The sequence below is a fragment of the Deltaproteobacteria bacterium genome, assembly GCA_012522415.1.
Classification (GTDB): Bacteria; Desulfobacterota; Syntrophia; order Syntrophales; family JAAYKM01; genus JAAYKM01.
Map to the genome: position 1 here is coordinate 1 of JAAYKM010000029.1, position 49,400 is coordinate 49,400.

The following is a 49,400-nucleotide window of genomic DNA, read 5'->3' on the forward strand; positions in this document are numbered from 1 at the left end:
CCGCCGTGGACCGGGCTGAAAAACTCGGCTATCCCGTGGCGATGAAGATCGTTTCCGATCGCATTATCCATAAAAGCGACGCGGGCTGCGTGCGCCTGGGTCTGCGGGAAGCCCGGGATGTGGGGACTGCCTGGCGGGAAATCCTGCTCAACGCCTCGGCCTTCGCGGCGCCCGATGAAATCCGGGGCATTGCGATTCAACCCATGCTCCCTCCGGGTTTTGAAGTCATCGTGGGGGGACTTTATGATCGTCAGGCGGGACCGGTGGTTATGTTCGGTTTGGGCGGAATCTGGGTGGAGGCCTTGAACGAAGTCGTGTTCCGGCTGGCGCCGGTCAGTCGTAAGGAAGCGGCCGACATGGTTTCAGAGGTGCGGGGGTCCCCCCTTTTGCTGGAGGGGGGGAGGGGATATCCTCCCGTGAACCGTGAATCACTGCTGAATTTGATCGTTACGGTCGGCCAAATGATGGCGACCTTGCCTTTGGCGGAGCTGGACCTGAACCCGGTTGTTTTTTACGAGGGCCGCTACGCCGTTGCGGACGCCCGGATGGTCCTGCGTCCAAGACCTTGAATGGATGAGCCAAGGGCGAAACACGCGACGGCAGAAGCACCTGTCCCGCCTGCTGCGGGAAGGAAAACAAATTCAACGGGACCGTGTCCGAAACGGGAAAAAGAAATAACGGCCCGTATCAGAACAAAAAAGGGATGAACATCCGGGTCCCGTTCATATACTGACGGTATTCCTCTCCGAACCGTTCGATATTTTCGCGCTCTTCCACCTTGCCCGTTATGAACAAAAACAGGGTCACCAAGAATGCCAGGGCCAGGCTTGGAATGCCCGGCGCCTTCATCGCCACACCCCAGGCCAGAAGAATCACGGACATGTACATGGGATGCCGGATAAAGCGGAAAGCGCCGACTTTCAGCAGGCGGGTCGTGTTTTCAAAAGCGAGATTCGGAGAATGAGGAAGAGGGCCCTCGGAAAGTCCCAAGATGAACATCAGGTCGGCGCTGTGGATGATCAGCATGAGGGAGCCTATCAAAAGGGGCCAGGAAACGGTCTGATTCCATGAAAAGGGATCGTCAAACCAGGAGGGTATGTTCAGAATGACGAGGAGGAGCAGAAATTCGAAAGCGAAAAAACGATAAAAACCATGGCACAAAGGATCCTTGAGAGAGTTCCTGGATACGGTGATGATGACTCCTGAAATAATCATGAAGGCAAATACGGATATGGCCAGCATGGAGGTGTTCTCCCGACGGATGATATGGCGGAATCCGGTCCCGCCCCTTCCCGCCGCGGCCCGGTTTGTCATGGGGAGACAAACCGGGCCGCCGGTTGGGAAGGCGGATGAATTGTAACCGGGCAGGTCCGTTTTGACCAGCAATTTTTCTCCTTGTACTCTGCCTGCCGGGATTAACCACGGTCGTCATGATTGGAGGGACCACCCCACGGGTGGTTCGCCCGTGAATCGGACGGGAAGTCCCCCGTTTCCATGATTCCCCGTGTCCTTTTGATGGGGTTTCTTGGATTTCGGGGCCCTGCGGCGCAATGATCTCAAGAGGTGTCCCCACGTGTTTTTGTTCAATCCCCTTTCCGGGGGGGGCCCCTCCGATGGGCCACGGCGTTTCTTTCCTGGAAAAAACCGTCCCGGTAACCCTGGATTCTGGTGTTGTGTTCTGCCAGGGCCAGTCTTTTTTCCGCCAGGCAGGCGTAATCTCGGTCTATTTCCACCCCTATGTAGCGGCGGCCCAGCTTGCGTGCCGTTACGGAGGTGGTGCCCGAACCGAGAAAGGGGTCCAGAACGATATCGCCTTCGCGGGAGCTGGCCAGAATGATTCGGGCCAGTAGTTTTTCGGGTTTCTGGGTTGGATGGTCCGTGTTCTCCGGCATGGACCAGAAAGGCACCGTCAGGTCCGTCCAGATATTGGACGGGTGTGTCATGCGCTCGGGTCCCTCCGGCGTTTCCTCCCAGTCCTTCGGGCGGCCGCGGCCGTCCCGGTACGGCGCGAGAACCCGGCGCCTGATTTTGACTGCGTCGATGTCGAAGACATAATCATTCGAAACGGTGGCGAACCAGATGTCTTCGCTGTTGTTTTTCCAGTTGGAACGGGCCCCCCGCCCCTTTTCGCGCTCCCAGGTGATCCGGTTTCGGATGATGAAGTGTTTCTCCAGAGCACACCGGACGGTCGTCGAAGAAAACCAGTCGCTGCAGATGTAAAGGGAAGCCGTTTTCTTGAGGATCCGGGGTAATTTCCCGATCCAGGAATCAAGCCAGGCCCCGTACGCCTGACAGGTGAGTCTGTTGAACGGCCTGTCGTTGTAGGTTTTGGCCAGGTTATACGGGGGGTCGGCGAAAAAGAGATCGATAGCGTGATCCGGCAGAAAATCGAGGACAACGAGGGCATCTTGACAAATCGTTGTGTTCACGACTTCATGAAGCGTCGCCGTTTTTTGCAAATGCCCGAGTCTGCTTTCGTAGCAGCGTATTTCTTCAGCGGTCAGGCTGATCGTGCGGTTGCGGGGTGCGCGCACCTGTGATTCCTTTGATCCTTTCTTTTCCATGGCGCCGCCGGGTCATAAGGGTGGGCCTCGGGGGACAGGGGGGCCGAGCATTTATCTTGGCGTTCATGGCTTTTTTCTGCCATAATCCCCCGCACTCCGAAACAACGGGGCATCATTCATGCCTGAAAAGATGACTTTGTGCAACCCTTTAGGGGGTATTTTTTATGGTGGAGCGGTTTGTGATCCATCTTTTGGATGACTTCCGTTGGAGAAAAAAGTCGAATACATCGCCATCGCCGCGTGCACGCACCGGCCATTCGCCAGGGGGCAGGATTGATTCAAACAGGGAAAAATAAAAGTCGAACGCGTCGGGATCGTTCCATGCAAACGGGTTTGCCCTTTCAGGACGAGAAAATTTTAAAACGCTCGGTATTGATCGTGACGGCGTTTGCCGCATACCTGACGCCTTTTATGGGTTCGGCCGTGAATCTGGCCCTGCCCGCCATTCAAAAGGACCTTGGGGCAAACGCGCTCGGACTCGGATGGGTGATGAGCAGTTTCATTCTATCGGCCGTTGTTTTTCTTCTTCCATTTGGTAGACTTGCGGATATCGTCGGTAGAAAAAGGGTTTTTACGGCCGGTCTGATGCTGTTCACGGTTTCGACGCTGTTCATCGTTTTTTCCCAGACTCTTGCGGCCCTTATCGCGTTCAGGATCGTGCAGGGCGTATCAAGCGCCATGATCTTCGGAACGAGCATGGCCATAATCACGTCCGTCTTTCAGGAGGGGGAGCGCGGGAGAGCCCTCGGAATTAACGTGACGGCAGTATATCTCGGTCTGTCGACGGGACCGGTCATCGGGGGCCTGCTGACCCAGCATTTCGGCTGGCGGAGCATTTTTGCCTTTCTGATACCGTTTGGAATCGCCGCCGTTGTTCTCATCAGGACAAAAATCAGGACGGAATGGGCTGACTCAAAGGGAGAAAAATTCGATGCCTGGGGCTCGGTCATTTACGGCATGACCCTTTTTGGGGTCATGTATGGGTTTTCAAATCTTCCGTCGGTCACGGGCTGGGTCTTTCTTATTACGGGTGTTCTCCTGTCGGTTGGTTTCGTTCTGTTTGAAAGGAAAACGGAGCATCCTGTTTTCGATATCCGGCTGCTGGTCGGAAACAGGGTTTTTGCCTTTTCCGGTATGGCCGCCCTGATCAACTATTCGGCGACAAGCGCCATCGGATTCTTCATCAGTCTTTACCTGCAATACATAAAAGGGTTCGGAGCCAGGGAAGCCGGTCTCATCATGATCTCCCAGCCCCTTGCCATGGCGCTCCTGTCACCGGTTGCGGGAAGGCTCTCCGACAGGTATGACCCGGGGAAAATCGCATCGATAGGGATGGGATTCACCGCGGTGGGATTGCTCGCGTTTTGTTTTATCACGCCGGAAACAACAATTGCGACTATTCTGGTTCTGTTCATCATCCTCGGAATAGGTTTCGGATTGTTTTCTTCTCCGAATTCCAACGCCATTATGAGTTCAGTCGAAAAACGTCATTTCGGGGTTGCGTCAGGTGGCGTGGGGACCATGAGAATGATCGGGCAGATGTTCAGCATGGGGATAGCGATGATGATCATTTCCCTTTACATGGGAAGGCAGGTCATCAATCCCTCCACCTTTCCGGGATTCATCGCCGGAATGAAAACCGGATTCGTGATTTTTTCGGTTTTGTCGGTGCTGGGGATTTTTGCCTCCCTGGCAAGAAACGACAGGACATAAGCGATTTCTTTCATCCCGTATTCCTGCCGGGATACAGGCCATCTGAAGGGTCATTCACGGCTGTTTTCTGATTTTACAGACGGATTCAGGGGATATTTTTTATAATACGGGTTTTATACAAGTGTTAAATAGGTATTAATCAGGCATTGTCTCGCATGCCGGACATATCATAAATATATACTGAACATCGGAAGCATTCATGCCGCAAGGTCGCACGGACAGCGGAAAAAAGAAGAGAATGACAGCCTATGCCTCACAAGAAAGAACCGTTTCATTCGCCGGTCTTCTTGGCGCGAATTCTGGAGCTTGCCATGGACACCGATTTGAAGTTTCCAAAATCGATCGTGTGTGTGTGAATGATGAGCAAACCCTCGGTGGATCCTGGATCACGATCACCGGAGGTTTTTCTTTGGAATGCGGGATTCAATCATGAACAAAAAAGGGAGGGTTTGTAACGGTATGAGATGGCGAGGAATCATTTTGCGTATGGCTGTCGGGATTTTTGCGGGGATGTTGCTCTGGGGTTGCACCCCCGCTCTGGAGGAGCAACTCAAACCTTTTCAGGTCAGCTATTTTCGGAACAAGCTGATGGATGTCGCCTTTGCAGATGTCCGGCACGGATGGACCTCCGGAGACCAGGGGTTGATTCTGTTTACCGATGATGGAGGAAAACACTGGGCGCGTCAGAACAGCGGTACCCAGCATACCCTGAGGGCCATCAGTTTCATCGATGCCGAGCGGGGTTGGATGGTCGGCGGTGCCGGTACGATTATCCGGACGGAGGACGGGGGACAGACTTGGAAGCGGCTGGACAGCGGGACCAAGGATGACCTCATGTGCGTCAAATTTCTGGATGAAAAACGGGGATTCGCGGCGGGGGCCTTCTCGTTGTTCCTCAGGACGGAAGACGGAGGGCAGACCTGGATAGACATGACCGATCAGTTTTCCGAGGAAGAAGCGTTCATGCTGGATACGAGCGGGATGTCCATGGAAGAGAAAATGGCCGCTCTCAAGGAGGAATTTGCCGCGGAGGGGGGCGAGGAGGAGGGGGAAAGCGTCATTCCGCTGAATCCGATGATCAACGAGATTTTTTTCATCAATCCCCTGAAGGGGTGGGTGGTCGGTGAGGCCGGCTCCATTTGGACGACCGATGACGGCGGCTTGCAATGGGTGAAACAGCAGAGCGGACAGTTGGAAGACCTGTTCGGTGTTTTTTTCAAGGACGAGGAGGAAGGGTGGGTGACCGGTTTGAACGGCACCCTTCTTTATACGGACAATGGTGGAAGCACCTGGCGGCAACAGGTGTCCACGGTAAAACAGTCCCTCTTTGGCATCGCCGTCTCCGGTGATCGCGGATACGCGGTCGGCAACGCGGCCACGATGATCGAGACGAAGGACGGCGGGAAGACGTGGAAGGAATTCGTGCCCCCCTCGATTCGGAATTTTTCCTGGATTCGCGGCCTGGTGGTGATCAAGGATGTAGAGGATACCTATGTGGCGGTCGGCGGATTGGGGACAATCATGATCAGCCGGGACAGCGGGATAAGCTGGGAAAAGATCAGTTAGTCGCGAAGGAGGGACGCAGATGATAGCAAAGATAGTCGATTTTATATTCAGGAAGCGGATGGCGGTCCTCGGAATTATCGGGGCCATCACCCTGGGCTTTCTGTATTTCATGATGAATATCAACATCGCCACGAACTACGACGATCAGCTTCCCACGAATCATCCGATCCGGGCGGTGCATGAACAGTACAAGGACAAGCTGGGCGGTTCCCACATGGTTCTGGTCATGCTCAAGGTCAAAAAGGGCGATGTCTGGAACATTCCCACCCTGAAAAAGATCAAGTACATGCAGGAATACCTGGATGCGATCCCCGGGGTCAACCACTACCAGGTCAATTCGCTGGCCTCGCCCCGTGTGAAGCAGGTGGAGGTGACCTCCGGCGGCGGTCTGTCCTTCAAGGCCATCATGGCGGATGTTCCGCAAACGGAACAGGAGGTCGAAATTCTGGCCCGCAACGTTCACCTGAACGACGCGGTTTATGGGCCCATGATCGCTTTCAACAACCAGTGCGCGCTTCTGACGGCGAACTTCATCGAGGGCAGCTTCAGCTATGACGAAGTGTTTTCGATGGTCAACAAACTCGTCGCGGAGATGAACGACGAGCACACGGAGGCCTATGCGGCCGGCGAGCCCATGCTCACGGGCTGGATTTTCGATTACCGCAACGAGACGGTCATGATCCTGTTTTTTACCTTCGGGGTGATGATCCTGCTCCTCTTCCTCAATTACCGGAATTGGACGGGTGTGGCCGTGCCGATGACCGCGGCGTTCGTCAGCGCCATATGGGGTCTCGGATTCTGCGGGCTCCTCGGATTCAGTCTGGACCCGTTGATCCTGGTCATTCCCCTTTTGTGTATGGCCATCACGATCAGCCATTCCGTTCAGATGTGTCAGCGGTACTTTGAACTGCTCGATGAGTTCCGGGACAAGGAAAAGGCGGGCCGTCTGGCCATGCAGAGCATCCTGCCCCCGGGCATGCTGGGGCTTATCACCGATATCGGCGGTATGGCCTGTATCGCCGTTGCTCCCATCCCCCTGCTCCAGAAGCTGGCCGTTTTCTGCGGCTTCTGGATCGCAAGCATCGTGGTGAGCGTGATGATTCTCTGTCCCCTCCTGTTCCAGTTTTTCCCCGTACCGAAAAACCTGGCCAAGATCGCCCGTCCGGACAAGACGAACTTCTTGGAAAAACGGGTTCTGGGCAGTTTCGGATTTCTGGCGACGGGCAGGAGCGCCTACGGCATGGTCGGCCTGGGCGTGGTCATGTTCGTGGCGGCGGTCTGGGTGACGAGCAAGATGAACATCGGCGATATCCACCCCGGTTCCCCGATTCTGTGGCCGGATTCGACTTATAATGTCGCCATCAAAAACATCAACGAGAACTTCGCCGGGACGGAGGAACTCTTCTTCATCGTGGAGGGAAAGGAGCCGGGTCTGATCCGTCAGCCGGACATCCAGAGAAAGATCCGGGAATGCCAGATCTACATGGAAGAAAGCGAGATGGTCGGGTTCACCCTGTCGATTGCGGACTTTGCCCCGGTGGTGAACAAGATCATCCATGCGGGGGATCCGAAGTGGGAGGTCATTCCGGAGGATGCCGTGATGATGGGGAGCGTCATGAACGTTGTCATCGGCGGTTCCGCGCCGGGTGACTTTGACCGGATGATGAGCCGGGACCACAAGGACGCGAACATCGTCGTCTGGTGCAAGGATCACCAGGGGGATACGATCCGTCAGGTTCTTGCGCGCGCCCGCAGCTGGATCGCGAAGAACAAGGATTACGAGCCCCTGCAGTTCCGTCTGGCGAGCGGCTATCTGGGTATCCTGGGAGCGGTGAACGAGGTCGTGGCCCAGGCCCAGGCCCAGAACATCGCGTTGATTCTGGGGATTGTCGTTGTTTTCGCGGCGTTCACCTACCGTTCGCTGCTCGCCGCGGCGATTCTTGTGTTTGTCCTTTTGCTCGGGAACTTCCTGACCATGGTGTTCATGGTGCTCAAGGGGATCAGCCTCAATGTCAATACCATCCCCGTGGCCTCCATCGGCATCGGCGTGGGCGTCGACTACTCAATTTACATCCTCTCACGGATCATCGAGGAGTACCAGCTTCACCGTGATCTGCGGCTGGCGATCCCGGTGGCATTGAGGACGACGGGCAAGGCCGTGGTGTTTACGGCGGTGACCCTGGCGGGCGGCGTGATCCTGTGGTACTTCCTGTCGTCGCTGCGGTTCCAGGCGGAAATGGGGCTGCTTCTGGCCCTGGTTCTGCTCATCAACATGGTTCTGACCCTGGTCCTGCTGCCTTCCATCATTTTTGTCCTCAAACCGAAGTTCATCGAAAAGGGGACGTTCATGATCCGGGAAAAGGCGGTGAGGGACTAAGCGGTTTATGTTTCGGACCCCGGCCCGGGGATGCGAACGACGTCCCCGGGCCGGGATTCTTTTCAGGTCAAGGCGGCATCGCCGGGGGAAGAATCGGCCAGGGAGGAGGTGAGAGGGGGGCGAAATAGCGGAAGAATGGCATTGATGGAAAGGAGCTTGCGTCAAGTATTCAATCCTTGAAACGAGAACAGGAGGCAGAGTTATGGGAGGGAAAACAAAGATACTGATCGGTTTTATCGGATTTATGATGATGCTGGCCTGGAGCGGGGGCGCCTGGGCCATCGAGTACGGTAATTTCGAGATGTCCGGCTGGGTGAGAAACCAGATCGCCTACAACATCGGCCAGCCGAACCCGTACAACGTCCTGGGTGAAATGGCCGACGGGCGCCGGGACCGGATCAACCTGAAGATGTTCAAGACGTCGGTGCAGTTGAAGCCGCAGTACCATTTTACGGACAACGTCTCGGTGTTCGCCCGGACCATCGCGTCCATCGACCGTTCCGTGGAAACGGACTACCCCGGAAGCGTGGATCACTTCCCCAAGTCCTACGACATGGACCTGTTGTTGACGGGGGACGAATGGATGATCGGTCTGAAGGAGCTGTACATGGATTTCGACAGCCAGTACGTCTGGCTCCGTCTGGGAAAGCAGCAGGTCTCCTGGGGACAGTCCGACGGCCTGCGCCTTCTGGACATCATCAACCCCCTGGACAAGAGCTGGCACGGCATCAGCCTGAACGAACCCTACCTGGATGCGTTCGACAACGTCCGTGAATCCCTTTGGATGGCCCGGCTGACGCTGAAATCCCCCTGGGAAACGGACAATCTCCAGGACGTGCAGCTTGAGCTCCTCTGGCTGCCCGGGCATTTCATCGGTTCCCAGTTTGTGGGTCACATCAACCCGGTTCACGGGTCCCCCTACAACTTCGAACCGGACATGTTCACCAACAGAGAGGTTATTCCCGGCGGTCAGGAATTTGGCGCTCGTCTCATGGGAAAATATCGCGCCTTGGAATGGTCTCTGAACTACTTCCGTCATTACGAAGACGACGGCTTATATCAGATGGTCGATGCTGGTCCCGGTCATCCATGGAAGCCGTTTCATATTGTTTCCCGAACGGTTCACCCCCGCGTCGATTCCTACGGTTTCTCCATGACCTACGACGACGCCCTGAACACGAAGGCCGTGTACCGCCTGGAGTTTCTGTACCAGGATCGGCCTTACGAGAAGGATTATATAAATGGTGCAGACCCTTGGCCCACGGACATCGAGAGGAGAAAGACCATCAAGGCCCTCCTGGGGATCGACCGGCCGACGTTCGTGAAGTTCCTGAACCCGACCCGTACGGTCAGCTTCGGTTTCCAGGCCTTTGTGACCCAGGTCGTCGAGCACCGAAAAGACATCAAAAAGGACGGCCTGACCCTGAACGGCTCCCACCCGTCCCAGACCACGACCATGTTCAGCTTCTCCGCGGACACGGGGTACATGCAGGACCGGATCAAACCCAATATGCTCTACATCTTCGATCCCGGCCGGAAGGGGCATTATCTCCAGGTGGGGACGGAGTTCCGTCTTTCGGACAACATCCTCTGGTACGTGGGCGCCACCCTGTATGACGGCAAGCACAGCGACAATGCCGCCAACGACAACCTGGCCTACTTCGAGTGGGCCGACGAAATCCAGTCACGAATCACGTTTCAATTTTAATAAAGGAGGGATAGACGTATGAGATTCAAGAAAAAAACGATGACATGGACGGTACTGGCGGGTATTTGCGCCTTGCTCCTGCTCGTGGCGGGGGTATCACCGGTTGCGGCCCTGACGGATCAGCAGGCCAGGGTACCCGGTTATTACGGTTTCGAGCAGAACCTGGACAAGTTCGATTTCACGGGTATGCCCATGAAGCTTCCTTCCAACGAGGTGGAGAGGCTTTCGAACGGGAAGATCAAGGTGGGTATGGTCATCAACAAGAACAATGTGGACAGTATGAAGAACGAACTGATCGCCCTGACCAGCCCGGGCATTTACGAGATGGTGAAGCGGGGCATGGAGATGGTCATTGCGGACTACAAGCCCTGGCCCGTTCCCAAGGCTTTCGCCGCCGTGACGAAGGCGAACGCCGGGCAGGCGGTCATCACCCCCGACGGGAACCTGAAGACAAAGGGCGGCCGGTGGTGGACCGGTGGTATTCCCTTCTTCACGGTGGATCAGAAGGATCCCCAGGCGGGTCTGAAGGCCTGGTACAACCAGATAAACACCTATGACGGCGACGATTTTACCCACGACTGGGTCAGCATGTTTTACATCGGCCCCCGAGGAAACCGGGAAAGAACCGTCGAGATGTCCTGGGACCGCCTCTTCCTGACGAGCCGGGAAATGATCAACCCCAAACCGTCCTACGACCCCAAGGTGGAGGACATCTTCTTCAAGGAACTGGTTTACGTGCAGAGCCCGGCGGACCTGCAGGGTTTCGGCAACCTGACGTACCGATACAACGATCAGAACAAATCGGATGACGCCTTCGCCTACATCCCAGCCATGCGACGGGTCCGCCGTATCACGAGCGGTCAGCGGTTCGACGCGTTCGTCGGCTGCGACTCCGCCATCGGTGACTTCCGGACCCTGGACGTCCCCCTGGCGCGGTGGAACTGGAAGCTGATCGCCGTGCAGCCGAAGTTGACGACCCTGTTCTGCCTGGACTACATCACGGAGAACAAGAATGCCCAACGTCGCCACCCGACGACGGTGGGAGAAAAATTCCCCCGGATGAACTGGCGTCTGTGGCCCAATGTCTACGTCATTGAGGCGACGCCCAAAACCAAAAAGGACTGCCCCGTGTACAGCAAGAAGGTTCTCTGGTCCATGGGTGGAAACTGGAAGAGCGGCCTCGCCGATGCCTATGATCAGCAGGGCAAGCTCTGGAAAACGACCCAGAACTATTTCTATGGGTACGGCGACGGCAAGGTTCTCGATTTGCTTGCCCACTATGAACACGACTTCTATACATACGACCACCAGGCCGACCACGCGTCGCCCTGGCATATCGACTTCCCGCACCGGAAGTTCAACGTCGGATTCACGCCCGAGCGTTTTTCGACGAAGTATCTCCAGCGGTATGGTCATTGATCCCGTCGGGTAGAGATTCTTGACCCGATCATGTTGGAACGGGGATCGCCGGGAAACGGGAAAACCGGCTTTTCGGCGGTCCCCGCCCTCCCATGACGGGAAGACGGGAACCATTTGAAAGGGCGGCGCATGTCATGCGCCGCTTTTCTTTTGTGTGTCGGGCCCCCAGTCAGCGCGGGGTAAGGCCAACCGGGGCGGATGCCGTGAAATCATCGGAGAATCCTGTTGCCATTCAGGACGAAATTTTATAAGGTTGGAGAAAAATTGCAGGGGGGGATATGGTCAACAAGGTGATTTTGATCGGCAGGCTGGGGGCGGACCCGGAAGTTCGCTATACGCCGGATGGAACCATGGTCGTCAATTTCCGGATGGCCACGGATGAATCCTTCAAGAACAGGCAGGGCGAGAAGGTGACCAGGACGGAATGGCATCGCATCGTCGTTTTCGGACGGCTGGCGGAGATTTGCGGAAACTACCTGAGCAAGGGCCGGCTCGTTTTTATCGAGGGCCGGCTGCAAACCAGCACATGGGATGACAAGGACGGGAATAAACGCTGGACGACGGAGATTATCGCCGCCAACATGCAGATGCTCGAGTCGAAGGGACAGGGAAGAGGACAGGATGTTGCCATGGACGAACCCGTTCCACCCTATGATTCAGGGGGCTCCGTGCCGGACGATGACGTGCCGTTCTAAACGGCCTGCATCACTTTTTCCCCTCGTCGTTGTTGATTTTTTTTGTTTCGGGCGTAACGTCGATATCTTCCTGGTCACTGGTGGCTTTTTTGAAGTTTCTGATTCCTTTGCCCAGGGCGTTTCCGATTTCCGGGAGCTTTCCCGCCCCGAAAATGATCAGGACGATGACGAGAATGACCAGCAATTCCGGCATGCCGATACCAAACATGTGCAGCACCTCTTTTTCCTGGAGTTCAATCCGTATTCCGCTCCTGCCCGGGAGGGGCAGGTAAGGATAGGAAATCATGTGCCTCCCAGCCTAGATCATCGGGAGGGGAATGTCAAAGGATATTCGCGGAATCGTCCGGTCTTTCAGGGCAGGGTTAAGTGTACAACCTGTCCCGCTTTTCCCAGGGGGGGCAGGGTTTTCCCCTGAAGCACGACATCGATTCCCCCGGCGTTGCCGACATCCAGCCGAAACTGGTTCCCCGAATAGGTGACCATATCACCGGGGTGCAGCAACATCTGGTGCCCTTCCTGACCGTCAATGAGAATGCCCACCCATGTGGTTTCCCTTGCCTTGAGGATCAGTTTCTGTGCTTCATCTGTCTTGTCGCCCTGAGCGTTGGCATCCGGAAGGAGCCCCGCCAGCGGTTTCGGTGGAAATGCCGGGCGCGGGGACGGCGTAATCTCCGGCTGGAAGGTAGGTGCCGCCGGGGGCGGAGGGGGGGTATGCAGGGCAGGCGGTTCCGTTGGGGGCGACGCCGGAACGCTTTCCGGAGGGGCCGGCATTTCCGGCTGAACGTTCGGAACAACGGTCGGATGATTCGGCGGGGAAGACGCGTTTTGCCCCGTCATATAAAAGAATGCGAAAAAAGCCCCTATGACAACAAACAGACCGACCAGGAACAGGACAAGTTTCCAAAATCGGAAACCCGGAGACAGTCTTGCCCTGTGGTCGGCTTTGAACGTCGGGCCCGGAGTCTCTCGAGATTCCAGAAAGGTGTCATATATTTCCATCAGGGGACGGGCCTCGATACCGAGCAGGTCCGCATATTGCCGAATGAAGGCTTTGGTGTACACCGGGGGAGGCAGCGAGTCAAAATCACCCTGTTCCAAGGCGGCCAGGTTTTTCATGCTGATCCGGGTCCTCGCGTAAACATCCGCAAGGGACAGGCCCATTTGCTCGCGGCGCGCCGAAAAAAGGCCCGTGCCATTTTCCGCGGAAGAAACGGGGGGGTGTTCTGCCGGAAGGCTGTGTGGGTCCGAATCAGTCATTTTCTTTCTGCTGGATCTGCACCTTGTTGTCCATGAGACGCCTGGCCTGGTACAAGCGGCATGATTGACCAATGAAATTCATCTATCACCAATCGGCTGTATCCGCAATAAAAACATGTTTCAGGTTGATCCGCCCCGCGGTTTCGTGAAAAAAACGGTTGTTTTCCATGGCGTTTTTTCGCCCCATGTTATAAAAGGACGGCATTGATATTCATTTCACACCAAAAAGGGACGTTTTGCATGTCATCTTATCTTGAATCAGCCATGGCTATTGTCCGGGAGGCCGGTTTACTCCTTCGGGAGAGGTTTGGTCGACCCCAAAAAATCGAATACAAGGGACGGATCAATATCGTTACCGAGGCCGATCATGCATCGGAGGATCTTATTATCAACAAAATTCGGACCTTATACCCGAATCATGACATCATGACGGAAGAATCGAAGGGTATCGCAACGGGTGCCGATTACCGATGGATTGTCGATCCCCTGGACGGGACGACCAATTACGCCCACGGCTATCCTGTGTTTTGTGTTTCCCTTGCTCTGGAAAGAAGGGGGACGATATGCTGTGGTGCAGTCTACAATCCCATGCTGAACGAAATGTTCTGTGCGGAGCGGGGGGGCGGTGCCCACCTCAATGGGGAAAAAATACGCGTATCCGCCACGACCGTCCTGTCTGAAAGCCTGCTGGCCACGGGGTTTCCCTATGACATCCGCGAGAGCGATGAGAATAATATAAACTATTTCAATTATATGGCCGTCAATGCCCAGGCCATCCGCCGGGCTGGCTCTGCGGCCCTGGATATGGCTTATGTGGCCGCCGGCCGTTTCGACGGGTTCTGGGAGCTGAAACTCATGCCCTGGGATACGGCTGCAGCCTGGCTGCTGATTACAGAGGCAGGGGGCAGCGTGACGGACCTCTTCGGCGAACCGTTTTCCCTGCAATCACCGCACGTGCTGGCATCGAACGGGATCATTCATGGGGATATGAAGGCTGTTCTCTCCCGGTCACGGCATGGAGAACAAAAATAGACAAACCTCTCCTTTGTCATACCGCATATCCCGTCTCCGACTGATATCGGTCTTATTCATCACATTTGTTTCCACCTCACCTGCCTCGGTTTCCGGGGTACCGATTCCAGCTGTTTTTCCCGCATACCTTGACAAGTAAAATCGGGTGAATATATTACAGTCGAAAAGATGATCAAGCATATTAACATGTTATATCATCTTGGGTGCAGCCTGTCTGGGTGAAGCAACCGGCATGGGGATGAAAGAATAAAAACGATTAAGGAGGTATGCGTGATGTTTGGACCCACAGTTTGGAGATTCGGCAGAGTAGCGGATCCATTTAGAGAAATGCAGCGCCTTCAAAGCGAGATGAACCGGCTTTTCTCTACGGTTGATGCTCAGATCAGCCAGGAGTATCCGCCGATCAATGTCTGGTTAGGTCAGGAAAATGTCATCGTCACGGCGGAAGTACCGGGTATCGATCCCGACACCTGCGATATTTCCGTGATCGGCGACACCATGACCATAAGCGGCAAAACCGATCCGGAACTTTTGAAGGAGGGGGAGAGCTATCATCGGCAGGAACGGAATTACGGACAGTTCAAACGGGTCCTGCAGTTACCCTTCCATGTCAATGCGGAAAAGGTGGAGGCGAAGTATGAAAAGGGAATTCTACGGGTGACGCTCCCCCGGGCCGAGGAGGACAAACCGAGGAAGGTGTCGATTCAGGGGGAGTAACGCAAGAAAGGAGGCGGAATCAATATGGCTAACGAACCGAAAGAATTACAGAAACAAACGGCGCAGACCCCTGTGGAAACGGAGCGAACCCGAAACAGCAAGGTTTATGTGCCAAAAGTCGATATTTATGAGACGAAGGAAGCGATCATCCTGGTGGCCGATATGCCCGGTGTTGACGAAAAGAGTGTCGATGTCGTGCTGGATAAAAATACCCTGACCATCTCGGGGACTGCGGAAGCCCTGGCATTCCAGGATCACTCCATTGCCTATGCCGAGTATGATGTGGGGGATTATCAGCGGGCCTTTACCATTTCCGACGAGGTGGACAAGGACAAAATCGAGGCGACCGTGCGAAACGGTGTCTTACGGTTGATCCTGCACAAGGCGGAAAAGGTCAAGGCCAGGAAAATCGCCATCAAGGGTGCTTAACAGGAAATCGAACAGGAAAGGAGGACGGATTATGGCAAGGAAAAGTCTGATGCCCTCTTTATGGAGGGGCGCCAAGGGGCCGGCGGGCCGTCTGGGCAGCCCTTTTTCTTCTTTTCAACAGCAGATGAACGATCTGTTTGACGATTTTTTCAACGCCCTTCCCATGGCGTCCGGTGGTGCTTCCAGTGAACGGCTCGGTGCTTTCTCTCCGTCGATCGACGTCAAGGAGGGAGAGAAGGATATCGTGGTCAAGGCAGAACTTCCCGGTCTGGAGGAAAAGGATATCGAAGTGATGCTGGACGATGACGCCCTGACAATCAAAGGCGAGAAGAAGGAGGAGAGGGAAGAGGAGGGGAAGGATTACTATCACATGGAGCGGACCTACGGCTCCTTCTATCGGGTCATTCCCCTGCCTGTGGAGGTCGACGGCAAAAAGGTCGAGGCAACCTTCAAAAACGGGGTGTTGAGCGTGATCCTGCCGAAGACGGAGAAGGCCAAAGCGGCGGGGAAGAGGATTTCAATCAAGACGGAATGAACACCGGATCCATGGGCGTTCAGAATAACGGAACCGGGCGGCGGGAGAACCCGCCCCCGGTCTCCCTTTTTGCTTTATTTTTCAGATTGTTGCGGCGTATTCACGCCGGTGAAGCTCACGGCTCAAAGATCCTGGATCAGCCTGACGAACAACGACCGGGCGCGTGGGCCGTCGAATTCGCAGAAGAACAACGACTGCCAGGTGCCCAGGACGAGGTGCCCGTTTTCGAAAAGGACAGTCTGCGAGGAACCCATGAGTGACGCCTTCACGTGGGCGTCGGCGTTGCCCTCCCTGTGACGGTAGTCCCCGTGGAGGGGGATCAGCCGCTCCAGGGTGGCGAGAATATCTCTTGGGACGTCGGGGTCGGCGTTTTCGTTGATTGTCACCCCCGCTGTGGTGTGGGGGACGTAGACTTGGCATAGGCCGTTCCGGTACCCGGATTCCCGCAGGACAGACCGGACCTGTCCGGTGATGTCGACCATCTGGCAGCGGCTGGTTGTTTTGATCGAGAGTTGTTTCAGCATAATTTTACACCTCCCATGAGAAAGCCTTCAAGAATCCGGTAATTTGCGCCGGATATGGAAATGGCCGCATGCTTCACCAGGTGTCCTTTCGAATGCGAGAAATCTTCATAGGATGAAATCACTTGACTCGAAGAGTTCTCCCTGCGGTTGAAATGATAAAAAAACACGTTACGACAAAACCTCGTGCTCCGGAATGGGGCAAAGGGCTCGTACAAACGGATCCGTCTAATCAGACCAGAATCTGGACGTCGATCCGACTGTCTTTCAGAAGCACCTGTATCCCCTCAGGGATTTTGATGATCGCCGTGGCGTCGGCCATGTTTTTCAGTCGGCTTTTTGAGACAAGGGGAGAAACGGTCAAATTTCCATTTATCTCCGCCAGTTTCGCATAGATAAACTGTGTCCAGTTCTTTTGGCCGCCCACCTCTTCCGTCAGCAGGGCCTTGACGGTCCCCAGGGGTTCGGGAGGATAACCCGACATGGCCAGAATGGCCGGCAATGCGATTTGGAGGAACGCCATTTCGTTTGACGGGGGGCCTCCGGGGAGGCAAAAAATCGGTTTGCCCTGCAGCAGACCGAAAGCCACAGCTTTGCCCGGACCTATCCTGACCCGGTGATAGTGGGGTTCCCAGCCCAGTTCGTCGAGAACACCCAGGGAGTAGTCCCTGTCACCTTCCCAGGCGCCTCCGATGGTCAGGATAACATCGCAGTCACGCAGCAGGGTGTCGACCATGTCCCGAATCTGATCCGGCTGATCCTCGATGACCTTCATGATCACCTCGATTCCGCGGAAGCGAAGAAAGGCAGACAAGGTTACGAGATTACTTGCGAAAAGGGCCCCGGAGCGGAAGGGTTCTCCCGGGGCGAGAATTTCATCGCCCGTGGCGATGATGGCCACCCGTGGCAGCCTGTAAACCTGTACCGCGTCGATACCCGCCGCCGCGATCAAGCCGGTATGGCCGGCACGCAGAACTTCGCCCCGCCGAACCACCTGTTCTCCCTCTTTTACATCCGTACCCTGAACCAGGATATTGCGCCCCGGTTCAGCATCGGCCTCGATGATAACCTCGTTTCCCTGATCTTTGGTAAACTCCTGAGAAACGACGGCACTCGCTCCATCCGGAAGCGGTGCTCCCGTCAGGATGCGGATCGCCTGGCCCTTTCCCAACCGACAGTTTGGTTTTTCCCCCGCCGATACAGTGCCGATAACCGGAAGGGTCACGGGATGTTCATTGCTCGCCCGGGCCACGTCCGTGGAATCGACGGCGTAACCATCCTTGAGTGACGCGGTCAGGGACGGAGAATTGATTTTCGAGTACATGTCCTCCGCCGCCACCCGCTGAACACATTCGTGAACGGGCAGGGTTTCTGCGGGCATGATGGGGATTTTGTTAAGGGTTCGATCCAGTGCTTCCGTCAGCCCCAGCCATTGTCTTCTCATATTTGTATCCTGCTTCCCTTCCATATGACTGTATATATGTCTTAGCTTCACTCTGTTTCCTACGGGTGTCCGCCTTCCGTCCGGCGTATCCGAAACGCTTCCGGGAAGAGAAAGAATCGCGGGTTTCCACCTCCAGGCCTTACCAGACCACCTCGACCTTGCCTTTGGGGGTGTCGGTTATCTCTCCAACGATTGCCGCATCCGTTATTCCCGCTTCGTGCATTCGGGGCAGTACTTCATCCGCCTCTGAAGGGCCCAGTATGACCAGCAGCCCTCCCGCTGTTTGGGGGTCGAACAGGATGTCCATCATCCAGTCCGGGCAGGCGGGGTCAAGGACCACCTGATCGGCCCGGTGACGTTTGTTCCTGGTTGTGCCCGCAGGAATGATCAGGTCGTCCAGGAGTTTCCTCAATCCCGGGAAATAAGGGACTCTCTGCGCTTTGATCCGCATGCCGATGTCCGTCCCTTCGATCATTTCGCACGCATGACCCAGGAAACCGAAACCCGTGATGTCCGTGCAGGCACGGACTGTTTCCAGGTCGTCGAGCAATTCCGCCGCTTGCCTGTTCAAGGTGGTCATGCGTCGGATCGATTCGGTCTGAAGCGCTTCGGAAGCGACACCCGCTTTGACGGCGGTGCTGACAACACCGGTTCCCAGAGCTTTGGTCAGAATCAGTTTGTCGCCGACGTTTCCGCCTCGATTCAGGAGTACCATGTCCGGATGGATCACCCCCGTGACGGAGAGGCCGTACTTCAACTCGTCGTCCTCGACACTGTGCCCGCCAACAAGAAGGACGCCCGCCTCCTTCATCTTGTCCATCCCGCCTCTCAGGATATCCCTGAGAATACCCATCGGCATACTTTTAACGGGAAAACAGAGGATATTCATTGCGGTGATCGGCCGGCCCCCCATGGCATAGACATCACTTAGGGCATTGACGACGGCGATTTGCCCGAATATGTAGGGATCATCGACGATGGGGGTGAAGAAATCGACGGTCTGGATGATGGCCAGATCATCCCGCAGGCGGTATACTCCGGCATCTTCGGCATGTTCCATGCCGACGATCAGATTCGGATCGGTGCTCAACGGCAGATCCTTCAGTGCCTCCTGCAGGTCGCCCGGACCTATTTTGCAGGCTCAACCGGCGCCGTGTACGGTTTCGGTCAGGCGGATCTTTTTTGTGTCATCAACCATTTCGGTTTCCTTGGAAGTTTTCTCAGGTTAATAAACCGGTTGCGGGATCAACTAAAATGAATCTTTCCCGCACCTGAAAGACATCACTTAACTATAAAAAAGAAAAAAATAAGTCAAACAGAATAGGAAAGCCCCGTTGAGCGGTTTGGGAATGGGTCTTCTAAGTTCTTACGTCGAGGATCCGCCATGAAATGAGACGCTGTGTTCCAGCGATCCCCATCAAGGTTTTTAAGGGCGCCGCCTTAAATATTGCTCCAGGTCATTCATCAATTGTTTGGGATCGAGATGATTTTTCGATCACATGCCTTCCGGGGAATCAAACAAAGCGTTACAGCAGATGCACGTTCCGGCTGCATCGTCATAGCGCCTGAACGGGGACTCCATGCCCTTATGCTGATACAGGATATCCAGTTTGGTATCTTGAACGTCCCTGTTTCTATACGCAATTCTCAGAACCTTTTACGAAAATGCCGCCCACAGCTTCGGGAATATGCATGACGATATCCATGATGCTTGACGCCGGCGTGGGCTTGGCAAGATGACCGGCCATACGGTTTATTTTGCAGGCCGCAACAGCCGCGTCAGGTATTGTATAACCGGCGGCTATCAGTGCGCTGACGATCCCCGTCAAGGAATCCCCTGTACCGCCGATGGCCTCCATGGCATCCTCGGAGGGTTCACTGACCGTTTCGATAATCTTTCCATTCTGAACGATATAATCGTTTTCACCCTTAACCAGGAGATTTTTTGCTGCATTCTTATGCGAATACGCCCGGGCAATAAGATCCGCTGCGCGGTTTTCTTCGTGAAGAATGAAGCCCCGCGTGTAAAAGGGGTGTGGCGCCGACTCATCGGCAAGAAAAGCCAATTCACCGACATCCGGCGTAAACAGGTCATAACTTTCAGCATGACCGCTCATCTTGGCGGCATACATGAAGCCCGCATCTGCAATCAAGACGGGTTTGTCTTTCAGCGCCTCTATTTTATGAAGAAGTTTATCATGCCAGTGGGTGATTGGCTGGAGGTAGTGCAACGTCAACGTGTCGATATCAAATTCGTTGAAATGATCCGTCAGATATTTTAACAGATGACGGCTTCCCGTGCCGCGACCGACATCACCTACCAGGAAACCATAAGGGGCCGGTTTCCCCATCGTGTCCAAGGTGACAACGGAAGCGGCCATGAGGGCGGACGTTCCGCGGTTTACGGATACGGCTCGCCCGTCCAGCAGGATACGATCATGATGTAGTGTCAAGGGACCGTGAATAATCGGTGTATCGTGATCCGGAACAGTCCCGACTATAGCAAGCACCGTCGCTCCATTTCCTCGTAGGCAAGTTGCAGGGCGTAAGCGCAGAGGGTATGACCGACATCTCTCGGGTAGGGTGGGCTTCCCAATCGCTTGCCCGTCATTTCCTGAGCCAGATAAGGCACATCAGGACACCCGCCGCCGGATACATTGACAATATTAAGATTATCCTTGCTGACGGTGATCTTCATGTTGGCTGCCCGGACCATCAAATAATCACCAAAATCCTTTACGGCGTAGAGGTCGACCGGTTTTAACAAAGGTGAGGTCACCGGCACGGTTTCTCTGGGGACGATATCAGCCTGAGCAAGGGTCCTCAAGATGTTCATCTGCTCCATGATCGGAAATTCAATGACAAGGTCACAGCCGGTTCTCACCTCGGGGGGCGGCCCCATGACACGGATGTCCCAACCCGCCCTCTTGAGAATCTTTTCCGCTTGAATCACTTCACTGGTCGTATCGAAGACCAGAATGCCGAAGTCGACGTCATTGCGATCCAGTTCCCGGGCATTTTTTGTTTTGAATAACTTAAACAAGGACATGGCGATTATTTCTCCAAAATCAACGTGTAACCCGCCCCGTCATTCTGAACATCCTTGACGCTCCACCCCTTGTTCTTTGCCAAGCGTGAAACGTTTTCCATCGATGTATCCGTATCGACCAATACTTCGATTACCCCCTTCTCCATGGTTTCGATCTGATTCAACGTCATAATAACCGGCTGAGGACATGAAAGACCTCTGGCATCCACAAGTGCGCTCATGTTTTACCTCCCTTACGCGGATTTCTCTCTCATGGTGAAACCAATAAACAGACAAACGGCGAACCCCACAATCACCGCAGCAGCCCCGTGGGGACCAATGCCGGTCGTGGAACTGGCCAAACCGAAATTGTGGGCGATAGCGGCACCGACAATCATGCCGAGGACAAAAACCGCCGCGTCGCCATCCCCCTCTCCGGCGAGGAAGAGCTGACGCCCGGGGCATCCGCCCGCCAGCACAAAAGCCAGGCCCGCCAGGGTCATACCGGCGAAGTTCCAGAGGTGCATGGTGTGAGCCACGGGCTGTTTTTCAAAACCCGGGTGAAATTGTCCGAGAAGGATGTTGGACAGAAAAGCCAAAATCAAGAGTGCGGCAAAACCGCCGAACAGGTGTGGCTGACGAAAGAGAATCAGGTCCCGAATGGCTCCCATTGTGCAGAAGCGGCTCTGTTGCGCCAGAATACCAATGAGCAGCCCGGCGCCGAGAGAAATGAAGAGGGGCGCAAACTGGGAACCGGGTCCTTTGAGGCTGTAAAAGAGCACCCCGCTTTTGGGTTCACCGGGAATTAGCGGGTTGAGAAAAAGGAGTACCAGAAGTCCCAGCATGATGATCGGCATCAGCAGGCCGACGGAAGGGTACGTGGATTGGGAACGGCCGAGGTTGTACCCCCCTTTTAGGAATAAGGTGCCGATCCAGATTCCCGCCGTCAACCCGGCGAGACCAAGAATGGCGTTCAAATCCCCCCCGGCCAGGCGGAGGACGGCGCGCCAGGGACAGCCTAAAAAGACTAGGGCCCCGATCATGGCGAAGACACCCAGAACAAAGCGGGCAATGGGAGCGGAGCCGGCTCTGGGGCGAAATTCGCGAAAAAGGAGGGCGGAGAGAAAGGCACCCAGTACAAAACCGATAATTTCAGGTCTCAAATACTGCACCACTTCGGCGCGATGCAAACCTAAGGCACCGGCGATATCGCGTTCAAAGCACGCGACACAAATCCCCATATTGGGCGGATTGCCGAATTTCTGTAAAAGCGCGGCCAGAATGCCGATCAAGGCACCGACAGCAATAATTCCCCACCCTGAAGCAAGCGCATTTTTTAACTTCATAGAAATATCGCCTCCTTTAATCATGTCATCAATGTTAAAGCATTAATGAAACCCCGATCCGTCCCCTCATTTCATTTCGCCAAAGCAGCTTTCAGATCCGCTTAAAGCTAACAAAAGCAGAATAAGAAAGCATAATCAAATTAATTATTTGAATATTATCCGTCAGATAATAGATTGTTGGCTATACGGTGATCATCTGCGTATCATCGAAAAACCTGCTTATCTCTTATGGTACCTTTGGTGCCTTCTCCACTGGAACGTTTCATTTGGCCGGCTGTTTACATGGCTGGTGTCGGCATGGCTGTTTGGCGATGTCCCAGACGCCGTTAATAAACCGGGGTGCGGTGTGTATCATGGCTTTTCTCTTCATGATGCTCCTGAGCGTTCCTGTCGGCAGGCTGGTTTCGGAGACGGGATTTGGGGAACGGGCGGGCAAGCTGACTATTGTTAGGAAATAAACCGGATTTTTTATAGCTATAAGAAATTGGACGCGCGCCGGCGGGAAGACGTCAGGACGATTCGAAATAGCTATGGCGTAAATAGAGAAAAGGCAAAAGGATTTTGCGGTTCCGGCGTGGTTATGATATGGTACCGCCCATGCCTTACGATACGTTCAAGAACATCACCATGCAGCAGCTCGAGACCCTGATCCAACTGGTCGGCGCGGGCAGTTTCACCCGGGCCGCGAACCGGATGTTTCTCACCCAACCCACCCTGACCAAGCACATCAAGAACCTGGAGGATGCCGTGGGCACGCTGATCATCCATCGGGCCAGTAAGGGTTTGTCCCTGACCCCGGAAGGGCAGGTTCTCTATAACTATGCGAAGCGGATGATCCGCCTGCGGGAGGAAGCGAAGGAGAAAATCCTGGAAATGCGGGAGCATGAAGCCGGGCACATTTTTCTTTCCGCCAGCACGATCCCGGCGACTTACATTCTCCCCCGGCTTCTGGGACGAATGCGAAAAAATCATCCGGATATCCGGGTGCACCTGCAGACCTCTGACAGTGAGGAGACCCATCAACTGGTGATCAACGGCGAGGTTGAAATGGGAGTGATCGGGAAGGAACCGTATGACCGGAGACTTCGCGTGGAAACCTTGTGGAAGGATGAACTGGCGCTCATCGCGCCGGTGGATGACGCCGGTTTGCGCAGGGAGGCTCCCGTCTCCATGGATCAACTGCTGAAGGAGCCCCTTGTCGTGCGGGAGAGGGGTTCGGGGACCCGGGAGAACATCGAGGCCTACCTGCAGAAACAGCATCGTCTGACGCTTGCCGCGTTCAATGTTGTCGGGGAGATGGGCAGTTCGGAGGCGGTCAAGGAGGCCGTGATCGGCGGGCTGGGGCTCTCCATCATTTCCCTTTACGCGGTCGAGAGGGAATTGAAGCAGGGCGTCTTAACCGTGGTGCCCCTGGCGGGAGGGAACATCTGTCGTCATTTCTACCTGATCTACCGGAAGCAGTTACGTCTGCTCAACTGCCACAAACACTTCCTGAAGGTTTTGAAAACCTCGATTGCCTCTGCCTTAGGTTAAAATGGTCCGGATGCAGAATGATCGGATCCGGGGGAGATATAACCCCGCCCGGGCCGGCGGGAGCGTTTTTTGTCCATTCACTAGCGTGCGCTTTTCGTTTTACCTCAGGAACAGGCGGGAGGTTTCAGGGGGGAAGATCGGAGACAGGCAGTCCCGTTGTCAGTGCCCGATAGTATGTCCGACAGGCTTTTTCCATCAATTCGACATTTAGCAGGGCGTCTTCCATGGTGTGCCCCAGAGCGAGAGCGCCGTGGTTTTGGATGATGTAGGCCCCGTATCCGTTTTGCAGTTTTGCCGCCACATGATCCGCCAGCTCCCGGCTTCCTGCGGGAGCAAAGGGGACGATATCGATCCGGGGACCGATTTTGACGAGAACTTCCTCGAACAGGGCAGGGACGGGACGGTCGAGCACGGCAAACACGCCGGCGTAGTCCTGGTGGGTATGCACGATGGCGGATACGTCGGGCCGGGCCCGGTAAGCGGCGATGTGCATCGCCGCCTCGACGGACGGGGGAAAAGCCCCGGCAAGGGCGGTCCCGTTGAAGTCGAGGATGCAGATATCCCCTGTCGAGAGTTCGTCATACCTCCTTGACGTTGGGGTAATGGCCAGGAGTTCCCGGTTTTTGATCCGCAGGGAAACATTGCCTCCCGTTCCGCGACGGGTTCCGAAGAAACCGTTCTCTGACAGCCATATTCCCGCAGTCAGAACGGTTTTTTTGTGGGAAGTGTAATCGGATGTCCTATCCATGATCAATGGCTTTCCAGGGTAAAAAAACTGCGCTTCAAACGAAGTTGACAGTCGGGATTGCTTAGATGGTTCATATAACAGCATCGAACGGCTAAGGCAACAAAAGACCCCCGTTGGTCCAAAAAGCGGGTTGAAAGTAAAACGCTGTACGGTATAGTGGACGGGATGATTCACACCGGTTATGCGGCGACAGGTTATGTCCCGCCGGGCCGCGCGCGTTGCTGCGACGCTATTGAGAGGCGATTTGGTTTCCTGATGTGCATTGATTATAATGTTTCATTGTCGTTATCCCAGATTATGCATGGGGACTTACTAAATCAGTACCAGGCATCATGGCATTGATACTGCCTGCAAAATCCCGTTCCATCATTCGGGATAATCTTAAAAACCCACTTTTGCTTAGCCTTCATTACCTCATGGGGTACCTTAAGCGACAATTTACTGAAATCTGCAAATACATATCCAAAGGAGTTTTATGCCCTCCGCAAGCTTAGAAATTATAGCGGCTGTTATTTTTGCACTTGCCATCATTCATGTTTTTTCAGTCAAATATTTTGAACATTTAGCCAATAGAAGTGAAAAACACGCTGGACTTTTTCATCTACTTGGAGAAATAGAAGTCGTTTTTGGTATTTGGGCTATGGTTTTGATTTTATTTATGTTTATTATTTCAGGGAAAAATGAAACGGTCGCGTATATGAATAGCAGAAGCTATGTTGAGACCATGTTTGTTTTTGTAATCATGGTTACGGCCGCCACCAGACCCATCCTTCAAACGGTTATTCTTTTGGTGAAAAAACTATCCCATTTGCTCCCTCAAAAGGGTGCAACGGGGTTTTATTTTGTCGTGATGTGTGTTGTTCCTATTCTGGGCTCCATCATCACAGAACCAGCTGCCATGACTTTGGCCGCATTGATACTGTCCGATAAACTTTTTTCACAGGGAATATCCAATAAATTAAAATATATGACCTTGGGAGCTCTTTTTATCAATGTTTCCATAGGAGGAACTTTGACAAATTTTGCAGCACCCCCTGTTTTGATGGTTGTTGGAACCTGGGATTGGAGTACCCGGTTTATGTTTATGACCTTTGGTTGGAAAGCGATGATAGCTATTTTTATAAATACGAATATGATTATCCTGTTTTTTTACAAAAAACTCTCATCCATGAACATAAAAACCTCTGTTTCTGAAGAAGAAAATATACCGTTTCCTATTGTATTAACGCATTTTATTTTTTTGTTTTTAGTTATTTTCTTTGGACATCATCCTGTAATTTTTATGAATATATTTTTGCTCTTTTTAGGAATCACCTATGCTTATCAGCAATATCAGGATAGACTGATCCTACGGGAAGGGCTTTTGGTGTCTTTTTTCTTAGGAGGCCTGGTAATCTTGGGTGGTCAGCAAGAATGGTGGCTTAAAGATCTTATTGCCAATATGTCCAATGCAGAAGCTTTTGTAGGCGCTATTACCTTGGGGGCTTTTACGGACAATGCGGCCATTACATATTTGGCCTCCCTTGTTGAAGGATTGAGTGACGAGTTTAAGTACTTCCTGATGGCTGGTGCAGTTACCGGAGGGGGATTGACTGTTATCGCCAATGCCCCAAATCCCGCGGGCGTTGCAATTTTAAAGACTCACTTTGAGGATAACACCGTCGATCCTAGATATATATTTTTGGGTGCATTGATGCCCACGTTAATTGCCGGTTTATGTTTTGTTATCTTATAAAAAGGAAAGGGTAAATGATTCCAGCTACCTGATGTTCCCGGCGGGCGGTCTCTTCTTCCAGGAGGTCATGGAGGAAGGGAAAACAGTCCTCGCTTCCCTGCTCCGCCGTATGAACCACGCTTTCAAGAATCTCTTCCCTCGGAGGACGGCGCAGCCGCGCCGGGCTGGTCTGGATGTGAGAGGGGATCAGAGGGCGGCCACCTACCTCGGGGGGGGGTATCCATAGATCAGCGGAGCAGGGGATTGATGCTGAGGACCCTGTTCTGAATCCGCGGTGATGATGATACAGACCGGCAAAGAGGGAACCATTCAGGGGAAGGAGGGGAGCCGATGATGAAAGAAGCGAACGGCATATCCCATGATGACCGCGACAGCGAGGCGTCAAAAAGTGCGGCGGCAATGCGTACCGTTGTTTTCAACCGGGAAATGCGTGTTCCTGAAGATCTTTTGATTAACCTGAGTTACGACTACCTCCGTCGGGAACTCTGGGTACCCCTTAGCGGGCAGGAAGGACGGGTTCTGGTTGCTGTCTGTGACCCGGCTAATATTCTGAAAAAGGATATGATCCAACATCTCCTCCGGGCGAAGTCCGTGGAGTATTGTCTGGCAGACAGGGAAGACATTCTCAGGTTCATCGATTATTTTTACGGTGTCGAACCGTTGCCGGACTCCGCCGCCGGGGAGGGTACGGACTCGGCGGGTATGACCGCCGATATCATCAAACTTGTGGATGATCTCATTGAAGAGGCCTACGAAAGACGCGCCTCGGATATTCACATCGAGCCGGATGTCAAGGACCGTCAGGTCAACATCCGACTGCGGATAGACGGAGAATGCATCCCCTACAAAACGTTTCCCTACAACTATCGGGCGCCGATTGTTTCCCGTGTGAAGATCATGTCCAACCTGGACATCACGGAAAAACGTCTGCCCCAGGACGGGAAAATCATGTACAGGCGTCATGGCGGAGAGGAACTGGAACTGAGAGTCGCGACCATGCCCACGTACGGGTACACCGAAGATGTGGTGCTCCGCATTCTGACCCGGGGAAAGATCATGAGTCTGGAAGAACTGAGCATGCCCGCCGCGACGTACGAGCGTGTCCGCGAATTGATCACGAAACCCTACGGCCTGATCCTCCTCGTGGGGCCCACCGGTTCAGGCAAAACCACGACAGCCCATGCGGTGTTGCAGGTGCTGAACAAGCCCAATGTAAAAATCTGGACGGTCGAGGATCCCGTGGAGATTACCCAAAGAGGGATCCGTCAGGTCCAGGTACATCACAAGATCGGTCTGGATTTCAGCAGTGCCATGCGGTCATTTCTCCGGTCGGATCCCGATATCATCATGGTCGGTGAAATGAGGGACTACGAAACGGCGAAGATGGGTGTTGAGGCTTCGACGACAGGCCACCTCGTTCTGAGTACCCTCCATACCAACAACGCCCCTGAGACGATTGTCCGCCTTCTCGAAATCGGGATCGATCCCTTTGCCTTTTCCGATTCCCTGCTCTGCGTTCTCGCGCAGCGCCTGGTCAGGGCCCTGTGTCCTTTCTGCCGGGAGGCTTATCACCCCGTAGCCGAAGAATACGAAGAACTGTCACGGTATGGCGGGAAAAAGATCTTTCAGGACTTGAACATCGTCTATGATGACCGTTTTATCCTGTATCGTCCGAAAGGATGTGGAGAATGCAACGGAACAGGTTATCGGGGCAGGATGGGCCTTTTTGAATTGCTGGTCGCGACAGATACGATCAAGCAGATGATCATTTCACGGAAATCGATTGCGGCGATCCGCAAGATCGCCATGTCTGAAGGCATGCAGACTCTTCTGCAGTGCGGTGTCGAAAAAATCCTTCGGGGAGAAACGGATTTAATGGAGGTGTTGAGCGTATGCATAAGATAACAATGACACGTGAAGAGCAGGTCCGGCTTGTGAAGGAACGTCTCGGACAGGCACAAAAAGTGGTCGTGTTGACCGGTGCGGGGATTTCCGCTGAGAGCGGTATCCCGACTTTTCGTGGCGCCGACGGTATCTGGGAGCATTACAGGGCGACGGATCTGGCGACCCCGGAAGCCTTTGAGCGAGACCCGGAACTGGTCTGGGCTTTCTACAACTGGCGAAGAGAGTTAATCAGCAGGGTTAAGGAAAACCCCGCGCATCAGGCGCTGGTCACGTTGGAGAAAATTGTGCCCGATTTCACCCTGGTCACCCAGAATGTTGATGGGTTGCATCAACGGGCGGGGTCAATCAATATCATCGAAGTCCACGGCAATTTGTGGAGGGTGCAGTGTACGGAATGCGCCCGGATTACAATGGATATGTCCGTTGACATGGGAAAGCGGCCCCATTGCCGGGAATGCGGGGGAGTGCTCCGGCCCGATGTAGTCTGGTTCGGTGAAAGCCTGGATGGCCTGCTCCTGTCCCGTGCGGAGGAAGCGGCCCGGACCTGTGATACCATGCTGGTGATCGGCACCTCCGGGATCGTTTATCCTGTAGCCTTTCTGCCCGCCTTGGCCAAGGATGGCGGCGCGTTTGTGGCGGAAATCAACATGGAGGAAACACCGGTTTCACCGGGCCTCGATTTGACGATTCTGGGGAAGGCCGGAGAGATTATGCCCCTCCTGGTGCCTTGATGCGATGCGCGATGGACCCGTCATAAGAACCCTGGCCGCGGCCGTCTTTTTGCTTTCGACCATATGGGTGTTTCCCGGATGTTCCGTTTCTCTTTTGAAAGAGGAGGAGACCACGCCTTCTATGATCGTTGCGGCGTCTGCTGGAGCATCGCCGGTTGATCTGTCCGCACAGTTGCAGCCGGAAGAGCCCGGCGTTTCGGTGCCGCCGATCGAAGACGTACGGCCGATCGTACGTCCGACCATTGAACAAAAGCTAGCCGGGAACCTGACGGTCCTGCCGGTTATTCACGGAACAGCCCTTCTGAGCGATATTGATGAGTTGAGATCCTTCTATGTTGCCCGGAACTGGCAACATGCCTGGTTCCACGACAACAGGCCGACGGCCGCGGTCTCCGCGTTTCTGGGCACCCTGGAGAAGGCGGAAGAAGAGGGCCTGTCTTCCCGAGATTACCATGATATGGAGATAAAAGATCTCCTGACCACCCTCAATGACTTGAATGGAACAGAGGAGGCCGCCATGCTCCGGGTGGAGTTGGATATCCTGCTAACGGATGCCTATCGGGCTTACGCCTCCCACCTGTACGGGGGGAAGATTGAACCCGGCCGCCTGTCCAGCCAGTGGCCGGTGCAGAAAAAGCCTGGCCCGGTTATATCGGAACTGAAGGAGATCCCCCCAGCCGAGCAAATGGAAAAGACCCTGTTCAGCCTTCCACCGCCTTATCTGGGTTATCGCCAGCTTCGCGATCTGTTGGCGAAGTACCGCCGGATCGAGGCCGGCGGCGGCTGGCCCGTCATTCCGAAAGGCAATTTGGCTCCCGGAAAGCGAGACCCTCATGTCGCCCTGTTGAGACAGCGTCTTTTTCTCACGGGAGAATTGAAGGAAATGTCCGTGAAAGACCTGGATTTTTACGACAGATCTCTGGAAAAGGCAGTACGGTTATTTCAGCGGGCCCACAACCAAAAAATAGACGGGGTGGTGGGCCCCGCAACCCTGCGCCTCCTGAACATGACCGTTACGGAGCGGATTGACCAACTGCGCTTGAATATGGAGCGATGGCGTTGGATGCCCCGCGACATGAATCGGTACATTTTTGTGAATATTCCCGCTTTTGAATTGAAGGTGGCCGAAAGAGGCTTTGTTGTCCTCAAAATGAGAACGATCGTCGGCACGGAGGATAAGCCGACCCCCAGCTTCCGGGGTCATTTGAACCAGATCGAACTGAACCCGTTCTGGAATATTCCCCGAAGCATCACCGAAAAGGAAATCATCCCCATAGTGAAGCGGGATCCCTCCTATCTGACACGCCAGGGAATCCGCATATACCGTGACTGGCGTCCCAACGCCCAGGAAGTCCCCCCCCAAACAATTAATTGGAAAGAAGTGACGCCGAAAAAATTCCCGTACCGTCTTGTTCAAGATCCGGGACCCTTGAACCCCCTCGGGCGAATCAAGTTTCTTTTCCCGAATCATTTCAATGTTTACATGCATGATACGCCGTCGCGTCATCTGTTCGGCCGTGAAGGAAGAACATTCAGCCATGGCTGTATCCGGCTGGAAAAGCCGGTCGAGCTTGCGAGGTACCTTTTAAAAAATGAGCTGGGATGGGACGGGAATCAAATTCTGAAAAAAATCGGGACGGGGGAGCACCAGGTGATTACCCTGCGGAGTCCGATTCCCGTTCATATTGTTTATTTCACGGTCTGGACCGGGCCGGACGGTTTAGCCTATTTTCGGGATGATCTTTACGAGTACGACCACCTGCTCGATACGGCCATGCACAAAAACGTCGGCAAGACCGGAGGATTTCTTTTCTGATTCAGCGTGTTACCCGGTTACCCCCCCCTTTTTTGTTTCGCACCTTCCACCCCTTCTGTCCGGATCGGATGTTTCTTCCATTGCCGGGAGTTATCATCTTCGCCATTTCATAGTTATTATGAATTGGATAAGAGCGCCTCGTGTTGCGTATAAATCTCATGTTGTATGATTCAGACCCTGCTGGCCGATTGGAAGGACGCGGGGCTGCCGTTTATTCAGATCGAAACGGACTACTCTCAGGCTGACCGCGAAACCCTGCGGGTTCGCCTGGAGGCGTTCGTGGAAATGATGGAGAGATCCTGCCGTGGCGATCGTAGGTATTGATGTGGGCTCTGTGGCCACGAAAGTGGTCATCATGGAAGGAGAAAAGATTTTTCACGATGTCCGGCCGACCGGCTGGAGTCCCCGGGAGACGGCTCGCCGGTCCCTCGATGACTTGATGGCTGAAGCGCGATGTCGGGAAGAAGATATCCTCTATTCCGTTGGGACGGGGTATGGCCGGGTGTCCCCTCCCTTTGTGAATAAAACGGTCACGGAAATTTCCTGCCACGTCCGGGGGGGCGTGTATCTGGTTCCGGGAACGTCGGCCATCATTGAATCGGCGGCCAGGACAGTAAGGTGATCAAGGTGGCCCCGGACGGGAGGGTCCTGGATTTTGTGATGAACGACCGGTGCACCGCCGGAACGGGCCGTTTTCTTCAGGTGATGGCCGCCGCCCTCATCGGTTGGGAGCGGGTTGGTCAGAATTAAGACTTTAATCATTCTAAATCTGTATTTAGTTTGGTGTCTGCCCTTCCTTGGTGAAAGAAACCTTCCGGAGTTCCTGTTTTTCCTTGAAAAAAGTTGTAAAACCGGCGATAAAATCGATCTGCTGAGGATGGTCTGAAAAAACACGGTGTACATGTTTCATAGTGGGGACAGGAATCAGTCCGAGATCGAATTTTTAGGATAAGAAATTTATGTTGGACCTCAAGGCCACACAAAAAAACGAACTTTTCAACACCCTGACCCATGCCATCGGCTCTGTCGTGGCCGTGGCGGGATTGGTTGTTCTGGTCGTTGTCGCGTCGCTCCAGGGCGATCCCTGGAAGATTGTCAGCTTCAGCATCTACGGGGCGACACTGGTTCTGCTCTACGTTTTTTCCTCGCTTTACCACGGCCTGAAGGGGCGGGCCAAGAAGGTGTTCCGTTATTTCGACCACACCGCCATTTTTCTTCTGATCGCGGGGACCTACACGCCATTTACCCTGGTCACCCTCCGGGGTGCCTGGGGCTGGTCCATCTTTGCTGTGGTCTGGGGTCTTGCGGCGATCGGGATTGTCGTGGATGTATTTCTTCACCATAGAAAAAGATTGCTGCCGATTCTCATTTATATTTGTGCGGGCTGGTTGATCATTTTCGCTTCGGCTCCCTTGCTGCAGGCGCTTCCGATGCCCGGTTTTCTTTGGCTTTTATTCGGCGGGGTCCTCTATACGTCCGGTGTTTTTTTCTATGCCGTCGACAAGAAACTATGGCCCGCCCACGGCATATGGCATCTCTTTGTCCTGGGCGGCAGCGCCTGCCACTACGTGACCGTGTTGGTTTATGTCGCTTGACAGCCAGCCGGCTTCCGGTTTTCATGGGATACGGGAAAGGTGGGCGGACCCACCGGTTCCGGGACCGAGGCGCCCATAATCGACATATACCCGCCAGAGACTTTTGATCCGTCGGACCCATGTCGCATGGCAGTAATCGCAATTGGAAAAATTGCGGACGTCAAAATATTATTCAAGAGGTTTATCGTTGTGAGGCAAAGGTGTCTGGAATAACAACCGATGAAATAATCAAAATCTTTGAAGAAATTGCCCTGATGCTGGAGCTGAAAGGGGAGAATCCCTTCAAGGCCCGTTCCTATGAAGCGGTGGCGCGGAACCTCAAACTCCTGGAAGAGGATCTTACAGATCTGGTGGAAGAAGAAAAACTGGGGACGATCAGAGGCGTGGGGGGAGCGATCGGGAAGAAAATCGAAGAACTCGTCAGGACGGGGCGGCTTGAGTATTATGAGCATCTGAAGGCCTCCATTCCACTGGGCCATTTCGAAATGCTACGTATCCCCGGCCTGGGGCCGAAAAAAATCAAAACCCTTTATGATCATCTGAATATTGAGACAGTCGGGGAACTGGAATATGCCTGCAAGGAAAACCGTTTGATCGAACTATCGGGATTTGGTCGTAAAACCCAGGCGAAGATCCTGGAAGGCATCCGGCATATGCGGCGATACCGGGAGCGGCGGCTTTATCCGGAAGTCATTGGTGAAGGTACGGAGCTTCTGAAATTTCTGGCGAGCCGTAAGGAGGTGGGCGCGGCCCGGTTGGGCGGTTCCCTGCGGCGCGGCTATGAAACGGTCAAGGATATCGATCTTCTGGCCATGTCACAGTCGCCGGGGGGCCTTGCCGATGATTTCGTTGCCCTGCCTGTCGTCGAGTCCACACTCGCCAGGGGCAAAACGAAAGTCAGCGTTGTTTTAACCTCGGGCGTCAATTGCGATCTTCGCATCGTTTCTCCGGCCGAATTCCCCTATGCCCTGCACCATTTTACAGGTAGCCGGGAACACAATGCGGCCATGCGAAGCCGGGCGAAGCAGCTCGGGTTCAAGCTGAACGAATATGGTCTCTTCCGGGGAAAGGAGAGCATTCCCTGTGAGAGTGAACGTGACATTTTCCGCACTTTGGGATTGGCCTTCATTCCGCCGGAACTACGCGAGAACATGGGCGAGATTGAAGCGGCCGAAAAGAATGAATTGCCCCGGCTGATCGAGGAAAGGGACATCCGGGGCCTTTTCCATATCCATACCCGGGCCAGTGACGGAGCCGAATCCCTGGAGACTCTGGTGAAGCTGGCAAAAGAACAAGGGTATGACTATATCGGGATCAGCGACCACAGCGGATCCGCCTTTTATCCCGGCGGCCTTTCCACGGAGGCCGTTTTGGCACAGCGTCAGCGAATTGACGAGTTGAACCTCGAACATGCTCCCTTCCGTATCTTCAAGGGCATCGAGTCGGACATACTCCCCGACGGCCGGCTTGACTATGTGAATGAGGTTCTGGCCGGATTCGATTTTGTGATTGCCGCCGTGCATTCCCATTTCGGCATGTCCGAGGCGGAAATGACCCGGCGGATCGTCAAGGCCCTGATGAACCCGTTTACCACCATTCTCGCCCACCCGACCGGACGCCTGCTTTTGGCCCGTGAGGCTTATCAGGTGAATATGACCGAGGTGATCGACGCCGCGGCCGAGGGGGGGAAGGTGCTGGAATTGAATATCAACCCCGAACGCCTGGATCTCGACTGGCGCAACTGCATCGTCGCCAGACGTAAAGGGGTGAAAATTGCCCTTGGGAGCGATATCCACCATCGGGAAGCCTTCGGTTATTTGCCTCTGGGAATCAAGATCGCCCGCAAGGGCTGGATCGGGGCACAGGACTGTATCAACACCTTGTCCGCACCGGAGGTCGCCCAATTTCTGGCCCGGATGAAAACGCGATAATCCGGCGTCTGGGCGGCCGCTTCCGATTGATCGGGCTGATGATGTCCGGGAGGTGGTTTGGCGTCGGCGTGCCAAAGCCCTGGGGTATGCCGGTACAGGCAAAAGGAGACGGCTCCATAGATGACAGCCCCTGTCTCTTTCCTCATGTTTTCTGTCGAGATCTGTTTTTGGAACGACGTAAAGCGCTGCTGAAAGACACGCCGCGGTCAGCCTATTCAATCCAGCGGGCGTTGCCGGTCAGTTTTCGGTCCGGTTTGAACCCCAGTGCCCGGGCAGTCGTTTTGTTGATCAACAAAGAGTTCTTTTGGGGGAGGCTGACTGGAACCGCGGAGAGGGCCTTGCCACGCTCCACTTGATCCACAATGGCCGCGGCCGCCCTTCCGACATCATAATAATTCGTGGTGACTCCAAAGAGGATTCCTTTCTTCACACAATCCTCGACGGATGCAAAGCCCGGTATTTTTGCCCTCTTCAGCGTTTTTGCGATGGCCTGGCTTTGCGAGACAATGTAGCTGTCCGAGGGGAGATAAACCGCGTCGACGTCGATGACACCCTTTTCGAGTAACCGCAGATACTTGTTCAGCCGGTCGGTTCCCGGTCTGACGGGATAAGTCTTGAGGGAAAAACCTCGTTCTATCGACACGTTGCGGATTTCTTGGATGGTTTTTGCGGAATTTGCATCCCTGGGATTGTAGAAGACGCCCAGGCTGGAGAAGTCAAGCAGGCTCAATGCCGTGTCAAGCTGTATTGCCATCGGAATAAAATGGGACGCACCACTGATATTGACGCCCGGACGGAACAGGTTCTGAACCAGACCGGATTCCGCGGGATATAGGACTGTGGTAAACACCTGAGGGGTGACGCCCTGAAAATCCTTTTTGATCATCAGGGAAACCGGTGCACCGAATGTATAAAGATACTGATAATCATTAGGGTTTAATGTTTTCAGAAGGTCCGATAGTCTGTCCAGGTTCTGATCCGCGTTGAGGGTGGTGTAGTTTGCGTGATAGCCCAGTTCCCTCAGGGCATCCCGAAATCCCCTTTCCGCGTCCGTTTCACCCCGCCACAATACAAGGGCGATATTCAGAGGCTTTTCCGCCACCGCCACAGATGCCATGACAAAGCAGACCAGGGAGAGGATAAAGAACGTCACCCTGCTAATTTTTTGAAAAACCATGACTCATTCCTCAAGTAAGATGGGCCGTGTTACGGTACAACCATGATCGGGTCCATCCTTTTCCGGTCGCGCATCACCCCGTAACGTATGTGTAAGAAAAAGTCAGATCGCCTCAATCGTCGAGGGGGGCTTGGTGGCGATGTTGTAAGTAACGCTGACCACCCCGGGAATATCTGATGTAATTTCCCGGGCCAAGGCATCCAGAATATCGAAGGAAAGGCGCGTCGGTGTCGCCGTACGGGCGTCGATGCTGTCCCAGCAACGGACTTCAATCTGCATGCCGAATTCCCGTTTCCCATCACGCATGCCCGTGACGCGATCTTCATGCAGAATGGCGAGGTATTGGAATGCGTCGATTCCTTTGAGGTGCTTTTCGACGATAATTGTCGCCCGGCGAAGCGTTTCAATCTTATCCGGCGTGACTTCCCCGATGATTCGTGTGGCCAGAGCGGGACCCGGGAAGGGAATCCGGGTGAACAACTCCGAAGGCAGGCCCAGCGCCTTGCCGACGGCCCGGACACCGTCCTTTCTCAACCGTAGCAGGGGCTCGATGATTTTGTATCCGAAAGCCGCCTGCGGATCGATGCCGAGTTGTACAAACACATTGTGTTGGCGTTTGATGCCCGCTACGGTTTCATCCACGTCGGTGAGGATCGTGCCCTGGAGAAGATACCGGGCACCGCTTTCCCTGACGACACGCCCGAAGACGTTTCTATAAAAAGTCTGGGTTACGGCTTCGCGCTTTTCCTCTGGATCAGTCAGTCCCTTGAGGGCGGCGAAAAATTCGGCTTTTGCGTCACAGACTTCGACGGGTACCCCCAGGCTGCGAAAAAAACCGACTACCTGCTCGGCTTCCCCGGCCCGCATGACACCGTTGTCAACAAAAATGGAGCGCAGGCGTTTCCCCAGGGCGCGATGCCCGATCATGGTGACTACCGATGAATCGACGCCTCCTGAGAGGGCGTTGATGGCGATGCCGTCCCCGACAACATCCTGAATTTCCTTGACGCGTTCATCGATGAAACGGTCTGCGTCCAGTGACTGCAGGGTAATTTCCTGAACCATGAGATATCCTCCTTCGGGATGGCTTCTGATTTATTTTCTCTTTCCGAAATATGGAAGACCCGTCGTCCGGTGTTTTTGCAGCGGACCCCACATCGGCGACGGCGAGAGAGACGATTTTGATATTCACGCGGCGTTTCGAAAAGTTGTCTTTATATTCAATATATTTATAAATATGGTGCATTATTCCGGACGGTCATCATAGGGCTATGGTGTGAAATCTATATGGTAAGTCATCTGTGGTGTCAAGTGCTTCTCCGAAGGAGGATGCTTTTTCAAGACAGCATATTCAATCGCCCCCTTCGATGTCTATGACCTCGAGGTTTTGTTCCCGGGTAAAATTTTTAATGTCCGTACCGCTGAAGATATTTGGTCGAGAATCTTTCCGCAGGGAAGCCCACATTGAACTTTCGGAAGGGGAGATCGATGTGCCAGGGGGAGGCGTGGTCCCTTTGGTGATCGTAGGTATAAAAATCCGTCTCGTAGTGGGAATAAAGGTCAAGGACCCTGCCGTTTCCGTATCCGTAGAAATAATTTTGTGTCGTCTTCCAGAGTTTGCCCTCCAGGTCATAGGCGTCGGCCAGACCGCTCTTCCAGTTTCCGCCCATGGACCAGAGAACCTTCTTGCTGTACACGGGGCAGTCCTTTCTGGTTTTGGGTGTTGCCTCGATTACATGGACATTGGGCCACAGACGCCAGTTCATTCGGGGGAATTTTTCTCCCACCGTCGTCGGATGACGACGCTGCGTCGCCCGGTTTTCTGTTATAAAGTCCGTTGAAAAAAGCGTGGTCAGCTTGGGCTGAACATGAATGAGCTTCCAATCCCAGCGGGCGATGGGAACGTCCAGTGTACGAAAATCCCCGATTGATGAATCTGAACCGACAAAGGCGTCGAAACGCTGGCCGCTCGTGACACGGCGGATTCGTCTCATCATGGGAATGTAAGTAAATGAATCATCCGGTCTGTTCTGGTCGTTGAAGCGGTAGGTCAGGTTGCCGTAGCCTTGCAAATCGGCCGGAGTTTGTACATAAACAAGTTCCTTGAAAAAGATACTCTCCATTTTTGTGTCATAAACGGGTTTTGGAGAGAGGGTTTCCCTGCTGGTGAGAAAAATCCTATCCCAGGACATTTCAACGACTCGCTCCCGCTTTCCTTTGCTGTTTACAAAAAACATGTTAACCCAGTCGTGGGTAAAGTCGTCGCCGTCATAGGTGTTTATCTGGTTGTACCAGGCCTTCAGACCCGCCTGGGGATCCTTCGGGTCCACCGTGAAGAAGGGAATGCCGCCGGTCCACCACCTGCCGCCCTTCGTTTTCAGATTCCCGTCGGGGGTGATGACCGCCTGTCCGGCGTTCGCCTTGGTCACGGCGGCGAAAGCCTTGGGAACGGGCCAGGGCTTGTAGTCGGCAATGACCATCTCCATGCCCCGTTTCACCATCTCGTAAATGCCCGGACTGGTCAGGGCGATCAGCTCGTTCTTCATACTGTCCACATTGTTCTTGTTGATGACCATGCCCACCTTGATTTTCCCGTTCGAAAGCCTCTCCACCTCGCTGGGAGGAAGCTTCATGGGCATACCCGTAAAATCAAATTTCTCGGGATGCCGCTCAAATCCGACGTAACCGGCCAATCGGGCTTGCTGATCGGTTAAGGCGCCGGCGGGCAAAGGCCATACCGACGTAATAAACAAAGCCAGGACGAGCAACCTCCGCAGCGGGGTCATTCCGTTTTTCTGCATAATCAAATTCCTCTGGAGAGGCGATAAAACAAAACTTGATCCGTCTTGTCAAGCATATCTTGCCGATGCGGCATCGGCATGACAGGGACAGGCGTTTCACCGCCCTTGCCGGGTTCATCCATGATCTATGGTGCGTTCACGATATGAAGGGGAGATGCGGGGTTGGGTTATCCAGATACGGGTACCTGTACGGGCCGTCCCTTTTCCGGGTCCGCCCAGACGGGAGACAACAGATAAGTTTGCCTGCTGTCGCGGTGTTTTCCCTTTGGAAGGTTATCATCAATTTCATTGAGACAGATCCGGAATTTTAAAGCGGGCTTCCTACGTATCGTCCCCATGAAGATCAGGTTGTTTTTCTTCGGCGAGTGTCACTTCGTCTTCTCTGAGGATCTTGAGAACTTTCCCGAAAAGCAGAAGGTCCTGTCCCGCCGTTTGGTCGAAAACAACCTCGTCTCCCGGTTTGAACATCGTGACTTTGTCTCCCACGGAGAGAATCTTTCCGGATCCGGCTATACCGATGCCCTCCCGGAGATCGGTGATGCCTTCCAGGAGTTTCGGTTGGATCACGACCTTGTCTTCATCCTTGCCTCGCTCTTCTGTGTTGATGAATCTTTCCCTCAACGTTTCATCCCTCCTTTTTTATATGAAGCCGTGGCTCGCTTGAGACGACTAACCAATACGTTACAGACAATATCCGTCCATTCAAACCGGGGGTCAAGATCTAATGTATTTATGCATGGCTTCCGGTGAATTTTCCTCTGGCAAATCACCGGGAAATAACACATCCTTCGGCTCGTCCAGCCACGCCGGCCAGGGGACCTGGCAGGGAGATCGGGGAATGAAATCTTAAGCCGGGTCAATTTTTTTTCAGGATGTCCCTGATTTCAGCAAGCAGGCTTTCCTGCCTGGTTGGTTCGGGGGGAGGCGCCGGCGCTTCTTCCTTTTTCTTCTGCATGGCGTTCATGGCTTTGATCACCATGAAGATGGCAAAGGCAATAATCACGAAATCGACAACAGACTGGATGAACTTACCGTAGCTCAACGTCACCGCCGGCACATCCCCGGCGGCCTGCTTGAGGGTAATCGCCAGATTGGAAAAATCGACGCCGCCGATCATGAGACCAACGGGGGGCATGATGACATCGGCGACGAATGAAGAGACGATTTTTCCAAAAGCACCACCGATAATAATACCGACGGCCATGTCCACCACGTTTCCTCTCATGGCAAAAGTCTTGAATTCTTGGATCACGCTCATTTGGACTCCTCCTTATTTTCTAGTCGTTCGATGATGAATGTCAGGGGGTGACCGTAAATCGAAGCCACCGGTCTCCCGGGCATAGTTTGGTCCTTACATGACTTATTGTTTAAGGATTCTGGCCATGCCCACTGAGGCGGTTTGGGTACCCCCGATGCAGAATTCTATTACTACCAAACCGTTTTCAAGTCAAAGACAAGGAGGCACAGATTCCTCCATTCCAGCTCGACGGCAGCATTGAAGTATTGAAGGGAGAGTTGGACTGACGTCGATCAGGTATTTCCGGTTTCAACGAGGCGAAGAACCACACGGTTTCGTCCCTGCCTCTTGGCCTCGTACAATGCGGTATCGGCCGCGCGAAACAGCGCCATACTGGACATACCAACCGCCTGGAAGGCCTCGATTTGTGCGACGCCTAGGCTCAGGGTCACGGTGGAGGCGATCCCCGAATCCTCGTGGGGGATAGCGTATTCCGCAATCGCCGTCCGGATTTTTTCCGCGACATGCAGGGCGCCTTTTGTCCTCGTTCCGGGAAGTATGACCGCGAATTCCTCCCCGCCGTAGCGGGCGACGAAGTCTCCGGGCCGCAGGGCCGTTTGTTTGATAACCCGGGCGATCGTTTGCAGGCATATATCCCCTTCCTTATGGCCGTACCGGTCGTTGTATTTTTTGAAGAAATCGATGTCGCAGACAATCAGCGACAGAGGGTTGCCATTGCGCAGCATCCTTTTCCATTCGATTTCCAGGTGTTCATCGTAGGCACGACGGTTGGCGATTCCGGTCAGGGAGTCTGTTGTGGAAAGCCGGTAAAGGTCCTCGTTGGCCTTTCTCAGCATGTCCTGGGCCCGGGTGAGTTTCTCGTAGTCCTGGGCATTTTCAACCGAGAGCTCACAGACTTCGGCAATGGACAGGGCCAGGTTCAAGTAATGATCGATATAGCGGGGAAACGCGATCTCTTCCACTGCGACCACCCCCCTGGTTTCCCCGCGACGGGTGATACGCACCAGAAACCCCTTTTCTGTCTCCATATAGCCCCCGGCCCCGTTGAAAGCGGCCATTCTCTTTTTCATCGTTTCCGTTTCCGCCGCATCCACCGCCTCTTCCGGCCGGATCCAGAGCCTGTCCGGTAAACCGTCCCGAAAACTCAGATAACAGACCCTCCGCGGCGCAAAAAGAAAGCTGTAAACGTCCAGCATCGCTTCAATGGCTCCGGCTTCGGTTACGATTCGGGCCAGGTTGGCTATGAGATCTATGGTCATGGCATATGTGGCGGTCTGTTTTCTGATTTCACTGATTTCCGCCTCGGCCCTTTCCTCCTGCAACGTCATTTGCCCTGTCAGGAAGGCTCTTGTAAAAAGCAGACGGAGCGACGCAATACCCGTGAACTGAACTTCGAAAGGTTTGCCCAGATATCCGGTGAAAGCCCGCAGGTGCTCCGGCCCTCGGTCGTCGACACCCGTGTCGAGAAGAACGATTTTTTTTGTGGTCTCTCCGAACATGTCCCGCGCCGTTTTCCTGTCCAGGCCGAAACGTTTCATATTGTCGGGCCAGTCGGCCAGCCATCCGGATGTCGTCAGATAAGCGCCCCCGTCCAGGCAGCGGTTGATCAGGAAGGAGTCGGCAACCATCTGGAAGCAGTTCTCCAGTCGATGGACCTGAATATCGTAATCATTCGAGATAAATTCGGAAAGACCCTTCAGACAGGGGCCACCAAAAATTTCAAACCGCCCGGTGTTACCGGAGGCGGTCGCCCATTCCACGATTTCCTCCCGCCCCAGTGGCGGCCGTCCGCATCGGGCGGGAAAGGCCGTCACGGAGACGTTACCCAGCTTCTCCACCGCGAGCGCTGCCTCCGCTTCCTTCAGAAAATGTTCGCAGACGCCGAAGGTCGTTGTCATTTTAGAGGACATCAGGCCGGGGCTCCTTTTACGGGATAGGTTCCATGACGCCGCAGGGATTCACCGATTTCCAGGAGTGTTTCTTCTGGAACCTGCCAGGGAATTTCACCATGATTGTCCGAAAGAATGAAGCCGCCCCCCGTTGCCCCTTGGCTGATCGCTTCTCTGACCTTTTGCCGCGCTTCGGCTGCACTCCAGCGCCGCATCTCGACTCCGTTCAGGTTTCCCAGGACAGCGATTTTCCCTCGGCATGCGGATTTGATCCGAGCCAGATCTTCCACACAGCTTACGCCGACCACTGCCGCGCCAGTTTGAACAATATCGCCAAGAATGGGGAGTGCGCGCCCTGAGGACAGGTGGGTTGCCACCGGTCCGTTGAGCCTGGCCAGGACGCGTCCGGCAATTTTGAAGCCCGTACGCAGGAAATGATCGCGGGGGACCATGTCGGGTGAGGAGACGGGATCAAAATAGCAGATCGCCGTTGCGCCCGCCGCAAGCTGCGCGTTGGCCCAGTCCACACAGAAATCCTGGTTTATCCTCATCAGCTCCGCGAAGCGTTCAGGGTTCTCCATCATTAAATCCAGATAGGGGCCGAAACCCATCTGCATGACCGGAACGGAAAAAGGGGACATGACGACGCCGATTATCGGACACTCGTCCCCGACGCGGGTTTTCATGAGTTCAATGGCCCTCAGAACCTTGGTCAGACAGGGCGTTTTCGTGATATCCGGGACTTTTAGCCGTCCGATCATGGCGGCCTCTTTAATAAAAGACTCATCGGAATTGGGCGGGCCGTCCGGAGTGAAAATGAACTCGCCGCCCGAGGCTTCAATTTCCACGGGGGCGTAGAAAAAACCGTACAGGCAGTCATGGCCGTATTTGGCCCGCATACGGCTCTGGGCTTCGGCAACGTGCTCGGCTTTCGAAAAATAATCTTGAATGGAAAGCCCCAGTTCCCTTGCGCCATGCATGGTGAGCAGCAGAAACAGGGGGACCCGATCGGGTTCATTATGTCCCAGGGAGGTGAGCGTGCGTTGCATGGAGGTCATCGTTTCCTTTTTCATGACAGATCTCCCGTGATGTTCCGGACGATGCCCGGGGCATCCGACGCGGAATAGCCCATCGCGTCGGCACCGACTTCACGCCAGAGTCCGGCGTCAAAACGAAATGGGGCGCCTCCGACCACGACTTTCACGTCCAGGTTCGCCCTTTTCAAGGCGGTGACAACTTCCCGGACCCGCAAAGCGGAATTCAGCATCAGAGTCGAAAGCAGAAGGACCCGGATTTCGTCGTCCCGTACTCTGGTGATGGTATCCGAGACCGTTGTACGACCATAATCCTTGACATGAAAGCCGTTGGCGCGCAACAGGGCATAGACGATACGCTTGCCGAGCAGATGATAATCATCAAGCACGGCGATGGCCATCGGCGGCTGGTTTCCGTCTCGGGTATCATCTGGAGGCAGCAGACCCTCCACCAGTTCTTCACAGATGCGGCCGCTCATATAAACCTGCGCCAGGGAGACGTCACCGCGCTCCCATCTGTCGCCGATGCGTATGAGAGCCGGCATAACCAGCCGGTCAACGATTTCCATGGGTTTCATTTCCGATCTTGCCGCATCCGCCATTCTGCGGACGGCGAGACGGTCGATGGACAAAAGAGCCTGCTCAAATTGCCGGGAAGTTTCTTGCATGAAGCCCCCTTTTTTTGTGAAACTCTTTTTCCCGACATGATTATCACAAAAAAAGTGTTTTGCCCATCTCCACTTAACCATAATGAAAGGGTTTTTTATTTTGATCCCTCCCGGCAGAATCTGCTCAATGGCGGGCGGGAAGCACTGTGATCCGGTTCCGTTCTTTCCCGTGGTTATCCGGTATCTGCCGGAGTGGATAATCCGAAAATTCAAGGCTGGAACGTGCCGGGATCAGGTGATATGTTATGTCCGGCCTTGAATGGCCGCAGGGGGAAATGTGGTTTCAGTCTTTCTGATTTTTTTTGCCGTCCTGATTCTGGTCATCCTTGGGGGTATCCGTCATAGCCGGAAAACCCCGGCCGAACTGGCCGATTTGGCAAGTGATCTAGGTATCCGCCTCACGAGGGACTGGACCTTTTCAAAACGGGGTGGGGCAGGGTCGACGATTCGATGCACCCCCGGTTATACCGCCCTTTACCGGGGGCTTCCCGTTTTTGTCGCCCATGTCCGCGACCGGGAGGGGCGGATCATCGGGACCGCCTTTGTGCTGCCTTTGACCCGCTCCCTGCCGTTTCCCTTATTCTGCACCTGTCACGTGGATTCATTCGGGCCGTCCATGACAGGGGATACATACCGGGACATTTACCTGAATCGGGTCGATACGGGAATCGCCGGTTTGAAATGCTGGTCGACCGAAGAGGGCAGGTCGAGGGTACTCCCGGAGGGGGGTGATGTCCTCATTTCTCTGAAGCGCCTTGCCTCCCTCAGCGGGACAGCGGGGACTCGGGACCTTTCCGGTTTACCCCGGGGGGGCTTTATGGTAAATGACCGGGAGATTATCCTGCTCGTTTCCAGCTCCGCGATGCTGAGCCGAGAATGGGTTGAGGAGGCCTACCGTTTTTGTCAGATTCTGTCGGCTTACGGCAGCGGAGGGCCGGGCGTGTCGATGGCCGCACAAAAACGCGGTTGGAAGGTCTGGATGGTGGTTCTGTTCGCCTTGCTCGCAGGATTCATCATCGGCGCGATGATTACGGGACAGATCAAACCGGCAAAGCCCTCTTTGTCGTGGTGCTGGAAATTCAACGGGTGACAGGTTCCGCGGGGAGACGTGCCATGAAAGTTGCGAGAGTTGAGGAAATGCGGTCGATGGACCGCTATGCCATTGAGCGGTTCAAAATTCCCGAGGAACTCCTGATGGAAAACGCCGGGCTGGCCTCGGCCTCCGTCCTGAACCGGGAAATCGGCATTCGGGGAAAGAAATTCGTAGTTCTCTGCGGCGGAGGAAATAACGGTGGGGACGGGTTTGTCGTGGCCAGAAAAATCCTTTCCGACGGTGGCAGGATCAAGGTGTTCATTTCTGGTGATCCGGACAAATACAGAGGGGCGGCCAAAACAAACCACGAGATCATGTCCAGGTTGCCCATCGACGTGGTAAGGATCAGTTCCGTTGAGGATGTACGTCGGGACATTCTTCACTGTGATGGCGTGATCGACGGGCTTTTTGGTACCGGTCTGGACCGGGTGGTGGTGGGGCTTTACGCGGACGTGATCGGTCTCGTCAACGAAAGCGGTAAGCCGGTTCTCAGTCTCGATATTCCCTCGGGGGTCAACGGTGACACCGGCGAGATCATGGGAGTGGCCGTCCGGGCTGATTATACGGTGACATTCGGATTGCCGAAGGTCGGCAACCTTCTTTATCCGGGCCATGAGATGGGGGGAAAATTGTTTGTCTGTCACATATCCTTCCCGCCTGAATTGTACGACCGGGATGATCTTCTGATCCAGATAAACGATTTTATCGCACTCCCAGCCAGAAACCCGGACGGTCATAAAGGGTCGATGGGAGAGGCCCTGGTTGTTGCCGGGGCGGCATCCTACTTCGGTGCGCCCTATTTTTCAGCCCTCGCTTTTTTGAAGGCGGGCGGGGGTTATTGCCGCCTGGCCGTACCGGTCGGGATGGCCCCGTTCATCGCCCAGAAGGGCAGTGAAATTGTCCTCATTCCTCAAAAAGAAACACCGGAAGGGACCATCTCCCGACAGAACCTCCGGTCTCTGCTGGATCTGTCGGCGCGGATGGATTGCGTCGTGATCGGTCCCGGCCTCTCGCTGAATGACGAAACCCAGCACCTCGTCCGGGATCTGGTTACGAAGATCGAAAGACCCTTGTTGATCGACGGGGACGGCATTACGGCGGTCGCCGGCCATTTGGATCTCATCAGAAAACGAAAAGGTGAGACGATCCTGACGCCTCATTTGGGAGAGATGTCCCGGATCACGGGAAAAGAGGTTGACGCAATCAGGTGGAACCGGATCGATATTTTGCAGGAAACGGCGAAAGACCTCGGAGCGCATATCGTGCTGAAAGGCGCCCATTCTCTGATCGGCCGTCCCGACGGACGCGTTTATATCAACCTGAGCGGCAATTCCGGTATGGCCACTGCGGGGAGCGGGGATGTGCTTGCAGGGGTGATCGCGGCCATGGGCGGTCTGGGGTTGGGCGTGGAAGAGGCGGTCCGGAAGGGGGTGTTTCTTCACGGTCTGGCGGGTGATTTGGCGGCAGCCGACCTGGGCGAGGACGGCATCACCGCCCAGGATATTCTCGACTACCTGCCGTCGGCCCTTAAGGGGGACCGGAAGGGAGTCCATGGGGGGCCGCGGAATATTTACAAAGGACCCGTGTTGATTTAGACGATGTCCGGATATCGGCATTTCACGAAACCGATGGTTCAGAGTCCGGCCTGTCGGCTGTTCTGACCACACACACTCCAAAAAGGGTTTCCCATGTCCATATTCTCGGCGGCGCTGCTTCTTTTTCTGGTGATGGATCCTTTTGGAAACATTCCCTTTTTCCTCTCGATCCTAAAGCATATTGATTACCGGCGTCAACAGTGGATCATCATTCGTGAGATGCTGATCGCCTTGGCCGTCCTCGTGTGTTTTCTCTTTGTCGGCCGCTATATTTTGGTGTTGCTGGATATTTCCGCCCCGGCTCTGAGCATAGCCGGCGGCGTGATTCTTTTTTTGATCGCTCTCAAGATGATTTTTTCCAATTCGGAGGAGATCTTCGGGAAATCCCCGGAGGGAGAACCCCTGATTGTTCCCCTGGCGATCCCCTTTGTGGCCGGCCCTTCCGCCCTGGCGACGGTTCTGCTGCTCAGGGCAAGGGAGCCGTCCCGCTGGCCGGAGTGGCTTGCCGCTCTGGTCATCGCATGGTTTCTCGCTACCTGTGTTCTGTACCTGTCCAGCCAGATCAGTCGTCTGCTTGGAGACCGGGTGCTGATCGCCATCGAACGCCTCATGGGTATGCTTTTGACGACCATTGCCGTCGAGATGTTCATCAAGGGAATCAGTCAATTATCAATTTAAATACGAAACAGCGGGCTGGTTTTTCGGCTACGAAACCGTAAGGAGATTGAATCGATGATGACGCAAGAACAACTGGAAGGATACGCCGACGTCCTTTTGTGGGGCCTGAAGCCGGCCCGCACGAAACCTTTGAAGAAAGGGGATATGGTGCTTCTGCAATATGACCTGCCGGCCCTGAAGCTGGCGGAAATTCTCTTTGGACGGCTCCTTGACCTGGGCCTCAACCCGATCCAGCGGCTGGGCATGACGACGGCCATGGAGAAGAGCTTTTATGAGAAAGCCGACGATCGGCAGCTTTCTTTTCTTTCCCCCGGAGACAAGCCGACTTACGAAAAACTGGACGGCCGGATTTTTCTCCGGGCGCCCGAATCCCTGACCCATCTGGGGGGTGTCGATTCCCGCAAGATCGCCCGGGCCATGATTGCGCGCAAACCCCTGCGGGAGTTGATGGAAGCAAGAGAGCATCAGGGGCTTCACGGCTGGACCCTCTGCCTTTTCCCCACCGCGGAACTGGCCGCTCAGGCGAAGCTCAGCCTGAAAGAGTATACCCGTCAGGTGATCCGGGCCTGTTATCTGGATGAGAGCGACCCCGTCGGAGAGTGGAAACGCATTTACAAGGAAGTAGGAAAAATCAAAAAATGGCTGAACGCGCTGCCCGTCAAAAGCTTTCATATCGAGGCGGACCATATCGATCTCCGGATCACACCCGGTGAATCAAGGAGATGGATCGGTATTTCCGGGCATAACATCCCCAGTTTTGAACTGTTCACGTCTCCGGACTGGCGGGGAACGGAAGGGACCTTCTACGCGAACCAGCCTTCCTATCGGAGCGGTAATTACGTTGAAGGGGTCAGGTTGTCCTTCGCGAAGGGCAACGTCGTAGATGTTCGAGCGGAGAGGGGGGATGAGTTTACGAAGAAACAGCTGGGGATGGACCCGGGAGCGAAACGGGTCGGCGAATTTTCCCTGACGGACCGCCGCTTCTCCCGGATCGACCGCTTCATGGCCGATACCCTCTTCGATGAAAACTACGGTGGCGAATACGGCAACACCCACATCGCCTTGGGGGCGTCCTACACGGATACCTTTTCCGGCGACATCTCGCAGATGGACAAAGCCTTAAAGAAAAAGCTGGGGTTCAACGATTCGGCCCTGCATTGGGATTTGGTCAACACCGAACGGAAAACCGTTACAGCGACGCTTAAAAACGGAAAGAAACTGGTTATTTACGACAACGGCCAGTTCCGCTGTTAATCGTTTTGGATGGGGTCCGGTCCCTAAATTTTCCTCTCGACAATATGATCGGCAATGGTGAGGAGGACCGTTTTTTGCGGCGTGTCCGGGAAAACGGCAAGACGTTCCCTGGCCTCGGCGATCAGCGCCGCGGCCTTGTCCAGGGTGTAGGAAATCCCGTCGTAACGCCCGATGAGAGCCCTGATTTCCCCGATATCCTCCGGCGTCCTTGCCGTTTTCCGCAGGAGGGTTTGCATACGGGTTTTCTCTTCTTTTGAACCCTGGGCCATGGTCCGGATCAGGGGCAGGGTCAGTTTCCCTTCCTCCAGATCCTTGCCGATGGCCTTACCGAATTCATCCTCCCGGGCGATGTAGTCCAGGGTGTCGTCGGTCATCTGGAAGGCGGCTCCCACCCCGAGTCCGTATCGGGCCAGCGCCTCGATCATCCCGGGATCAACCCCCCCCAGGTGTCCGCCCAGGGCACAGGCCGCCGAAATCAGGACGGCCGTTTTCTTATCGATAATGGAAAGGTAGTCCGCTTCCGTAATGGACACATCCCCCCGCTTGAGGAGCTGGAGTACCTCCCCTTCCGACATGATGTTGCTCGTTGTGGACAGGAGCCTGATGATGTCGAGGTTGCCGTATTCGGTGAGCAGCCGGAAGGATTTGGAGTAGAGAAAATCGCCGACCAGGACGCTCGCCGCGTTGCCCCAGACGCGGTTGGCCGAAGCTTTTCCCCGGCGGACATCGGCTTCGTCGATGACGTCGTCGTGGAGCAGGGTGGCCGTATGGATGAACTCGATGACGGTCGCCAGGGGATAGCGCCGGTCGCCGCTGTAGCCGCACAGATCGGAGGCGGCCAGCAGCAGGAGCGGCCGGAACCTTTTGCCCCCGCTGTCGATGATGTGGCGGATGATTTCAGGAATCAGGCGGACTTCGGAGCGGAGAGAGCTCTCCATGTATGCCTTCACTTGTTTCAGGTCTTCCGCGTAAAGCCGAAAAACGTCCTGTATTTGCATGATCCCGGGTCCTTTGGACATTCGATGACGGGCGGGACTATAGGTAAAGGTCCCGGAAATGTCAAACAATTCATGTGGCGGCTTTGTCGCCCCCCTGCTATGATGCAAATCATTTTTCACGGAGACGGATGACCATGGCGTGTGTGTATCTCTTTGTTGCCGGTTTGATGGAGGTGGGATGGGCAGTCGGGTTAAAATATACCGATGGCTTCAGCCGTTTGTGGCCGACAATCTGGACCGTTGCGACCATGGTCCTGAGTCTTTTTTTTCTTGGCCAGGCTTTGAGAAGTCTGCCTCTGGGCACGGCTTATGCCGTCTGGACGGGAATCGGCGCTGTCGGTGCCGCGGTTCTGGGAATTATTCTGTTCGGGGACTCTAAAAGTGTCTTGCGGTTTGTCAGTATCGGGCTGATCATGGCGGGGATAGCGGGGCTGCGGATCAGCGCCTGAAGGTTTGGTTTTCTTCCATCAATGTCACCCCGAAAAGATCGTATTCGTCGGCGGCTTCGATCCGGCAGGTGATAAAGTCGCCCGGCGAAAGCCCTTTCCCCCGGAGATAGGTGACCCCGTCGATATCCGGTGCCTGACGTTGGTTGCGCCCGATATAGGGA

General features: G+C 54.5%; 49 protein-coding genes. 27 read left to right on the forward strand and 22 right to left on the reverse strand.

The window, feature by feature from the left end; genetic code table 11:
- On the forward strand, nucleotides 1-569 hold a 569-nt coding region (locus tag GX147_02215), incomplete at its 5' end, for an acetyl-CoA synthetase (GenBank protein ID NLN59522.1).
- Between the two features lie 118 nt (nucleotides 570-687).
- Here GX147_02215 and GX147_02220 read toward each other — a convergent pair.
- Nucleotides 688-1,386, reverse strand: a complete 699-nt coding sequence (locus GX147_02220; protein NLN59523.1) for an isoprenylcysteine carboxylmethyltransferase family protein — start codon at nucleotides 1,384-1,386, stop codon at nucleotides 688-690.
- Between the two features lie 197 nt (nucleotides 1,387-1,583).
- A complete protein-coding gene (locus GX147_02225) occupies nucleotides 1,584-2,564 on the reverse strand; it encodes a site-specific DNA-methyltransferase (protein ID NLN59524.1) in 981 nt (326 codons plus the stop codon).
- Between the two features lie 321 nt (nucleotides 2,565-2,885).
- Between GX147_02225 and GX147_02230 the strand changes: the two genes are divergently transcribed.
- From GX147_02230 to GX147_02255, 6 genes are all read left to right on the forward strand, one after another.
- The gene (locus GX147_02230) at nucleotides 2,886-4,277 is read left to right on the forward strand and encodes an MFS transporter (protein NLN59525.1); all 1,392 of its coding nucleotides are present in this window, start codon (nucleotides 2,886-2,888) and stop codon (nucleotides 4,275-4,277) included.
- A gap of 459 nt (nucleotides 4,278-4,736) precedes the next feature.
- Nucleotides 4,737-5,843: a hypothetical protein gene (locus GX147_02235; GenBank protein ID NLN59526.1), complete on the forward strand. Its 1,107-nt coding sequence runs from the start codon at nucleotides 4,737-4,739 to the stop codon at nucleotides 5,841-5,843.
- A gap of 19 nt (nucleotides 5,844-5,862) precedes the next feature.
- Nucleotides 5,863-8,220, forward strand: a complete 2,358-nt coding sequence (locus tag GX147_02240; protein NLN59527.1) for an MMPL family transporter — start codon at nucleotides 5,863-5,865, stop codon at nucleotides 8,218-8,220.
- Between the two features lie 202 nt (nucleotides 8,221-8,422).
- Nucleotides 8,423-9,928, forward strand: a complete 1,506-nt coding sequence (locus GX147_02245) for a hypothetical protein (GenBank protein NLN59528.1) — start codon at nucleotides 8,423-8,425, stop codon at nucleotides 9,926-9,928.
- A gap of 18 nt (nucleotides 9,929-9,946) precedes the next feature.
- On the forward strand, nucleotides 9,947-11,347 hold the full coding sequence (locus GX147_02250; GenBank protein ID NLN59529.1) for a DUF1329 domain-containing protein: 1,401 nt from the start codon (nucleotides 9,947-9,949) through the stop codon (nucleotides 11,345-11,347).
- A gap of 278 nt (nucleotides 11,348-11,625) precedes the next feature.
- A complete protein-coding gene (locus tag GX147_02255; GenBank protein NLN59530.1) occupies nucleotides 11,626-12,042 on the forward strand; it encodes a single-stranded DNA-binding protein in 417 nt (138 codons plus the stop codon).
- A gap of 10 nt (nucleotides 12,043-12,052) precedes the next feature.
- On the opposite strand, the gene GX147_02260 is transcribed toward GX147_02255, so the two are convergent.
- Entirely contained in the window at nucleotides 12,053-12,250 is a 198-nt protein-coding gene (locus GX147_02260; protein NLN59531.1) for a twin-arginine translocase TatA/TatE family subunit, read from the reverse strand.
- A gap of 143 nt (nucleotides 12,251-12,393) precedes the next feature.
- Nucleotides 12,394-13,299 (reverse strand): helix-turn-helix domain-containing protein, encoded by a 906-nt coding sequence (locus tag GX147_02265; protein ID NLN59532.1) that lies wholly within the window; start codon nucleotides 13,297-13,299, stop codon nucleotides 12,394-12,396.
- A 240-nt stretch (nucleotides 13,300-13,539) separates the two neighbouring features.
- On the opposite strand from GX147_02265, the gene GX147_02270 reads away from it, so the two are divergent.
- The 4 genes from GX147_02270 to GX147_02285 all read left to right on the forward strand — a co-directional run bounded on the left by GX147_02270 (nucleotide 13,540) and on the right by GX147_02285 (nucleotide 16,012).
- Nucleotides 13,540-14,331, forward strand: coding sequence for an inositol monophosphatase (locus tag GX147_02270; protein NLN59533.1), 792 nt, complete (start codon nucleotides 13,540-13,542; stop codon nucleotides 14,329-14,331).
- A 273-nt stretch (nucleotides 14,332-14,604) separates the two neighbouring features.
- Complete coding sequence (locus GX147_02275; protein NLN59534.1) at nucleotides 14,605-15,048, forward strand: Hsp20/alpha crystallin family protein; 444 nt, start codon at nucleotides 14,605-14,607, stop codon at nucleotides 15,046-15,048.
- 24 nt (nucleotides 15,049-15,072) lie between these two features.
- Nucleotides 15,073-15,477: an Hsp20/alpha crystallin family protein gene (locus GX147_02280; GenBank protein NLN59535.1), complete on the forward strand. Its 405-nt coding sequence runs from the start codon at nucleotides 15,073-15,075 to the stop codon at nucleotides 15,475-15,477.
- A 31-nt stretch (nucleotides 15,478-15,508) separates the two neighbouring features.
- Nucleotides 15,509-16,012 carry an Hsp20/alpha crystallin family protein gene (locus tag GX147_02285; protein ID NLN59536.1) on the forward strand — a complete coding sequence of 168 codons (504 nt, stop codon included), beginning with the start codon at nucleotides 15,509-15,511 and terminating at the stop codon, nucleotides 16,010-16,012.
- Between the two features lie 122 nt (nucleotides 16,013-16,134).
- Here the strand turns inward: GX147_02285 and GX147_02290 are convergent, their stop codons facing one another.
- From GX147_02290 to GX147_02320, 7 genes are all read right to left on the reverse strand, one after another.
- On the reverse strand, nucleotides 16,135-16,536 hold the full coding sequence (locus GX147_02290) for a YjbQ family protein (GenBank protein NLN59537.1): 402 nt from the start codon (nucleotides 16,534-16,536) through the stop codon (nucleotides 16,135-16,137).
- Nucleotides 16,537-16,765: 229 nt separating this feature from the next.
- A complete protein-coding gene (locus GX147_02295; GenBank protein NLN59538.1) occupies nucleotides 16,766-17,977 on the reverse strand; it encodes a molybdopterin molybdotransferase MoeA in 1,212 nt (403 codons plus the stop codon).
- Between the two features lie 139 nt (nucleotides 17,978-18,116).
- Complete coding sequence (gene selD, locus GX147_02300) at nucleotides 18,117-19,175, reverse strand: selenide, water dikinase SelD (protein NLN59539.1); 1,059 nt, start codon at nucleotides 19,173-19,175, stop codon at nucleotides 18,117-18,119.
- Between the two features lie 436 nt (nucleotides 19,176-19,611).
- Nucleotides 19,612-20,487: a sugar kinase gene (locus GX147_02305; GenBank protein NLN59540.1), complete on the reverse strand. Its 876-nt coding sequence runs from the start codon at nucleotides 20,485-20,487 to the stop codon at nucleotides 19,612-19,614.
- Complete coding sequence (locus GX147_02310) at nucleotides 20,475-21,026, reverse strand: DUF3343 domain-containing protein (GenBank protein NLN59541.1); 552 nt, start codon at nucleotides 21,024-21,026, stop codon at nucleotides 20,475-20,477. The genes GX147_02305 and GX147_02310 overlap by 13 nt, the downstream gene beginning before the upstream one ends.
- A gap of 5 nt (nucleotides 21,027-21,031) precedes the next feature.
- Nucleotides 21,032-21,247, reverse strand: coding sequence for a preprotein translocase subunit TatB (locus tag GX147_02315; GenBank protein NLN59542.1), 216 nt, complete (start codon nucleotides 21,245-21,247; stop codon nucleotides 21,032-21,034).
- 12 nt (nucleotides 21,248-21,259) lie between these two features.
- The gene (locus tag GX147_02320) at nucleotides 21,260-22,351 is read right to left on the reverse strand and encodes a YedE-related selenium metabolism membrane protein (protein ID NLN59543.1); all 1,092 of its coding nucleotides are present in this window, start codon (nucleotides 22,349-22,351) and stop codon (nucleotides 21,260-21,262) included.
- A gap of 585 nt (nucleotides 22,352-22,936) precedes the next feature.
- On the opposite strand from GX147_02320, the gene GX147_02325 reads away from it, so the two are divergent.
- A complete protein-coding gene (locus GX147_02325) occupies nucleotides 22,937-23,884 on the forward strand; it encodes a LysR family transcriptional regulator (protein NLN59544.1) in 948 nt (315 codons plus the stop codon).
- Between the two features lie 124 nt (nucleotides 23,885-24,008).
- Here GX147_02325 and GX147_02330 read toward each other — a convergent pair whose 3' ends face one another.
- Nucleotides 24,009-24,632 carry a class II aldolase/adducin family protein gene (locus GX147_02330; GenBank protein NLN59545.1) on the reverse strand — a complete coding sequence of 208 codons (624 nt, stop codon included), beginning with the start codon at nucleotides 24,630-24,632 and terminating at the stop codon, nucleotides 24,009-24,011.
- 475 nt (nucleotides 24,633-25,107) lie between these two features.
- Here GX147_02330 and GX147_02335 point away from each other — a divergent pair, with 475 nt between their 5' ends.
- From GX147_02335 to polX, 10 genes are all read left to right on the forward strand, one after another.
- The gene (locus GX147_02335) at nucleotides 25,108-26,367 is read left to right on the forward strand and encodes a hypothetical protein (GenBank protein NLN59546.1); all 1,260 of its coding nucleotides are present in this window, start codon (nucleotides 25,108-25,110) and stop codon (nucleotides 26,365-26,367) included.
- Between the two features lie 67 nt (nucleotides 26,368-26,434).
- A complete protein-coding gene (locus tag GX147_02340) occupies nucleotides 26,435-26,593 on the forward strand; it encodes a hypothetical protein (GenBank protein NLN59547.1) in 159 nt (52 codons plus the stop codon).
- A 104-nt stretch (nucleotides 26,594-26,697) separates the two neighbouring features.
- Entirely contained in the window at nucleotides 26,698-28,272 is a 1,575-nt protein-coding gene (locus tag GX147_02345) for a type II/IV secretion system protein (GenBank protein ID NLN59548.1), read from the forward strand.
- A 2-nt stretch (nucleotides 28,273-28,274) separates the two neighbouring features.
- On the forward strand, nucleotides 28,275-29,003 hold the full coding sequence (locus GX147_02350; protein ID NLN59549.1) for an NAD-dependent deacylase: 729 nt from the start codon (nucleotides 28,275-28,277) through the stop codon (nucleotides 29,001-29,003).
- Nucleotides 29,004-29,124: 121 nt separating this feature from the next.
- Complete coding sequence (locus tag GX147_02355) at nucleotides 29,125-30,819, forward strand: L,D-transpeptidase family protein (GenBank protein NLN59550.1); 1,695 nt, start codon at nucleotides 29,125-29,127, stop codon at nucleotides 30,817-30,819.
- A gap of 165 nt (nucleotides 30,820-30,984) precedes the next feature.
- On the forward strand, nucleotides 30,985-31,143 hold the full coding sequence (locus tag GX147_02360) for a 2-hydroxyacyl-CoA dehydratase (protein ID NLN59551.1): 159 nt from the start codon (nucleotides 30,985-30,987) through the stop codon (nucleotides 31,141-31,143).
- Nucleotides 31,124-31,441, forward strand: coding sequence for a hypothetical protein (locus tag GX147_02365; protein ID NLN59552.1), 318 nt, complete (start codon nucleotides 31,124-31,126; stop codon nucleotides 31,439-31,441). Before GX147_02360 ends, GX147_02365 begins: the two co-directional genes overlap by 20 nt.
- Nucleotides 31,438-31,569 carry a hypothetical protein gene (locus tag GX147_02370; GenBank protein NLN59553.1) on the forward strand — a complete coding sequence of 44 codons (132 nt, stop codon included), beginning with the start codon at nucleotides 31,438-31,440 and terminating at the stop codon, nucleotides 31,567-31,569. The genes GX147_02365 and GX147_02370 overlap by 4 nt, the downstream gene beginning before the upstream one ends.
- A 209-nt stretch (nucleotides 31,570-31,778) precedes the next feature.
- A complete protein-coding gene (locus tag GX147_02375) occupies nucleotides 31,779-32,414 on the forward strand; it encodes a hemolysin III family protein (protein ID NLN59554.1) in 636 nt (211 codons plus the stop codon).
- Between the two features lie 119 nt (nucleotides 32,415-32,533).
- Nucleotides 32,534-34,345 carry a DNA polymerase/3'-5' exonuclease PolX gene (gene polX / locus GX147_02380; GenBank protein NLN59555.1) on the forward strand — a complete coding sequence of 604 codons (1,812 nt, stop codon included), beginning with the start codon at nucleotides 32,534-32,536 and terminating at the stop codon, nucleotides 34,343-34,345.
- 211 nt (nucleotides 34,346-34,556) lie between these two features.
- On the opposite strand, the gene GX147_02385 is transcribed toward polX, so the two are convergent.
- From GX147_02385 to GX147_02420, 8 genes are all read right to left on the reverse strand, one after another.
- Nucleotides 34,557-35,522: a hypothetical protein gene (locus GX147_02385; protein ID NLN59556.1), complete on the reverse strand. Its 966-nt coding sequence runs from the start codon at nucleotides 35,520-35,522 to the stop codon at nucleotides 34,557-34,559.
- Between the two features lie 102 nt (nucleotides 35,523-35,624).
- The gene (locus GX147_02390) at nucleotides 35,625-36,587 is read right to left on the reverse strand and encodes an ExsB family transcriptional regulator (GenBank protein ID NLN59557.1); all 963 of its coding nucleotides are present in this window, start codon (nucleotides 36,585-36,587) and stop codon (nucleotides 35,625-35,627) included.
- Nucleotides 36,588-36,928: 341 nt separating this feature from the next.
- Nucleotides 36,929-38,323 carry a DUF1329 domain-containing protein gene (locus GX147_02395; GenBank protein NLN59558.1) on the reverse strand — a complete coding sequence of 465 codons (1,395 nt, stop codon included), beginning with the start codon at nucleotides 38,321-38,323 and terminating at the stop codon, nucleotides 36,929-36,931.
- A 321-nt stretch (nucleotides 38,324-38,644) separates the two neighbouring features.
- Nucleotides 38,645-38,944 (reverse strand): hypothetical protein, encoded by a 300-nt coding sequence (locus tag GX147_02400; GenBank protein NLN59559.1) that lies wholly within the window; start codon nucleotides 38,942-38,944, stop codon nucleotides 38,645-38,647.
- A gap of 235 nt (nucleotides 38,945-39,179) precedes the next feature.
- The gene (gene mscL, locus GX147_02405; protein ID NLN59560.1) at nucleotides 39,180-39,581 is read right to left on the reverse strand and encodes a large-conductance mechanosensitive channel protein MscL; all 402 of its coding nucleotides are present in this window, start codon (nucleotides 39,579-39,581) and stop codon (nucleotides 39,180-39,182) included.
- Nucleotides 39,582-39,853: 272 nt separating this feature from the next.
- A complete protein-coding gene (locus GX147_02410) occupies nucleotides 39,854-41,491 on the reverse strand; it encodes a diguanylate cyclase (protein ID NLN59561.1) in 1,638 nt (545 codons plus the stop codon).
- Nucleotides 41,491-42,543 (reverse strand): methylcobamide--CoM methyltransferase MtbA, encoded by a 1,053-nt coding sequence (locus GX147_02415; GenBank protein NLN59562.1) that lies wholly within the window; start codon nucleotides 42,541-42,543, stop codon nucleotides 41,491-41,493. The genes GX147_02410 and GX147_02415 overlap by 1 nt, the downstream gene beginning before the upstream one ends.
- On the reverse strand, nucleotides 42,540-43,172 hold the full coding sequence (locus GX147_02420; protein NLN59563.1) for a cobalamin-binding protein: 633 nt from the start codon (nucleotides 43,170-43,172) through the stop codon (nucleotides 42,540-42,542). Before GX147_02420 ends, GX147_02415 begins: the two co-directional genes overlap by 4 nt.
- Nucleotides 43,173-43,449: 277 nt before the next feature.
- Between GX147_02420 and GX147_02425 the strand changes: the two genes are divergently transcribed.
- From GX147_02425 to GX147_02440, 4 genes are all read left to right on the forward strand, one after another.
- The gene (locus GX147_02425; GenBank protein ID NLN59564.1) at nucleotides 43,450-44,262 is read left to right on the forward strand and encodes a hypothetical protein; all 813 of its coding nucleotides are present in this window, start codon (nucleotides 43,450-43,452) and stop codon (nucleotides 44,260-44,262) included.
- Between the two features lie 23 nt (nucleotides 44,263-44,285).
- The gene (locus tag GX147_02430) at nucleotides 44,286-45,860 is read left to right on the forward strand and encodes an NAD(P)H-hydrate dehydratase (GenBank protein NLN59565.1); all 1,575 of its coding nucleotides are present in this window, start codon (nucleotides 44,286-44,288) and stop codon (nucleotides 45,858-45,860) included.
- Between the two features lie 93 nt (nucleotides 45,861-45,953).
- A complete protein-coding gene (locus tag GX147_02435) occupies nucleotides 45,954-46,538 on the forward strand; it encodes an NAAT family transporter (protein NLN59566.1) in 585 nt (194 codons plus the stop codon).
- A 54-nt stretch (nucleotides 46,539-46,592) separates the two neighbouring features.
- A complete protein-coding gene (locus GX147_02440; protein ID NLN59567.1) occupies nucleotides 46,593-47,792 on the forward strand; it encodes an aminopeptidase in 1,200 nt (399 codons plus the stop codon).
- 23 nt (nucleotides 47,793-47,815) lie between these two features.
- On the opposite strand, the gene GX147_02445 is transcribed toward GX147_02440, so the two are convergent.
- On the reverse strand, nucleotides 47,816-48,790 hold the full coding sequence (locus tag GX147_02445; GenBank protein ID NLN59568.1) for a polyprenyl synthetase family protein: 975 nt from the start codon (nucleotides 48,788-48,790) through the stop codon (nucleotides 47,816-47,818).
- Nucleotides 48,791-48,924: 134 nt separating this feature from the next.
- On the opposite strand from GX147_02445, the gene sugE reads away from it, so the two are divergent.
- Complete coding sequence (sugE, locus tag GX147_02450) at nucleotides 48,925-49,239, forward strand: quaternary ammonium compound efflux SMR transporter SugE (protein NLN59569.1); 315 nt, start codon at nucleotides 48,925-48,927, stop codon at nucleotides 49,237-49,239.
- Here the strand turns inward: sugE and GX147_02455 are convergent.
- Nucleotides 49,229-49,400: hypothetical protein (locus tag GX147_02455; GenBank protein NLN59570.1), on the reverse strand; the 172-nt coding region annotated here is incomplete at its 5' end. The genes sugE and GX147_02455 overlap by 11 nt on opposite strands.

Coding starts and splice junctions, on each gene's coding strand:
- GX147_02230 (NLN59525.1), top strand. CDS start 2,886: ATGCAAACGGGTTTGCCCTTTCAGGACGAGAAAATTTTAAAACGCTCG.
- GX147_02395 (NLN59558.1), bottom strand. CDS start 38,323: ATGCAGAAAAACGGAATGACCCCGCTGCGGAGGTTGCTCGTCCTGGCT.
- GX147_02360 (NLN59551.1), top strand. CDS start 30,985: ATGATTCAGACCCTGCTGGCCGATTGGAAGGACGCGGGGCTGCCGTTT.
- GX147_02240 (NLN59527.1), top strand. CDS start 5,863: ATGATAGCAAAGATAGTCGATTTTATATTCAGGAAGCGGATGGCGGTC.
- GX147_02320 (NLN59543.1), bottom strand. CDS start 22,351: ATGAAGTTAAAAAATGCGCTTGCTTCAGGGTGGGGAATTATTGCTGTC.
- GX147_02345 (NLN59548.1), top strand. CDS start 26,698: ATGATGAAAGAAGCGAACGGCATATCCCATGATGACCGCGACAGCGAG.
- GX147_02255 (NLN59530.1), top strand. CDS start 11,626: ATGGTCAACAAGGTGATTTTGATCGGCAGGCTGGGGGCGGACCCGGAA.
- GX147_02250 (NLN59529.1), top strand. CDS start 9,947: ATGAGATTCAAGAAAAAAACGATGACATGGACGGTACTGGCGGGTATT.
- GX147_02415 (NLN59562.1), bottom strand. CDS start 42,543: ATGAAAAAGGAAACGATGACCTCCATGCAACGCACGCTCACCTCCCTG.
- GX147_02235 (NLN59526.1), top strand. CDS start 4,737: ATGAGATGGCGAGGAATCATTTTGCGTATGGCTGTCGGGATTTTTGCG.
- mscL (NLN59560.1), bottom strand. CDS start 39,581: ATGAGCGTGATCCAAGAATTCAAGACTTTTGCCATGAGAGGAAACGTG.
- GX147_02375 (NLN59554.1), top strand. CDS start 31,779: ATGTTGGACCTCAAGGCCACACAAAAAAACGAACTTTTCAACACCCTG.
- GX147_02445 (NLN59568.1), bottom strand. CDS start 48,790: ATGCAAATACAGGACGTTTTTCGGCTTTACGCGGAAGACCTGAAACAA.
- GX147_02290 (NLN59537.1), bottom strand. CDS start 16,536: ATGCTGAAACAACTCTCGATCAAAACAACCAGCCGCTGCCAGATGGTC.
- GX147_02280 (NLN59535.1), top strand. CDS start 15,073: ATGGCTAACGAACCGAAAGAATTACAGAAACAAACGGCGCAGACCCCT.
- GX147_02270 (NLN59533.1), top strand. CDS start 13,540: ATGTCATCTTATCTTGAATCAGCCATGGCTATTGTCCGGGAGGCCGGT.
- GX147_02420 (NLN59563.1), bottom strand. CDS start 43,172: ATGCAAGAAACTTCCCGGCAATTTGAGCAGGCTCTTTTGTCCATCGAC.
- GX147_02430 (NLN59565.1), top strand. CDS start 44,286: ATGAAAGTTGCGAGAGTTGAGGAAATGCGGTCGATGGACCGCTATGCC.
- GX147_02225 (NLN59524.1), bottom strand. CDS start 2,564: ATGGAAAAGAAAGGATCAAAGGAATCACAGGTGCGCGCACCCCGCAAC.
- GX147_02285 (NLN59536.1), top strand. CDS start 15,509: ATGGCAAGGAAAAGTCTGATGCCCTCTTTATGGAGGGGCGCCAAGGGG.
- GX147_02295 (NLN59538.1), bottom strand. CDS start 17,977: ATGAGAAGACAATGGCTGGGGCTGACGGAAGCACTGGATCGAACCCTT.
- GX147_02410 (NLN59561.1), bottom strand. CDS start 41,491: ATGTCCTCTAAAATGACAACGACCTTCGGCGTCTGCGAACATTTTCTG.
- GX147_02340 (NLN59547.1), top strand. CDS start 26,435: ATGGAGGAAGGGAAAACAGTCCTCGCTTCCCTGCTCCGCCGTATGAAC.
- GX147_02260 (NLN59531.1), bottom strand. CDS start 12,250: ATGTTTGGTATCGGCATGCCGGAATTGCTGGTCATTCTCGTCATCGTC.
- GX147_02385 (NLN59556.1), bottom strand. CDS start 35,522: ATGGTTTTTCAAAAAATTAGCAGGGTGACGTTCTTTATCCTCTCCCTG.
- GX147_02245 (NLN59528.1), top strand. CDS start 8,423: ATGGGAGGGAAAACAAAGATACTGATCGGTTTTATCGGATTTATGATG.
- GX147_02330 (NLN59545.1), bottom strand. CDS start 24,632: ATGGATAGGACATCCGATTACACTTCCCACAAAAAAACCGTTCTGACT.
- GX147_02275 (NLN59534.1), top strand. CDS start 14,605: ATGTTTGGACCCACAGTTTGGAGATTCGGCAGAGTAGCGGATCCATTT.
- GX147_02335 (NLN59546.1), top strand. CDS start 25,108: ATGCCCTCCGCAAGCTTAGAAATTATAGCGGCTGTTATTTTTGCACTT.
- GX147_02325 (NLN59544.1), top strand. CDS start 22,937: ATGGTACCGCCCATGCCTTACGATACGTTCAAGAACATCACCATGCAG.
- GX147_02315 (NLN59542.1), bottom strand. CDS start 21,247: ATGAGCGCACTTGTGGATGCCAGAGGTCTTTCATGTCCTCAGCCGGTT.
- polX (NLN59555.1), top strand. CDS start 32,534: ATGTCGCATGGCAGTAATCGCAATTGGAAAAATTGCGGACGTCAAAAT.
- GX147_02310 (NLN59541.1), bottom strand. CDS start 21,026: ATGTCCTTGTTTAAGTTATTCAAAACAAAAAATGCCCGGGAACTGGAT.
- GX147_02355 (NLN59550.1), top strand. CDS start 29,125: ATGATCGTTGCGGCGTCTGCTGGAGCATCGCCGGTTGATCTGTCCGCA.
- GX147_02435 (NLN59566.1), top strand. CDS start 45,954: ATGTCCATATTCTCGGCGGCGCTGCTTCTTTTTCTGGTGATGGATCCT.
- sugE (NLN59569.1), top strand. CDS start 48,925: ATGGCGTGTGTGTATCTCTTTGTTGCCGGTTTGATGGAGGTGGGATGG.
- GX147_02440 (NLN59567.1), top strand. CDS start 46,593: ATGATGACGCAAGAACAACTGGAAGGATACGCCGACGTCCTTTTGTGG.
- GX147_02350 (NLN59549.1), top strand. CDS start 28,275: ATGACACGTGAAGAGCAGGTCCGGCTTGTGAAGGAACGTCTCGGACAG.
- GX147_02390 (NLN59557.1), bottom strand. CDS start 36,587: ATGGTTCAGGAAATTACCCTGCAGTCACTGGACGCAGACCGTTTCATC.
- GX147_02265 (NLN59532.1), bottom strand. CDS start 13,299: ATGACTGATTCGGACCCACACAGCCTTCCGGCAGAACACCCCCCCGTT.